This window comes from Geodermatophilus sp. SYSU D00703 (assembly GCF_054050155.1).
Genome location: NZ_JBJGYU010000031.1, coordinates 1 through 51067 on the forward strand (window position 1 = coordinate 1; position 51067 = coordinate 51067).

The 51067-nt window shown below is 76.0% G+C and carries 45 protein-coding genes and 1 pseudogene; 20 read left to right on the forward strand and 26 right to left on the reverse strand.

The genetic code is table 11. The features are described from left to right. Nucleotides 1-427 precede the first annotated feature (427 nt). The 12 genes from tyrS to pheS form a co-directional block, all read right to left on the reverse strand. On the reverse strand, nt 428-1711 hold the full coding sequence (gene tyrS / locus ACI782_RS21200) for a tyrosine--tRNA ligase (protein WP_456912075.1): 1284 nt from the start codon (nt 1709-1711) through the stop codon (nt 428-430). A gap of 73 nt (nt 1712-1784) precedes the next feature. Further along, nucleotides 1785-2441 carry a DNA-3-methyladenine glycosylase gene (locus ACI782_RS21205; protein WP_456912076.1) on the reverse strand — a complete coding sequence of 219 codons (657 nt, stop codon included), beginning with the start codon at nt 2439-2441 and terminating at the stop codon, nt 1785-1787. A gap of 2 nt (nt 2442-2443) precedes the next feature. Further along, nucleotides 2444-3880 (reverse strand): argininosuccinate lyase, encoded by a 1437-nt coding sequence (gene argH / locus ACI782_RS21210; RefSeq protein ID WP_456912077.1) that lies wholly within the window; start codon nt 3878-3880, stop codon nt 2444-2446. Next, a complete protein-coding gene (locus ACI782_RS21215; RefSeq protein ID WP_456912078.1) occupies nt 3877-4401 on the reverse strand; it encodes an arginine repressor in 525 nt (174 codons plus the stop codon). The genes argH and ACI782_RS21215 overlap by 4 nt, the downstream gene beginning before the upstream one ends. Nucleotides 4402-4409: 8 nt before the next feature. Then, on the reverse strand, nt 4410-5351 hold the full coding sequence (argF, locus tag ACI782_RS21220; RefSeq protein WP_456912079.1) for an ornithine carbamoyltransferase: 942 nt from the start codon (nt 5349-5351) through the stop codon (nt 4410-4412). Then, nucleotides 5348-6535 carry an acetylornithine transaminase gene (locus tag ACI782_RS21225; RefSeq protein ID WP_456912080.1) on the reverse strand — a complete coding sequence of 396 codons (1188 nt, stop codon included), beginning with the start codon at nt 6533-6535 and terminating at the stop codon, nt 5348-5350. The genes argF and ACI782_RS21225 overlap by 4 nt, the downstream gene beginning before the upstream one ends. Continuing rightward, nucleotides 6532-7551 (reverse strand): acetylglutamate kinase, encoded by a 1020-nt coding sequence (gene argB / locus ACI782_RS21230; RefSeq protein WP_456912081.1) that lies wholly within the window; start codon nt 7549-7551, stop codon nt 6532-6534. The genes ACI782_RS21225 and argB overlap by 4 nt, the downstream gene beginning before the upstream one ends. A 23-nt stretch (nt 7552-7574) precedes the next feature. Continuing rightward, nucleotides 7575-8726: a bifunctional glutamate N-acetyltransferase/amino-acid acetyltransferase ArgJ gene (argJ, locus tag ACI782_RS21235; RefSeq protein ID WP_456912082.1), complete on the reverse strand. Its 1152-nt coding sequence runs from the start codon at nt 8724-8726 to the stop codon at nt 7575-7577. Then, entirely contained in the window at nt 8723-9763 is a 1041-nt protein-coding gene (gene argC / locus ACI782_RS21240) for an N-acetyl-gamma-glutamyl-phosphate reductase (protein ID WP_456912083.1), read from the reverse strand. Before argC ends, argJ begins: the two co-directional genes overlap by 4 nt. A gap of 161 nt (nt 9764-9924) precedes the next feature. Then, nucleotides 9925-10803 (reverse strand): SDR family NAD(P)-dependent oxidoreductase, encoded by an 879-nt coding sequence (locus ACI782_RS21245; protein WP_456912084.1) that lies wholly within the window; start codon nt 10801-10803, stop codon nt 9925-9927. After that, the gene (gene pheT / locus ACI782_RS21250) at nt 10796-13258 is read right to left on the reverse strand and encodes a phenylalanine--tRNA ligase subunit beta (RefSeq protein WP_456912085.1); all 2463 of its coding nucleotides are present in this window, start codon (nt 13256-13258) and stop codon (nt 10796-10798) included. The genes ACI782_RS21245 and pheT overlap by 8 nt, the downstream gene beginning before the upstream one ends. 31 nt (nt 13259-13289) lie before the next feature. After that, nucleotides 13290-14372, reverse strand: a complete 1083-nt coding sequence (gene pheS, locus ACI782_RS21255) for a phenylalanine--tRNA ligase subunit alpha (protein WP_456912086.1) — start codon at nt 14370-14372, stop codon at nt 13290-13292. Between the two features lie 246 nt (nt 14373-14618). Here pheS and ACI782_RS21260 point away from each other — a divergent pair, with 246 nt between their 5' ends. Further along, entirely contained in the window at nt 14619-15458 is an 840-nt protein-coding gene (locus tag ACI782_RS21260) for an EamA family transporter (protein WP_456912087.1), read from the forward strand. Nucleotides 15459-15528: 70 nt separating this feature from the next. Beyond that, complete coding sequence (locus tag ACI782_RS21265) at nt 15529-17772, forward strand: EAL domain-containing protein (RefSeq protein WP_456912088.1); 2244 nt, start codon at nt 15529-15531, stop codon at nt 17770-17772. Nucleotides 17773-17809: 37 nt separating this feature from the next. Here ACI782_RS21265 and ACI782_RS21270 read toward each other — a convergent pair whose 3' ends face one another. From ACI782_RS21270 to ACI782_RS21290, 5 genes are all read right to left on the reverse strand, one after another. After that, nucleotides 17810-18598 (reverse strand): TrmH family RNA methyltransferase, encoded by a 789-nt coding sequence (locus ACI782_RS21270; RefSeq protein ID WP_456912089.1) that lies wholly within the window; start codon nt 18596-18598, stop codon nt 17810-17812. Between the two features lie 164 nt (nt 18599-18762). Further along, complete coding sequence (gene rplT / locus ACI782_RS21275) at nt 18763-19146, reverse strand: 50S ribosomal protein L20 (protein ID WP_456912090.1); 384 nt, start codon at nt 19144-19146, stop codon at nt 18763-18765. A 34-nt stretch (nt 19147-19180) separates the two neighbouring features. Further along, nucleotides 19181-19375, reverse strand: a complete 195-nt coding sequence (gene rpmI, locus ACI782_RS21280; protein WP_456912091.1) for a 50S ribosomal protein L35 — start codon at nt 19373-19375, stop codon at nt 19181-19183. A gap of 177 nt (nt 19376-19552) precedes the next feature. Further along, on the reverse strand, nt 19553-20119 hold the full coding sequence (infC, locus tag ACI782_RS21285) for a translation initiation factor IF-3 (RefSeq protein ID WP_456912118.1): 567 nt from the start codon (nt 20117-20119) through the stop codon (nt 19553-19555). A gap of 325 nt (nt 20120-20444) precedes the next feature. Further along, nucleotides 20445-20942, reverse strand: coding sequence for a PH domain-containing protein (locus ACI782_RS21290; protein WP_456912092.1), 498 nt, complete (start codon nt 20940-20942; stop codon nt 20445-20447). Between the two features lie 65 nt (nt 20943-21007). Between ACI782_RS21290 and ACI782_RS21295 the strand changes: the two genes are divergently transcribed. The 4 genes from ACI782_RS21295 (at nt 21008) to ACI782_RS21310 (ending at nt 25044) form a co-directional block, all read left to right on the forward strand. After that, nucleotides 21008-21583: a uridine kinase family protein gene (locus ACI782_RS21295; protein ID WP_456912093.1), complete on the forward strand. Its 576-nt coding sequence runs from the start codon at nt 21008-21010 to the stop codon at nt 21581-21583. Between the two features lie 67 nt (nt 21584-21650). Further along, entirely contained in the window at nt 21651-22382 is a 732-nt protein-coding gene (locus tag ACI782_RS21300; RefSeq protein ID WP_456912094.1) for a GAF domain-containing protein, read from the forward strand. Beyond that, nucleotides 22382-23866 (forward strand): PP2C family protein-serine/threonine phosphatase, encoded by a 1485-nt coding sequence (locus tag ACI782_RS21305; protein WP_456912095.1) that lies wholly within the window; start codon nt 22382-22384, stop codon nt 23864-23866. Before ACI782_RS21300 ends, ACI782_RS21305 begins: the two co-directional genes overlap by 1 nt. Nucleotides 23867-23913: 47 nt before the next feature. Beyond that, the gene (locus ACI782_RS21310) at nt 23914-25044 is read left to right on the forward strand and encodes a uroporphyrinogen-III synthase (protein WP_456912096.1); all 1131 of its coding nucleotides are present in this window, start codon (nt 23914-23916) and stop codon (nt 25042-25044) included. A gap of 135 nt (nt 25045-25179) precedes the next feature. On the opposite strand, the gene ACI782_RS21315 is transcribed toward ACI782_RS21310, so the two are convergent. Beyond that, entirely contained in the window at nt 25180-26565 is a 1386-nt protein-coding gene (locus tag ACI782_RS21315; RefSeq protein ID WP_456912097.1) for an MFS transporter, read from the reverse strand. 148 nt (nt 26566-26713) lie between these two features. Here ACI782_RS21315 and ACI782_RS21320 point away from each other — a divergent pair, with 148 nt between their 5' ends. Next, entirely contained in the window at nt 26714-27511 is a 798-nt protein-coding gene (locus ACI782_RS21320; protein ID WP_456912098.1) for a hypothetical protein, read from the forward strand. Here ACI782_RS21320 and ACI782_RS21325 read toward each other — a convergent pair. Next, entirely contained in the window at nt 27495-28973 is a 1479-nt protein-coding gene (locus ACI782_RS21325) for an aromatic amino acid ammonia-lyase (protein ID WP_456912099.1), read from the reverse strand. The genes ACI782_RS21320 and ACI782_RS21325 overlap by 17 nt on opposite strands. Nucleotides 28974-29109: 136 nt before the next feature. Between ACI782_RS21325 and ACI782_RS21330 the strand changes: the two genes are divergently transcribed. Both ACI782_RS21330 and ACI782_RS21335 read left to right on the forward strand, forming a co-directional pair. Further along, nucleotides 29110-30408: an AMP-binding protein gene (locus ACI782_RS21330; protein WP_456912100.1), complete on the forward strand. Its 1299-nt coding sequence runs from the start codon at nt 29110-29112 to the stop codon at nt 30406-30408. Nucleotides 30409-30445: 37 nt separating this feature from the next. After that, nucleotides 30446-31246, forward strand: a pseudogene (locus ACI782_RS21335) (methyltransferase); the annotation flags it as partial. Nucleotides 31247-31471: 225 nt separating this feature from the next. On the opposite strand, the gene ACI782_RS21340 reads toward ACI782_RS21335, so the two are convergent. From ACI782_RS21340 to ACI782_RS21350, 3 genes are read right to left on the reverse strand one after another with little or no spacing between them, the layout of a single operon-like run. Continuing rightward, nucleotides 31472-31879: a Rieske (2Fe-2S) protein gene (locus tag ACI782_RS21340; protein ID WP_456912119.1), complete on the reverse strand. Its 408-nt coding sequence runs from the start codon at nt 31877-31879 to the stop codon at nt 31472-31474. Then, nucleotides 31876-34401, reverse strand: coding sequence for a nitrite reductase large subunit NirB (nirB, locus tag ACI782_RS21345; protein ID WP_456912101.1), 2526 nt, complete (start codon nt 34399-34401; stop codon nt 31876-31878). Before nirB ends, ACI782_RS21340 begins: the two co-directional genes overlap by 4 nt. Continuing rightward, nucleotides 34401-36989, reverse strand: coding sequence for a molybdopterin oxidoreductase family protein (locus ACI782_RS21350; RefSeq protein WP_456912102.1), 2589 nt, complete (start codon nt 36987-36989; stop codon nt 34401-34403). Before ACI782_RS21350 ends, nirB begins: the two co-directional genes overlap by 1 nt. Before the next feature lie 201 nt (nt 36990-37190). Between ACI782_RS21350 and ACI782_RS21355 the strand changes: the two genes are divergently transcribed. The 4 genes from ACI782_RS21355 to ACI782_RS21370 all read left to right on the forward strand — a co-directional run bounded on the left by ACI782_RS21355 (nt 37191) and on the right by ACI782_RS21370 (nt 40275). Continuing rightward, nucleotides 37191-37916: an alpha/beta hydrolase gene (locus ACI782_RS21355; RefSeq protein ID WP_456912103.1), complete on the forward strand. Its 726-nt coding sequence runs from the start codon at nt 37191-37193 to the stop codon at nt 37914-37916. A 73-nt stretch (nt 37917-37989) separates the two neighbouring features. Continuing rightward, nucleotides 37990-38631: a GNAT family N-acetyltransferase gene (locus ACI782_RS21360; protein ID WP_456912104.1), complete on the forward strand. Its 642-nt coding sequence runs from the start codon at nt 37990-37992 to the stop codon at nt 38629-38631. 79 nt (nt 38632-38710) lie between these two features. Continuing rightward, a complete protein-coding gene (locus tag ACI782_RS21365) occupies nt 38711-39052 on the forward strand; it encodes a YciI family protein (RefSeq protein WP_456912105.1) in 342 nt (113 codons plus the stop codon). Further along, nucleotides 39049-40275, forward strand: coding sequence for an RNA polymerase sigma factor (locus tag ACI782_RS21370; RefSeq protein WP_456912106.1), 1227 nt, complete (start codon nt 39049-39051; stop codon nt 40273-40275). The genes ACI782_RS21365 and ACI782_RS21370 overlap by 4 nt, the downstream gene beginning before the upstream one ends. Before the next feature lie 145 nt (nt 40276-40420). Here ACI782_RS21370 and ACI782_RS21375 read toward each other — a convergent pair whose 3' ends face one another. Continuing rightward, nucleotides 40421-40687, reverse strand: a complete 267-nt coding sequence (locus ACI782_RS21375) for a peptide chain release factor-like protein (protein ID WP_456912107.1) — start codon at nt 40685-40687, stop codon at nt 40421-40423. A gap of 68 nt (nt 40688-40755) precedes the next feature. Here ACI782_RS21375 and ACI782_RS21380 point away from each other — a divergent pair, with 68 nt between their 5' ends. After that, nucleotides 40756-41394, forward strand: a complete 639-nt coding sequence (locus ACI782_RS21380) for a hypothetical protein (RefSeq protein WP_456912108.1) — start codon at nt 40756-40758, stop codon at nt 41392-41394. Nucleotides 41395-41433: 39 nt separating this feature from the next. Here ACI782_RS21380 and yidD read toward each other — a convergent pair whose 3' ends face one another. After that, nucleotides 41434-41946: a membrane protein insertion efficiency factor YidD gene (yidD, locus tag ACI782_RS21385; RefSeq protein ID WP_456912109.1), complete on the reverse strand. Its 513-nt coding sequence runs from the start codon at nt 41944-41946 to the stop codon at nt 41434-41436. A gap of 32 nt (nt 41947-41978) precedes the next feature. On the opposite strand from yidD, the gene mmuM reads away from it, so the two are divergent. Next, nucleotides 41979-42881 (forward strand): homocysteine S-methyltransferase, encoded by a 903-nt coding sequence (gene mmuM / locus ACI782_RS21390; protein ID WP_456912110.1) that lies wholly within the window; start codon nt 41979-41981, stop codon nt 42879-42881. Nucleotides 42882-43004: 123 nt separating this feature from the next. Beyond that, nucleotides 43005-43475, forward strand: coding sequence for a hypothetical protein (locus ACI782_RS21395; RefSeq protein ID WP_456912111.1), 471 nt, complete (start codon nt 43005-43007; stop codon nt 43473-43475). 127 nt (nt 43476-43602) lie between these two features. Here the strand turns inward: ACI782_RS21395 and ACI782_RS21400 are convergent, their stop codons facing one another. After that, complete coding sequence (locus tag ACI782_RS21400; RefSeq protein WP_456912112.1) at nt 43603-44460, reverse strand: SDR family oxidoreductase; 858 nt, start codon at nt 44458-44460, stop codon at nt 43603-43605. 115 nt (nt 44461-44575) lie between these two features. Between ACI782_RS21400 and ACI782_RS21405 the strand changes: the two genes are divergently transcribed. The 3 genes from ACI782_RS21405 (at nt 44576) to ACI782_RS21415 (ending at nt 48913) form a co-directional block, all read left to right on the forward strand. Continuing rightward, nucleotides 44576-47122, forward strand: coding sequence for a DEAD/DEAH box helicase (locus ACI782_RS21405; protein WP_456912113.1), 2547 nt, complete (start codon nt 44576-44578; stop codon nt 47120-47122). 163 nt (nt 47123-47285) lie between these two features. Then, entirely contained in the window at nt 47286-48068 is a 783-nt protein-coding gene (locus tag ACI782_RS21410) for a sulfite exporter TauE/SafE family protein (RefSeq protein ID WP_456912114.1), read from the forward strand. A gap of 77 nt (nt 48069-48145) precedes the next feature. Continuing rightward, nucleotides 48146-48913, forward strand: a complete 768-nt coding sequence (locus tag ACI782_RS21415; protein ID WP_456912115.1) for a sulfite exporter TauE/SafE family protein — start codon at nt 48146-48148, stop codon at nt 48911-48913. A gap of 37 nt (nt 48914-48950) precedes the next feature. Here ACI782_RS21415 and ACI782_RS21420 read toward each other — a convergent pair whose 3' ends face one another. Continuing rightward, nucleotides 48951-49637 carry a hypothetical protein gene (locus ACI782_RS21420; protein WP_456912116.1) on the reverse strand — a complete coding sequence of 229 codons (687 nt, stop codon included), beginning with the start codon at nt 49635-49637 and terminating at the stop codon, nt 48951-48953. A gap of 305 nt (nt 49638-49942) precedes the next feature. On the opposite strand from ACI782_RS21420, the gene sbnA reads away from it, so the two are divergent. After that, nucleotides 49943-50929, forward strand: a complete 987-nt coding sequence (sbnA, locus tag ACI782_RS21425) for a 2,3-diaminopropionate biosynthesis protein SbnA (RefSeq protein ID WP_456912117.1) — start codon at nt 49943-49945, stop codon at nt 50927-50929. Nucleotides 50930-51067 lie beyond the last annotated feature (138 nt).

Here is a 51067-nt window from a genome sequence, read left to right on the forward strand (position 1 = left end):
CATCAACCCAAAGAAACCCACAAAGGGGTTGTTACTTGGCACTGACTTTCGGCACGCTGTTGAGTTCTCAAGGAGCGGACGCGCAGGAAACCCGGCCTCACGGGCCCTCGCTCCTGGCGGCTTTTCCACGTTACGCCGCCCGTCGCGACTGTCAAGCCCGGGGTCTGTGACCCTGGCCGTCCTGCGCGGAGCGGCGTCACCCAGTTCGACCGGAGTCCCCGGGATGCTCTCCCGTGGCTCGCCCGACTACTGAGCGATCGGCACCCGGTCTGACCGGCGGGGCTCCGGGACTCGGTCCCGTCTCCCGCTCCGGTCTCGCCGGGCGCAGAGAGAAAGTTACGTGCGTGGGATGCCGGTGTCAAACCGACGGGCGGTGACGCCAGACACCCGGCCGAGACCCGTCCGTCACACGGTGTTCACACGCAGGTCAGGACGCCGTCGGACGGTGCACGCCGGCCACCGAGCGCTTGCCGCGGCGGAGGACCAGCCATCCTCCGGGCAGCCAGGTCTCCTCCCCCGGCGCGGCGTCGGCGTCGGTGACCCGCTCGTTGTTCAGGTACGCCCCGCCCTCCTTCACCGTGCGCCTGGCCTCGGAGAGGCTGCTGACCAGTCCGGTCTGCTGGAGGAGGTGGGCGATCGTCGGCGTCTCGCCGTCCACGGTCACCGAACCCGCCTCCCGCAGGGCCGCACCCAGCGTCTCCGGCCCGAGGGCGGCGAGGTCCTCGCGGCCGAACAGGGCGCGGCCGGCCGCCTCGGCCTGCCGCAGCTCGTCCGGGCCGTGGACGAGGAGGGTCAGCTCCTCGGCCAGGGCCCGCTGCGCCGTCCGTGCGGCCGGGCGTTCCACGCTCTCGGCGACCAGGGCCTCGACCTCCTCGGCCGGGCGCTCTGAGTACAGCGGCAGCCAGGCGCGGGCGTCGGCGTCCTCGGCGTTGAGCCAGAACTGGAAGAACGCGTACGGCGAGGTGAGCGTCGGGTCGAGCCAGACGGCACCGCCCTCGGACTTGCCGAACTTCGTGCCGTCGGACTTCGTGACCAGCGGGGTGGACAGGGCGTGCACCCGGGCACCCTCGGTGCGGCGGACGAGGTCGATGCCGGCGGTGAGGTTGCCCCACTGGTCGGAGCCACCCGTCTGCAGCGTCACCCCGTGCCGGCGGAACAGCTCACGGTAGTCGTTGGCCTGCAGGATCTGGTAGCTGAACTCGGTGTAGCTGATGCCGGCCTCGGAGTTGAGTCGCGCCGACACCGCCTCCTTGGCCAGCATCTGGCTGACCCGGAAGTGCTTGCCGAGGTCGCGCAGGAAGTCGATCGCGGAGACGGGTGCGGTCCACTCCAGGTTGTCCACGTAGACCGGGCCCTTCAGTCCCTCCGTCTCGGCGGGGACCTCGAGGAAGGGCGCCACCTGCTCGCGGATGCGGTCCACCCACGCGGCCACCGTGCTGCGGTCGTTGAGCTGGCGCTCCGCCGAGGGCCGCGGGTCGCCGATGAGGCCGGTGGCCCCGCCCACGAGGACGACGGGCTGGTGCCCGGCCCGCTGCAGGGCCCGCAGCACCATGAACTGGAGCAGGTGGCCGACGTGCAGGCTGGGGGCGGTCGGGTCGAAGCCGGCGTAGTAGGCGACCGGCCCCTCGGCGAGGTGGGCGCGCAGCGCGTCCTCGTCGGTGCTCTGGGCGATCAGCCCACGGCGGTGCAGCTCGTCGATCACGTCGGTCACGGGTACATCCTCGCTGGCGCTCGTCGTACCCGTGCCGGGGGTGCTGTGCCCCCGCGTGTCCTCGCGAGCTCGGTCACGACCGTCGATCCCGCCTCGCGACCCCCGGGCGGGGCCGACCCCCCGGCCGGAAGACGCTCACCGAGCCGGCGCCGGTCTCCCAGAACCGCCAGGGCAGCTCGGTCGCGACGCTGATGCCGACGCGCGGTCCCGTCGAGACCGCGGCGGGCGGCGTCCCGCGGTGCAGCCGGACCGGGCTGTCCGGGGACAGCAGGTCGGCCTCCTTGTCCTCCGGCCCGATGGCCAGGGCCTGGGTGAGCCGGGCCGGGCCGCGGGCGAGGTCCCGCGCCGTCCGGGCGGCGGGACGGCGGGCGCGCGCCAGCTCCTCCCCCACGACGACGTCCCCCGCCCGCAGCAGCACCGCCGAGCCGTGCCCCTCGGGGCCGACGACGACGTTGGCGCACCAGTGGACGCCGTAGCTGAAGTACACGTAGAGCCGGCCGGGCGGGCCGAACATGATCGCCGCCCGGGGCGTGGGCCCGCGGTGCGAGTGCGCCGCCGGATCCGTGCCGTTGCCGGCGTAGGCCTCCACCTCGGTGAGCCGCAGGCCCACCCGCCCCTCGGGGCGGTCGGTGACCAGCCAGCAGCCGAGCAGGGTGGGGGCGACGACGTCGGCCGCCCCGAGCAGCTCCTCCGGGGTGAGGAGCGGGCCGGGCCCGCCGTCCGAGGGCACGCTCAGAGGGCCGCCGCCACGGGTGAGGACGACGCCCACTCGGTGTGCCGCCGCGCCAGCTCGGCCAGCGCGGTCAGCTGCTCGGCGACCCGCTCGGGCGCCGTCCCGCCGCGGGCGCTGCGGGCGGCCAGGGCGCCGCGCACCGACAGCACCGACCGGACCTCGGGGGTCAGGCGCTCGTCGATGCCGGCCAGCTGGTCGTCGTCCAGCTCGTCGAGCTCCAGGCCGGCGCCCTCGCAGAACGCGACCATCTCGCCGCTGATCTCGTGCGCCGAGCGGAACGGCACCCCCTGACGGACCAGCCACTCCGCGACGTCGGTGGCCAGGGCGAAGCCCTGCGGCGCCGCGGCCTCGAGGACCTCCGGGCGCAGGGTGAGGGTGGCGACCATCCCGGTGACCGCCGGCAGGAGCAGGAGCAGCTGCTCCATGGAGTCGAAGACCGGCTCCTTGTCCTCCTGCAGGTCGCGGTCGTAGGCCAGCGGGAGCCCCTTGAGCACGGTGAGCAGCCCGGTGAGGTTGCCGACGAACCGGCCGGACTTGCCGCGGGCCAGCTCGGCGATGTCGGGGTTCTTCTTCTGCGGCATGATCGACGACCCGGTCGCCCAGGCGTCGTCGAGCCGGGCCCAGCCGAACTCCGTCGACGTCCAGAGCACGACCTCCTCCCCCAGCCGGGAGAGGTGGACGCCGATCAGGGCGGCGGCGAAGCAGAACTCGGCGGCGAAGTCGCGGTCGCTGACGCCGTCGATCGAGTTGTCCGAGGCGCGGTCGAAGCCGAGCTCGGCGGCGACGGCGTCCGGGTCCAGCGGCAGCGAGGAGCCGGCCAGGGCGCCGGAGCCGTAGGGGCTGACCGCTGTCCGCCGGTCCCAGTCGCGCAGCCGGTCGACGTCGCGGGAGAGCGCGTGCGCGTGGGCGAGCAGCTGGTGGGCGACGAGCACCGGCTGGGCGTGCTGGAGGTGGGTCATGCCGGGCGCGGCGACGTCGGCGTACCGCTCGGCGAGGCCGACCAGCGCGTACTCCAGCGAGGCCAGCTCGCCGACCAGGGTGCGGACGTGGTGGCGCAGGTACAGCCGCAGGTCGGTGGCGATCTGGTCGTTGCGGCTGCGGCCGGCGCGCAGCTTGCCGCCCAGCGGGCCGAGCTTGGCCGACAGCCCGCGCTCGAGCGCCTCGTGGACGTCCTCGTCGGCCTCGAGCGCGACGAAGGTGCCCGCCTCGACCTCGTTGGACAGCTCGGTGAGCGCCCGCAGCATCTGCTGCAGCTCGTCGTCGGTGAGCAGCCCCGCCCGGTGCAGCACCCGCGCGTGCGCCCGGGAGCCGGCCAGGTCGAACGGCGCCAGCTTCCAGTCGAAGTGGGTCGACTTGGACAGCGCCGCCATGGCCGGCGAGGGGCCGCCGCCGAAGCGGCCGCCCCACAGCCGGGTGCCCGAGGGTGCCGAGGTCACGGTTGGTCTTCCTCCAGGTCCGACTGCAGTTCGGGGTAGACGGCGGGCGAGCGCGCGGCGAGCGCGCGCAGGCGGTCGGCGAGGGCCGGGCCGCCGTCGGGGTCGCGGGAGACGACGAGCAGAGTGTCGTCCCCCGCGATCGTGCCGAGGACGTCGGGGAGGCCGACCTTGTCCAGCGCGGAGGCGAGGAACTGCGCGGCGCCCGGCGGTGTGCGCAGGACGGCGAGGTTGGCGCTGCCCTCGGCGCTGGTGACCAGGTCGGCCAGCAGCCGGGTCAACCGGGCCGGCGCGGTCTGCGCCGGCCGCAGCGGGGCGTTCTCCGGCGGCAGCACGTAGGACGCCGGGGCGCCGTCCGAGCCGCGGAGCTTGACCGCACCGAGGTCCTCGAGGTCGCGAGAGAGCGTGGCCTGGGTCACCTCGATGCCCGACTCGGCGAGCAGACCGGCGAGCTGGGACTGCGACGTGACTGGCTGGGCCTCGATCAGAGCGCGGATGCGGGCCTGGCGGGCGGAGCGGGTCACGGCGCCGGTCATCGCGACAGCAGCCAGGTGAGCAGCGCCTTCTGGGCGTGCAGCCGGTTCTCCGCCTCGTCCCACACGGCGCTCTGCGGCCCGTCGATCACCGCGGCGGCGATCTCCTTGCCGCGGTAGGCGGGCAGGCAGTGCAGCACGACCGCGTCGTCCGCGGCCCGGGCCAGGGCTGCCTCGTCCAGCGCGTAGGGCAGGAACGGCGCGACGCGGGCGTCGTACTCGTCCTCCTGCCCCATCGACACCCAGGTGTCGGTGACCAGGACGTCGGCGCCGTCGGCCGCGGCCGCGGCGTCGGCGGTCCAGCGGACCGAGCCGCCGGTCTGCGCCGCGACCTCCTCAGAGCGCTCCAGCACCTCCTTGGAGGGCTGGAACGCCTCCGGGGAGCCGATCCGGACGTGCATGCCGGCGGTGGCGCCGCCGAGCAGGTACGAGTGCGCCATGTTGTTGGCGCCGTCGCCGAGGTAGGTCAGCGTCAGCCCGGCCAGGGTGCCCCGGCGCTCGGCGATCGTCTGCAGGTCGGCGAGGATCTGGCACGGGTGGTACTCGTCGGTGAGCGCGTTGACCACCGGCACCCGACTGACCGAGGCCATCGCCTCGATGCGGTCCTGACCGAAGGTGCGCCACACGATCGCGGCGACCTGCCGGTCCAGCACGCGGGTGGTGTCCTCGACCGGCTCGCCGCGGCCCAGCTGGCTGGAGCCCGCGTCGATGACGAGCGGGTAGCCGCCGAGCTCCGCGACGCCGACGGAGAACGACACCCGGGTGCGGGTGGAGGGCTTGTCGAACAGCACCGCCACGGCCCGCGGGACGCCGTTGGGCGCGACCAGCGGGGTGGGCGCCTCGGCGGTGTGGCGCGTCCGCTTCAGCTCGGCCGCCAGTGCGAGGACCTCGGCCTGCTCGGCCGGCGTGAGGTCGTCGTCCTTGAGGAAGTGCCGGGTCACGGTGCAGTCTCCAGAGCGGTGTCCAGCGCGGCGGGAAGGGCCGCCACGAAGGCGTCGACCTGCGCGTCGGTCAGCACCAGGGACGGCGCCAGCCGCAGCACGTCGGGGGCGACGGCGTTGGTGAGGAAGCCGGCGTCCCGCAGGGCCGCCTCCAGGGCACCGGCGACCGGCGCGGTCAGGACGACGCCCAGCAGCGCGCCCCCGCCCCGGACGCCGCTGATCCCGGTGTGGCCCAGCCCCTCGATGCCGGCGGTGAACCGGTGCTCGAGCTCCTTGGCCCGCTCCAGCAGTCCCTCGTCGCGGATGGTGTCCAGCACGGCCAGCGCGGCCGCGGCGGCGATCGGGTTGCCGCCGAAGGTGGAGCCGTGCGAGCCGGCGGTCATCAGCTCGGCGGCCGGCCCGAAGGCGAGCGTGGCGCCGAGCGGCAGCCCGCCGCCGATCGCCTTGGCCAGCGTGACCACGTCGGGCTGCAGCCCGTCGGCCTGGTGCGCGAACCAGTGCCCGGTGCGGCCGGTGCCGGTCTGCACCTCGTCGACGGCGAACAGCGCCCCGGCGGCCCGCGCGGTCTCCGCCGCGGCCGGCAGGTAGCCGGCGGGCGCGGGCAGCACGCCGCCCTCCCCCAGCATCGGCTCGAGCAGCACCATCGCCGTCCGCTCGGAGACGGCGCCGGCCAGCGCGCCGGCGTCCCCGTAGGGCACGAACCGGACGCCGCCGGGCAGCGGGGCGAACGCGTCGGCCTTGCCCGGCTGGCCGGTGAGGGCGAGCGCGCCCATCGTCCGGCCGTGGAAGGAGCCCTCCGCGGTGACCACCTCGGTCCGGCCGGTCAGCCGGCTGATCTTGAACGCGGCCTCGTTGGCCTCGGCGCCGGAGTTGCAGAAGAACACCCGCCCGGGCCGGCCGGCCAGCTCGAGCAGCCGCTCCGCGAGGGCCACGCCGGGCTCGTGCATCGCCAGGTTGGAGACGTGCCCGAGGGTCTGCACCTGCTTCGTGACCGCCTCGACGACCTTCGGGTGGGCGTGCCCGAGGATCGTCGTGGCGATGCCGCCGAGCAGGTCGGTGTACTCGCGGCCGTCGACGTCCCAGACGGTGGCCCCGGCGCCGCGCGCGAGCGCGACCGGCGGGGTCTTGTAGTTGCTCATCATCACGGCCGACCAGCGGGTGGCCAGCTCCTCCGTGCGGGTCATGCCGGCTCCTCCCGGTGCGCCGTGTCCGAGGGTGCGGCTGGGACGACCATCGTCCCGGTGCCCTCGGTGGTGAACATCTCCAGCAGCAGGGCGTGCGGCGACCGGCCGTCGACGACGGTCGCGCGGTTCACCCCGCCGTTGACCGCCCGCAGGCAGGCGGTCATCTTCGGGATCATCCCGGCGTCCAGCGTGGGCAGGATCTCGACCAGCTCGGCGGCGTCGATCTGCTGGACCAGCGAGTCCCGGTCGGGCCAGTCGGCGTAGAGCCCCTCGACGTCGGTGAGGACGACGAGCTTGACCGCGCCGAGCGCGACGGCCAGCGCGGCCGCGGCGGTGTCGGCATTGACGTTGTGCACGACGCCGTCCGCGTCCGGGGCGACGGTGGCGACCACCGGGATGTGCCCGGACTCGAGCAGCGCGGTGACCGGCGTGGGGTCGACCGCGACGACGTCGCCGACCAGGCCGACGTCCACCGGCCGGCCGTCGACGAGCGCGTGCGTGCGGGCGGCGGTGAACAGCCCGCCGTCCTCCCCCGACAGGCCGACCGCCAGCGGGCCGTGCTGGTTGATGAGCCCGACCACCTCGGGGGTGACCTGGCCCGTCAGCACCATCCGGACGACGTCGATCGTCTCGGGCGTGGTGACCCGCAGCCCGCCGCGGAACTCGCTCTCGATGCCGAGCCGCCCGAGCATCTCGGTGATCTGCGGGCCGCCGCCGTGGACGACGACCGGGTGGATGCCGCACGTCCGCAGGAACACCATGTCCTCGGCGAAGGCGCGCCGGCACTCCTCGTCGACCATGGCGTGCCCGCCGTACTTCACGACGACCACGTTGCCGTGGAACTCCTTGAGCCACGGCAGCGCGCCGGTGAGGACGGCGACCTTGCGCCGGTCGCCCTCGGGGTCGTAGGTGCGCATGACCCGGCGGGTGCCGACCTTCCTCGGGGGCCGCAGTTCGTCGACCCGGACGTCGGGCGGGGTGGGGTCCTGCGCGTCCGGGTCGTGCGCGGTGCTCACGTGGGGTTCCGGCTCGCTGTGGCTCATGTGGAGTACGCCGAGTTCTCGTGGACGTAGGCGATGGACAGGTCGTTGGTCCAGATCGTCGCCTGTTCCGTACCCGCCCTCAGGTCGACGTCGATGGTGATCGCGCGGCCGGTGAGGTCCACCCCCTCGCGCGGGTCGCCGATCGCGCCGCCGCGGCAGACGGTCACGCCGTTGATGGTCACGTCGACCCGGTCGGGCTCGAACGCCGCGTCGGTGGTGCCGATCGCGGCGAGCACCCGGCCCCAGTTGGGGTCGTTGCCGAACAGCGCCGTCTTCAGCAGGTTGTTGCGCGCGCAGGCCCGGCCGGCGGTGAGGGCGTCCTCGACGCTCGCGGCGTTGCGGACGGTGATCGCGATGTCCTTGGTCGAGCCCTCCGCGTCGGCCAGCAGCTGCATCGCCAGGTCGGTGGCCGCGGCGGTGAGCGCCTCGGCGACCTCCTCCGCGGACGGCGTGACCCCGCTGGCGCCGCTGGCCATCACGAGCACCGTGTCGTTGGTCGACAGGCAGCCGTCGGAGTCGACCCGCTCGAAGCTCACGCCGGTGGCCTGCTTCAGCGCCGTCTGCAGGACGTCGGCCGGGACGACGGCGTCGGTGGTGAGGACCACGAGCATCGTGGCCAGGCTGGGGGCGAGCATGCCGGCGCCCTTGGCCATGCCGCCGACGGTCCAGCCGTCGCGGGCCTGCACCGTCGTCTTCGGGACGCTGTCGGTGGTCATGATCGCCAGCGCGGCGTCCTGGCCGCCGTCGGCGCGGAGCGCCTTCGCGGCGGCGGTGACCCCGGCGGTCAGCTTCTCCATCGGCAGCCGGACGCCGATCAGCCCGGTGGAGGCGACAGCGACGTCGATCGCGCCGATGCCGAGTTCCGCGGCGACGTGCTCGGCGGTGGCGTGGGTGTCCTGGAAGCCCTCGGCCCCGGTGCAGGCGTTGGCACCGCCGGAGTTGAGGGCGACCGCCTGCACCCGGCCGGTGGCGAGGACCTGCCGGCTCCACTGCACCGGCGCGGCCGGGAAGCGGTTGGTCGTGAAGACGGCGGCCGCGGCGTCGTCCGGGCCGTCGTTGACGACGAGGGCGACGTCGTTCGCGCCGGTGCTCTTGAGGCCGGCCGCGACACCGGCGGCCCGGAAGCCCTGCGGGGCGGTGACCGTCACGGGGCCACCCCCACCACGGGGAGGCCGGTGGTCTCCGGCAGGCCGAGGGCGAGGTTGGCGCACTGGATCGCCGCTCCCCCGGTGCCCTTGGTCAGGTTGTCGACCGCGGCGACGACGACCAGCCGGCCGGCGTCGGGGTCGACCGCGACCTGCAGCGCGACGGTGTTGGCCCCGAGGACCTGCGCCGTCGTCGGCCACTGCCCCTCCGGGAGCAGGTGCACGAACGGCTCGTCGGCGTAGGCCTTCTCGTACGCGGCCCGGGCCGTGGCGGCGTCCGTGCCCGGCGTCAGCGGCGCCGAGCACGTGGCGAGGATGCCCCGGCTCATCGGCACGAGCGTCGGGGTGAAGCTGACGGTCACCGGGCTGCCGGCGGCCTGCGAGAGGTTCTGCACCATCTCGGGCGTGTGCCGGTGCACGCCGCCGACGCCGTAGGCGCTCACCGAGCCCATGACCTCGCTGCCCAGCAGGTGCGGCTTGGGCGACTTGCCTGCGCCGGAGGTGCCGCTGGCGGCGACCACGACGACGTCGGGCTCGACCAGCCCGGCGGCCAGCGCGGGCGCCACCGCGAGGGTGACCGAGGTCGGGTAGCAGCCGGGCACGGCGATCCGCCGGGCACCCGTGAGCTGCTCCCGCTGCCCGGGCAGCTCCGGCAGGCCGTACGGCCAGGAGCCGGCGTGCTCGCCGCCGTACCAGCGGGCCCAGGCCGCCGGGTCGTTGAGCCGGTGGTCGGCGCCGCAGTCGATGACGAGGGTGTCCTCGGGCAGCTGCGCGGCGATCGCGGCCGACTCCCCGTGCGGCAGCGCCAGGACGACGACGTCGTAGCCGGCGAGGTCGGCCGGGCCGCTGGGCCGCACCTCGAGGTCGGCGTAGGGCAGCAGGTGGGGCTGCAGCTCACCGAGGCGTCGGCCGGCGCTGGAACTGGCGTGCACCCCGGCCAACCGCAGGCTCGGGTGCCCGGCCAGCAGCCGGCACACCTCTCCCCCCGCGTACCCGGTGGCGCCGGTGACCCCGACCGTCCACGTCTGCCCTGTGCTCACGCTGCATGACCATACACGACCATGCATGACCGTTCATCGGCTTTGTCGCTGCCGCACGCGCACACATCACCCCAGCGCGGTCGTGCTCTGCGTGCGCAGGGGACGCATAGCACGACTGCGCCGGAGCGGACGGGGCGGCCCGCGACGCGGGTGGGGACCGGTCAGGCCAGCGGGTCGCCGTCGCCGTAGGGACGCAGGCGGAGCTGCCGGGCGGCGTCGTCCGGGGTGGTCGCGCGGAGGACGGCGGGCTCGTCCACGCCGGCGCGCAGGAAGCGGCCCGACCACGCGTCGAGCTCCCCGCCGGCGATCGCGGTGACCAGGTCGACCACCTGCTCCGGCGGCGTCCAGGCGGTGAACCCCCGCCACATCGGCATCGCGCGGGTCATCGGGGTGTCGACGACGCCCGGCGCCACGTCGAAGACGCGGACGTCGGTCCCCTCCAGCGCCCCGGCCAGCGCCTCGGTGAGCCGCATCAGCCCGGTCTTGGCCACCGAGTAGGCCGAGTACTCCGGGCGGGCGCGCAGACTCATGCCGCTGGCCAGGTCGACCACCCGCCCGCGGTTGCGCAGCACCATCCACGGCACCACCGCGCGGCAGAGCAGGAAGGCCCCGCGGACGTGGCTCTCCACGACCGACCACCACTGGTCGGGGTCGGCCTCCCAGAGCGGCTCCTCGGCGGCGTCGATGACACCGGCGTTGTTGACCAGCAGGTCGACCGGGCCGAGCTCCTCCCGGACCCGCGCGACGGCGTCGTCCACCGCCGTCCGGTCGGTGACGTCGGCGGCCACGGCGAGCGTGCGGGCCCCGGTGGCCGCGGCGACCTCGTCCATCGCCGCGGCCAGCCGCTCGCCGTTGCGCGCGAGCCCGGCCACCGCCGCGCCGCGCTCGGCCAGCCCCCGCGCGAGGTGCCGGCCGATGCCGGAGGAGGCCCCGGTGACCAGCGCGACCTGGCCCGTGAGTGCAGCGCCCCCGTCGGCCCCCTGCAGGGTCCCGCCGCGAGCCGGCGAGTGGCGGGGGGCAGGGGCTCCTTCGTCAGGCACGGAGCTCGGCGCCGGTCCGCGCGGCGGCGGCCGCGACCGCCGCGTCGCGCACCGCGGTGGCCTCCTCGCTGGTCAGCGTGCGGTCGGCCGCCCGCAGGGTCAGCGCGTACGCCAGCGAGCGGGACCCGGCCGGCACCGGCGGGCCGGTGTAGACGTCGAACAGCCGCAGCGACTCCAGCAGCTCGCCGGCGCCCTCCCGCAGGGCGGCGTCCACCTCGGCGGCGGCCACCTCGTCGCGGACCACGAGGGCGACGTCGACCAGCACCGGCGGGAAGGTCGAGATCCGCGGGCCGACCGGCACCGGGGCCTGCGGCAGCGCGTCGACGTCGAGCTCCATCACCGACGTGCGGGCCGGCAGGTCCAGCGCGGCGCACACCCGCGGGTGCAGCTCGCCGGCGTGGCCGACGACCCGGTCGCCGACCAGCAGCTCGGCGCAGCGGCCCGGGTGCCAGGGCGCCCGCTCCCCCGCCCGCACGGTCAGCTCGACGCCCGCGGCCGCCGCCACCCGGCGCGCGGCCTCCACCGCGTCGGCCCAGCCCGCCGGACGGCCGGGCCCCCACCAGCCGCGCGGCTCGCGGTTGCCCGCCAGCGCCACGCCGACGTGCCAGGGCTGGGCGGGCACCGCGCCGAGCAGAACGGCGAGGGTCTCGTCGTCCGGACGGCGGTCGACCCCGGGCAGCGGCGCGGGCGTGCGGACCCCGCCCGGGAACACCGCGCCGTGCTCGAACAGCGCGACGTCGCGCCGGCCGCGGGAGAGGTTGCGGGCCAGGGCGGCCAGCAGGCCCGGCAGCAGCGTGGTGCGCAGCGCCGGCTCCTCTTCCGACAGCGGGTTGCGGACCAGCACGACCTCGCGGCGCGGGTCGTCCTCGGCCAGCCCCAGGGCGTCGAGGACGGCGGTCCCGACGAACGGGTAGGACGGCGCCTCGACGTACCCGGCCTCGGCGAGGGTGCGGCCGATCGCGCGGCGGCGGCGCTGGGTCTCGGTGAGCCCACGGCCGGGTGGCGCGGTGGGCAGCACCGACGGGACGTCGTCGTAGCCGGCCAGCCGGACGACCTCCTCGACCAGGTCGGCCGGATCGGTGAGGTCGGGGCGCCAGGACGGCGGGGTGACCGCGAGCGACCCGGCGTCCCCGTCGACGGAGCAGCCGACCGTGGCCAGCAGCTCGACGACCTGGGCCGGCGGGTAGGGCACGCCCGCGACCCGGCCGGGCAGGGCGGCGTCCAGGGAGATGGTCGGCCGGGGACCGCGGGTGTCGACGTCCACCGGCGTGCCGACGACCTTCGCCCCGCCGTACTCGCCGAGCAGCGCCGCGGCGCGGGCCAGCGCCACCATGGTCATCTCCGGGTCGACGCCGCGCTCGAAGCGCTTGGCCGCCTCGCTGGGCAGCCGGTGCCGGCGGGCGGTGCGCGCCACGCCGGTCGGCTCCCAGTGGGCGGCCTCGAGCAGCACGTTCGTGGTGCCGTCGCCGATCTCGGTGGACGCCCCGCCCATGACCGCCGCCAGGCCGATCGGCCCGGAGTCGTCGGTGATCAGCAGGTCGTCGGGGTCCAGCGCCCGGTCGACGCCGTCGAGGGTGGTCAGCCGCTCCCCCGTCCGCGCGCGGCGCACCCCGATCGGGCCGCTGACCCGGTCGCAGTCGAAGGCGTGCATCGGCTGGCCGAGCTCGAGCATCACGTAGTTGGTGACGTCGACGGCCAGCGAGATGCTGCGGACGGCGGACTGCGCCAGTCGGCGGCGCATCCACCACGGCGTGGGCGCGGTCGGGTCCAGGCCCTCGAGCGCGATCATCGAGAACCGGTCGCAGCGGTCGGCGTCCGCGACGGCGACCTGCCAGGCCGGCTCGCCCGACCAGGCCGGCGGGGTGGCCGCACCCGGGTCGCGCCAGTCCACGCCCAGGCCGGTGCCCATCTCGCGGGCGATGCCGCGCATGGACAGGCAGTAGCCGCGGTCCGGGGTGACGGCCAGCTCGATGACGACGTCGTCCAGCCCGACGACCGGGCCGGCCGGGGTGCCGGGCGCGGGGGCGTCGTCCCCGAGCACCAGGATCCCGGCGTGGTCCTCGCCGATGCCGAGCTCGCGGACCGAGCAGATCATCCCGTCCGAGACGCGGTCGTAGGTCTTCCGCGAGGCGATCGCGAAGCCGCCGGGCAGGACGGCGCCGGGCAGCGCGACGACGACGGCGTCCCCGGCGGCGAAGTTGGTGGCCCCGCAGACGATGCCCCGGGGCTCGCCCTCCCCGACGTCGACCTGGCAGAAGCGGATCGGCTTCTTGAAGCCGGTCAGCTCCTCGACCTCCAGCACCCGCCCGACGACGAGCGGGCCGCTGACCTCCTCGGGCCGGTGGACCGCCTCCACCTCGAGGCCGAGCCGCACGAAGGCGGTGTCGAGGTCCTCGACGGGGATCCCCCCGGGGAGGTCGACGTGCTCGGCCAGCCAGCCGATGGGGACCCTCACTGCTGCTCCGTCCTGATCTCGTCGGTCGTGCTCACTGCTCGGCCCCGAACGCCGTGGTGAACCGGACGTCGCCCTCGACCATGTCGCGCATGTCGGTGATCCCCGACCGGAACATCAGGCCGCGCTCGATGCCCAGGCCGAAGGCGAAGCCGCTGTACTCGTCGGGGTCGACGCCGCAGGCCACCAGCACCCGCGGGTTGACCATCCCGCAGCCGCCCCACTCGACCCAGCGCGGGCCGTCACGGTGCTCGGGGAACCAGACGTCGAACTCCGCCGACGGCTCGGTGAACGGGAAGTACGACGGCCGCCAGCGGGTGACCGCGTCCGCGCCGAACAGCGTGCGCGCCAGCTGGTCGAGGGTGCCGCGCAGGTGGGCCATGGTCAGCCCCCGGTCGACGGCCAGGCCCTCGATCTGGTGGAAGACCGGGGTGTGCGTCGCGTCGAGCTCGTCGGTCCGGTAGACGCGGCCCGGCGCGACGACGTAGATCGGGGGGGTGCGCGAGAGCATCGTGCGGGCCTGCACCGGGCTGGTGTGCGTGCGCAGCACCAGGCCGGAGTCCTCGTCCTGGTCCCGCCCACCCGCGATGAAGAAGGTGTCCATCATCGTGCGCGCCGGGTGGTCGCGGCCGATGTTGAGCGCGTCGAAGTTCAGCCACTCCGCCTCGACCTCCGGGCCGTCGGCGACCTCGTAGCCCATCCCGACGAAGACGTCGGTGATCCGCTCGGTGAGCGTGGTCAGCGGGTGCCGGGCACCGCGGGGGGTGCGGTCCCAGGGCAGCGTGACGTCGACCCGCTCCTCGGCCAGCACCCGGGCGTCGCGCTCGGCCTCGAGCTCGGCGAGGCGGGCGGCGTAGGCCTCGGTGACGGCGACCCGGGCGGCATTGACCCGCTTGCCGGCGTCCGACCGCGCGGCCGGGGGCAGCGCGCCCAGCTCGCGGCGGGCGAGCAGCACCGGCGCCCGGTCGCCGAGGTGGGCCGGCCGGACGGCGGCGAGCTCCGCGAGGTCGCCGGCCTCCGCGAACGCCTTCCGGGCCTCGGCGACGGCGGTCTCGAGGGCCTCGGCGGAGAGGGCGGCGACCTGCTTGGGGTCGTAGGGGTCGTTGGCGCCAGACACGGGAGGCCATTCTGCCCGCCGCTGCCGCCGCCCCGCGCACGGGTTTGCCGGGTCCGCGGGACGGACGAGATCGGCGATCTCGCCCCGACGGGTGCGCGCCTGCGGGCGACATCGGCGATCTCGCCGGAGAGGTGCCAGATCCCGCAGCGCGACTGCCGACCTGCTCGCGGCGCGGGGCCGGTCGCCGGGCGGGTGCTAGAACCGGGGACGGGGTGCGCACCGGGCGTGCCGGGGCGGGGGTCTGCTGTGGCGGTGCTGCTGGCGCTGGCCAGCGCGGTGGTCTACGGGATGGCCGACTTCCTCGGGGGGCTGGCCACCCGGCGGGCGACCGCGTTCGCCGTCGTCGCGCTGTCGCAGGCCGCAGGGCTGACCGCGCTGCTGCTCCTGCTGCCCTGGCTCGGCGGGGAGCCCACGCCCGCCGACCTGCTCTGGGGTGCGACCGCCGGCGTGGCCGGGGCCGCCGGGCTGGTCCTGTTCTACCGGGCGCTGGCCGGCGGCGTGATGAGCGTCGTCGCCCCGGTGACGGCGGTGTCGGCGGCCGCGCTGCCGGTGCTCGGCGGCCTGGCGCTCGGCGAGCGGATGCCCTGGTGGGCGGTCCTCGGCATCGTGCTCGCGCTGGTCGCCGTCGTCCTGGTGGCCGCCGAGGAGGGCCTGGGCTCGCTGCGCCGCGCCCGCCCCGCCAGCCTGGTGCCGGCCCTGGCCGCCGGCGCGGGGTTCGGCCTGTTCTTCGTGCTGCTCGACCGCACGCGGGAGGCCGCCGAGCTGAGCCCGCTGGTCGCCGCGCGGGTGGTCTCGGTGGCGCTGGTCGTCGTCCTCGCGCTGGTCGCCGGCCGGTCGCTGCGCATGCCCCGCAGCGCGCTGCCCATCGTCCTGGTGGCCGGCGTCGGCGACATGGCGGCCAACGCGCTGTTCCTGCTCGCCACGCAGCAGGGGCAGCTGGCCATCACCGGCGTGCTCGCCTCCCTGTACCCGGTGAGCACCGTCGTCCTCGCCCAGGTCGTGCTCCGGGAGCGGCTGGCCCGCACCCAGGTCGCCGGCCTCGCGGCGGCCGGCGTGGCGGTCGTGCTCATCGCGCTGCCCGCCTGACCTCCTCCGATGGGATGAGCGGCGGCGTTCCCGGCTCGTCCTCGAGACCGCCGCGTCCGAACACGAGTGCGTGGGAACCTCCTCGACCCAGCTCCACGACGTGCTGCGGCGGGACGCCGTCCGCAGCGTCTTCCAGCCCATCGTCGACCTCGAGACCGGTCGCGTCGTCGCGTACGAGGCACTCGCGCGGGGCCCGGAGGGACCGCTGGAGCGGCCCGACGCCCTCTTCGCCGCCGCCCGCGCGGCCGGCCTGCTGGCCGAGCTCGACGCCGCCTGCCGCACCGCGGCACTGCGCGGCGCGGTGGCGCAGGGACTGACCGCCCCGCTCACCCTGTTCGTCAACGTCGAGCCCGAAGTGCTCGACCGCGCGCCGATGGAGGAGCTGCTCGGCATCGCGTCGGCGGCGCCGGGCGGGCTGCGGGTGGTCCTGGAGATCACCGAGCGGGCGCTGGCCGCCCGGCCCGCGGAGCTGCTGCGCACCGTCGAGCGGGTGCGGGAGGTGGGCTGGGGCGTCGCGGTGGACGACGTGGGCGCCGAGCCCCTCTCGCTGGCGTTCATGCCGCTGCTGCGCCCCGACGTGGTCAAGCTCGACCTGCGGCTGGTGCAGGAGCGGCCGAGCCCGGTGATCGCCGAGATCATGAACGCGGTCAACGCGCACGCCGAGCGCACCGGCGCCGTCGTGCTCGCCGAGGGCATCGAGGACGCTGCGCAGCTGGCGATGGCCCGGGCGCTGGGTGCGACCCTCGGCCAGGGTTGGCTGTTCGGCCGGCCCGGCCCCGGCCCGGTGCCCGGCGCGCCGACGGCGGCGCTGGCGCTGCCCTCGCGGCGGCCGGACACCGTCACCGAGGACGCCGCCGTCTCGCCCTTCGCCTGCCTCCCGGACGGCGCCCGGCTGCGGCAGGCGCCCAAGGCGCTGCTGATCGAGCTGTCCAAGCAGCTGGAGCGGGAGGCGCTGCGCCTCGGCCCGGCCTCGGTCGTCGCCGCGACCTTCCAGGAGGCCCGCCACTTCACGCCGTCGACCACGCAGCGCTACCGCGACCTCGTGGAGCGGACCGGGTTCGTCTGCACCCTCGGCGAGGACCTGCCGGTCGAGCCCCTGCCCGGCCTGCGCCGGGCCCCGCTCGACCCCGCCGACCCCGTCCGCGGCGAGTGGGACGTCGCCGTCCTCGGTCCGCACTTCGCCGCGGCGCTGCTCGCCCGCGACCTCGGCGACGAGGGCCCCGACGAGGAGCGGCGGTTCGCCTACGCCCTGACCTACGACCGCGACACCGTCGTCCGGGCCGCCGCCGCCCTGCTGGCCCGGGTGGCGCCCCGCAGCGGTGCCCGCCCGGCCGCACCCGTCCGGGCGGTGCCGCTCCCGGCGGCGGTGCCCTCCGTCCTGCCCGCGGCCCACGCGCTGCTGCACCGGGCGCTGGAGGCCACGCCCAGCGGGGTCTCGATCGTCGACGTCCGGCTGCCCGACCAGCCGCTGGTCTACGTCAACCCGGCCTTCGAGCGGCTCGCGGGCCTGCCCCGGGAGGAGGTGCTGGGCCGCAACTGCCGCTTCCTGCAGGGCCCGGACACCGACCCGGTCGCGGTCACCGAGGTGCGCCGGGCGATCGCCGCGGGCGAGGAGTGGCGGGTGACCGTGCTCAACCACCGCGGGCCCGAGCGGACGCCGTGGTGGAACGAGCTGCACGTGACCCCGGTCCCCGGGCCGGACGGCGAGGTCGCGCAGTACATCGGCGTCCAGGTCGACGTCACCGCCCGGGTCGAGGCCGAGCGGGCACTGGCCCGGGAGCGTGATCGCGCCTCCGGCTACCGCGCCCGGCTCGAGGAGCTGGCCGGCACCGACCCGCTGACCGGCCTGCCGGACCGGCGGCGGCTGGCCGACGAGGTGGAGACCGCGATCTGGAGCGCCCGCGCCGGCGACGACGCGCTCGCCCTGGTCCTCGTCGACGTCGACGGCGTCATCGCGGCCACCAACGTGTGGGGCCACGGCGCCGGGGACGACCTGCTGTGCGCCGTCGCCCAGCGGGTGCGGGCCGTGCTGCGCCGCCGCGACCTGGTCGGCCGGCTCGGCGGGCACGAGCTGGTGGTGGCGCTGCGCGAGCTGGACCCGCGGACCGCCGGCGTCGAGGCGCGCCGGATCGCCGGCGAGCTGCTGGCGGCCGTGCACGGGCCGGTGCCGCTGGACGGCGCGGAGCTGCCGGCCGGGGTCCGGGTGGGCGTGAGCGTCTTCCCCGAGGACGGCGCGGACTTCGCCGAGCTGCTCCGGACGGCCGCCCTGCGCCGGTACGAGCGACCGACGACGGCGGCCGCGGGGGAGGGCTGAGCGCGGTGCCTCTCCCCTGCGAGAGAGCGGCGCCTCTCTACTGCGAGAGCTGGGTCGTGTAGAGGCAGATCGCCGCGGCGGCGGCGAGGTTGAGGCTCTCGGCCCGGCCGCGCATCGGGATCCGCACCCGTGCGTCGGCGAGCGCGGCCAGCTCGGCCGGCACGCCGCGGGCCTCGTTGCCGAACAGCCACACGACCGGCCCGGCCAGCCGGCCGGCGGCGGCGACCTCGTCGAGGGCGGCCTCGCCCCCGCCGTCCGCGGCGAGGACGGTGGCGCCGGCGGCCTGCAGCCTGGGCAGCAGATCGGGCAGGGGCGCCCGGCGGACGACGTCGACGTGGAAGAGACTGCCCGCGCTGGAGCGCACCGCCTTCCCGCCGTAGGGGTCGGCCGAGCCCGCCCCGAAGACGACCGCGCCGGCGCCGCACGCGTCGGCGGTGCGCAGCACGGTGCCGGCGTTGCCCGGGTCGGCGAGCTCCGCCAGCGCGACGGTCAGGGGCGGCGGGTCGGCCACCACGGCGTCGGCCGGCACGTCGCGCAGCGTGCAGACGGCGACCAGCCCCTGCGGGGTGACCGTCTCCGACAGCGACGCGGCGGCCTTCTCCGTCACCGACCGCACGGGCACCGGCGTCCCGGCCAGCAGGTCGGCGTGCGCCGCCGCGGCCGCCCCGGTGACGAACACCTCGCGCACCCCGGCCGGGTCGGCGAGGGCCTCGGCGACGGCCTGCCGCCCCTCGGCGAGGAACAGGCCGGCGGCGTCCCGGCCGGCCCGCCGGGTGAGCTTGCGCGCGACCGCGACCCGCGTGGACCGCTCGGTCAGCGGCTCCACTCGTCCTCCTCCCTCACGTCGGGATCAGCCCCACACAGACCGACGCCGCCGGTGCCGGTCGCGGGGACCGGGCACCGACGGCGTCGGGTGAGGGTGCTGGAACGGCCCTCCTGCAGGGACCCGCCGCGATCTGGCGAGGGGCGGGGGGCAGGGAGGGTCCTTCCTCAGGCGGCCTGACCGCCGGCCGGGCCAGCGGCCACGGCGGCTCGTGCCGTCTCCACCAGGGCGGCGAAGGCGGTGGGCTCGTTGACGGCCAGCTCCGCCAGCACGCGGCGGTCGAGCTCGATGCCGGCCAGCTTCAGGCCCTGCATGAACCGGTTGTAGGTCATGTCGTTCTGCCGGGCCGCGGCGTTGATGCGGGTGATCCAGAGCTTGCGGAAATCACCCTTGCGCACCTTGCGGTCGCGGTAGTTGTAGGTGGCCGAGTGGAGGATCTGCTCCTTGGCCTTGCGGTACAGGCGCGAACGCTGACCGCGGTAGCCGCTGGCCGCCTCGAGGGTCGTCCGGCGCTTCTTCTGGGCGTTGACCGCCCGCTTGACGCGTGCCACGGAAGGGCTCCTGTCTTCTCGTTACGGCAGGGGCTCAGATGCCCAGCAGCTTCTTCATGTTCTTGTGGTCGGCCGGGGACAGGACCTGGTCCTGGTCCAGCCGACGCTTGCGGCGCGAGGACTTGTGCTCGAACTTGTGCTGGTTGTTGGCCTGCTCACGCATGAGCTTCCCGCTGCCCGTCACGCGAATCCGCTTCGCGGTGCCCTTGTGGGTCTTCTGCTTCGGCATGTCCTCGGTCCTCGTTCGTGTGTGTCGGCGCCGCACGGCAGCGTCGAGCTGCCGTGACGGCGCCGGCCGTCTCGGTGGTGCGGTCCTGCGGTCCTCGGCCCTCCTGCAGGGTCCCGCCGCGAGTCTGCGAGTGGCGGGGGGCAGGAGGGTCCTTCCTCAGGCGCTGGGCGCCTGCTCCTAGGCCGACTGGTCGCCCTTCGCCTGCCGGCGGCCGCCCTGGGACTGCTGCGCCTGCTGGTTCCGGTGCGGAGCGATCACCATGACCATGTTCCGGCCGTCCTGCTTGGGGTTGGACTCGACGACGCCGAGCTCGGCGACGTCGGCGGCCAGCCGCTGCAGGAGCCGGTAGCCCATCTCCGGCCGGGACTGCTCCCGGCCACGGAACATCACGGTGATCTTGACCTTGTCGCCGCTCCGGAGGAAGCGCTCGACGTGGCCCTTCTTGGTCTCGTAGTCGTGCGGGTCGATCTTCAGGCGCAGCCGCATCTCCTTGATGACGGTGAGCGCCTGGTTCCGCCGGGCCTCGCGGGCCTTCTGGGCGGACTCGTACTTGAACTTCCCGTAGTCCATCAGCTTGGCGACCGGCGGCCGGGCCATCGGCGCGACCTCGACGAGGTCGAGCTCGGCGTCCTGGGCCAGGCGCAGCGCCTCGCCGATCGGCACGATGCCGACCTGCTCACCCTCGGGCCCGACCAGGCGGACCTCGGGGACGCGGATACGGTCGTTGATGCGGGGCTCGGTGATGGCCTCTCCTCTGCTCTTGCCCGGCGAGGAGTCGCACCCGACCGGATGCCGGAGAAGACGAAGGCCCCGCGAGCGTCGTGCTCACGGGGCCCACTCTCCGGGGTGCGCGAGCTCGCAGGCTCGCGCGCCGCGGCCGACCGGCCAGCAGGCCGGTCCACCGCGATCCGGGGACCTGGGCGTCTGGACGACGCCAGGTGGGAGCGGGCTCCTCTTGGTCAGCGGCCCGGGGCAGGGCCGCTGGGTGGTTCGCGCGCCTCGGTGTAGCGGGGAGGCACGTACATGCTACAGCGCCGCGAGCGTCCTGGTCATTCCCGGGGTGCGCCGGTCACTCGTCGTACAGCAGCGGCGGCTGCGCCGGCTCCTGCGCGCGAGCGTGGGCGAGCAGGGCGCGCAGCCCCTCGACCGCGGCCGCGGCCCGCTCCCCGTCGGCCCCCTGCAGGGCCAGGACGGCGAACTCGTCGTCGTTGGTCAGCAGCACGGTCGCCCACTTGAAGCGCGTGTCGAACCGGATCGCCCGGACCGCCGTCCACGGGACCTCGCGCCCGCCGAACAGGTTGCGCACCCGGAGGCCTGCGGCGTCGGCGTCCACCCGCATGCGGCCCAGCGCGAGGATCCCGGCGCCGGCGACCAGCCCCAGCCCGACGACGGCGACCTGGTCGACGGCGGTGTAGGTGATCACCCCGGACACGTCGGCTGTCAGAGTGACGCCGACGTAGGTCATGACGGCGACGACCACCAGAGCGACCAGGGCACACAGCAGCCGCCACCGGCGCGGGACGGCGGAGACGGGCGGCGGAGGCGCGGACGGCGGCACGCCCCCCATGCTCCCAGGCCGCGTCCCGCCGTGGCCCGGGGTGCGCCCCCGCGCGGGCTGGCAGAGTGCCCGCCGTGGAGGACCCCGCCGTCGTGCTCGCCGCCCGGGTGCGCGCGGCGGCGCCCCGGCTGGGCCGCACCCGGCTGGTCTGCGTGGACGGGCCGGCCGGGTCGGGCAAGACGACGCTGGCCGGCGCGCTGGCCGACCGTCTGGGCGCGCCGGTGGTCCACATGGACGACCTCTACGCCGGCTGGACGACGACCGGTGCCTTCGCGCGGCTGGCCGCCGGCGTGCTGCGCCCGCTCGCCGCCGGGCAGCCGGGCGCCTACCACCGCTACGACTGGGGAGCCGGCCGCTTCGACCGCTCCCCCATCCCCGTGCCGTCGTCCGACGTCCTGGTGGTCGAGGGCTGCGGCAGCTGTCCGCGCGCGGCCGACCCCTGGGCGGTGCTGCGGATCTGGGTGGAGGCGCCGCCGGAGGTGCGCCTGGCCCGGGGGCTGGCCCGTGACGGCGTCACGCTGGAGCCCGAGTGGCGGTGCTGGCAGCGCACCGAGGCGGCCCTGTTCGCCGCCGAACGGACCCGGGAGCGGGCCGACGTCCGCGTGGACGGGACCGCGTCGCGGCCGGTCGGGGGGCCGGGGACCGACTAGACTGGGGACGAGCTGCAGACCCGTCCAAGCAACGGCGGAGTCGCGCAGCCCGGCCGGATGGGCTGCTGTGCACCAGGACCGTTCCCTCGACCTGCCCCTCGCCGACGAGCTGTCGGCCGTCTTCGCGCGGATGTCGGGACTGCTGCTGTCCGAGGAGACGGTGGCGACCGCCCTCGGCCTGGTCGGCTCGCTGGCGCTGGACACCGTGCCCGGCGCGGTCGGCGCGGGTGTCTCGATCATCGACGAGCGCGGCCGTCGCAGCTCGGGGTCGACCGACACCCGGGTCGAGCAGGCCGACGGCCTCCAGTACGAGCTGGACGAGGGCCCCTGTCTGGCCGCCACCGCCGGACGGCGGCTGGTCCGCGTCGACGACCTGGCGACCGACGGGCGCTGGCCGCGGTGGTCCACCGCGGTCGCACCGCTCGGACTGCGTGCGGCGATGAGCGCCCCGCTGGTGGCCGGGGACACCTCGCTGGGCGCGATCAAGGTCTACGCCGAGCGGCCGGGGACGTTCGGCGACTCCAGCGAGCGGCTGCTGACCGTGTTCGCCGCGCAGGCGGCGATCCTCGTCGCCAACGTGCAGACCCACGAGCGGGCCCGGCGGCTCAGCGAGGGACTGCGGCAGGCCATCGGCAGCCGCGACCTGGTGAGCACCGCCAAGGGAGTGCTGATGGCCCGGCACGGCGTCGGCGAGGACGTCGCCTTCGGGATGCTCGTCGCCCGGTGCGGCGAGGAGAACGGCACGCTGCCGCAGGTGGCGCGCGCCGTCGTGGACTCCGCCGTCCGCCGGAGACGCTGATGGCCGGGCCCGGGCAGGTCCCCTCCGAGGAGGAGCACCGCCGGGCGCTGCGGTCGGCCGTGGAGCTGACCGACCTCACGCTCGAACAGCTGTGGACCCGCTACTTCTCCCTCGGCGGCAACGCCGACCTCCTGGAGCTCGAGGCCCACCTGGAGGGGCTGGTGCCGCTGCCGGTCGCCGAGCGCAACGTGCTGGCGCACGCGGTCAACGAGCGCCTCGACGAGCTGTTCACCCAGCGGCGGGTCCCCTACAGCTCTTCCATCCGCCCCCGCCGGCCCACCAGCGGGCCGTTCGCGGCGCTGCTGCACCTGGTGGAGGCCGCCCGCGCCACGCCGCCGGACCGGCTGGGTGCGCTGGTGGTGGAGGCCGGACACCGGATGGGCGTGGAGGTCACCGTGCACGTGGCCGACCACGAGCAGCGGCGGCTGTGGCCGCTCACCCCGCCGGGCACACCGCGGGGCGAGTCCCTGGCCATCGACGGGACGCTGCCCGGCCGGGTGTTCCAGTCGGCGCGGCCGCTGCCCTCGGAGGGACGCGGGGGACGCCGCCTGTGGGTGCCGATCCTGGACGGCGCCGACCGGATCGGCGTCCTCGAGGTGTGCGTCGCCTCGGAGGTCGACCTCCACGACCCGGCCGCGCGGGACGAGTTCCGGTGGCTCGCCGGCCTGGTCGGCCACCTGGTCGCCGCGATGGGCCCGTACGGCGACGCGCTGGAGACGACGCGGCGGACACGGGCCCGCTCGCCGTCGGCGGAGCTCCTGTGGCAGCAGCTGCCGTCGCTGACGGCGGCCAGCGACGCCTTCGTCCTCGCCGGCGTGCTGGAGCCGGCCTACGAGGTGGGCGGGGACGCCTTCGACTACGCGCTGTCGGAGGACACCGTGTCGCTGGCGATCCTCGACGCCATGGGCCACGGTCTGCCGGCCGGGCTGCTGGCCGCCGCGGCCCTCTCGGCCTACCGCAGCACCCGCCGGGACGGCCGCGGCCTGTTCGACCAGGCCCGCGTCGTCGACGAGGTCCTCGCCGAGACCTTCCCGGGCAGCGCCTTCGTCACCGGGGTGCTGGCCGAGCTCGACGTCGCCAGCGGGCGGCTGCGCTACGTCAACGCCGGCCACCCGCCCCCGCTGCTGCTGCGGACGGGGAAGGTGGTCAAGCGACTCGCCGGCGGTCGGCGGGTGCCCTTCGGCCTGGGCGCCGGGGAGCTCACCGTCGGGGAGGAGGCGCTGCAGCCCGGGGACTGGCTGGCCCTGCACACCGACGGCGTGACCGAGGCGCGCGACGCGGCCGGCGCCTGGTTCGGCGAGGACCGGCTGGCCGACTTCCTCACCCGGCAGATCGCCGGTGGCCAGCCGCCCCCGGAGACCGCGCGGCGGCTCGTGCACGCCGTGCTCGACCACCAGGGCGGGTTGCTGCAGGACGACGCCACCGTGCTGCTGGCCCGGTGGCTGCCCCCGAACGTCGCCTCACCGGTCGTCCGGCCGCGCTGATGGGAGCCCGTCACACGACCGCAACGACCACCCCGCACCATGGGGAGGTGACGGACAGCCAGCCCGCCCTCGCGCCCGCGGCCGAGCCGCTGCCCCTGGCGGGCTACACGGTGGCCGTGACCGCCGCCCGCCGCCGGGAGGAGCTCGGTGCGCTGCTCGAGCGGCGCGGTGCGCGGGTCGTCTACGCCCCGGCGATCCGGATCGTGCCTCTGGCCGACGACGCCGAGCTCGTGGCCGCCACCACCGCGGTGCTGGAGCGGCCGGTCGACCTCGTGGTGGCCACCACGGGCGTGGGGTTCCGCGGCTGGCTCGAGGCCGCCGACGCCTGGGACCTGCCGCTGGTGGAGCACCTGCGCTCGAGCCGGGTGCTGGCCCGCGGTCCCAAGGCGCGCGGCGCCATCCGCGGCGGCGGGCTGGTCGACGCGTGGTCGCCGGCGTCGGAGTCCTCGGCGGAGGTCCTCGAGCACCTGCTGTCGGGCGCCGAGGGGCCGCTGGAGGGCCGCCGGATCGCCGTCCAGCTGCACGGTGACCCGCTGCCGGACTTCGTCGAGGCGCTGCGCGCCGGCGGGGCCGAGGTGCTGACGGTGCCGGTCTACCGATGGGTGCTGCCCGAGGACGTCGCGCCGGTGCGCCGGCTGGTCGGCACGATCGTGGCCCGCGGCGTCGACGCGGTGACCTTCACCAGCGCGCCGGCCGCGGCCAGCCTGCTGTCGGTCGCCGACGAGCTGGGCCAGCGGGCCGAGCTGGTGGCCGCGCTGACCGGCGGCGTCCTGCCGGTCGCCGTCGGTCCGGTGACCGCCGGGCCGCTGGACGCCGCCGGGATCCCGTCGGTGCAGCCGGACCGCTCGCGGCTGGGCGCGCTCGCCCGCGAGGTGGTGGCCCGGCTGCCCGAGCGCGACCCGGTGCTGCGGGTGGGCGAGCACGACCTCCAGGTGCGCGGCTCCGCCGCCGTCGTCGACGGGCGGCTGGTGGAACTCGCACCCGGCCCGATGGCGGTACTGCGGGCCCTGGCCGCCCGGCCGGGAACGGTGCTGTCCCGGTCCGAGCTGGTGCGGGTGCTGCCCGGCGGCGGCGACGGGCACGCGGTGGAGATGGCGGTGACCCGGCTGCGCGCCGCGCTGGGCGTCCCGCTGGTCGACACCGTCGTCAAGCGCGGCTACCGCCTGAAGACCCTGTGATCTGTCGGCCTCCGGCCGACCACCGCGGCCACGTGCCGGGCCCGGTCGCGCTGAGCCCCACCGCGGCGCCTCCTCGGGAGACCCTGCGGGCCCCCGCTCGGGGGCCCGCAGGCGCTACGGCACTCCTCTGCCGTGTCACACGCCGCGCATGGCCGCCCGGGGGCGCAGGTAGACCACCCAGGTCACGACGAGGCAGGCCACGTAGAAGGCGATGAACGCCAGGTAGGCGCCGTCCCCGCTGCCGGTGCTGAGGAACGACTGGCGGAACGCGAGGTTGACCAGCACCCCGCCGAAGGCGCCGACCGCGCCGGCGATGCCGATGAGCGCGCCGGACATCCGCAGCGCGTGCCGGTCGGCGTCCGCGCTGTCCCCGCCGGCGGCCACCCGCTGCTGGGCCTGGGTGCGGAAGATCGCCGGGATCATCTTGTAGGTCGAGCCGTTGCCGATGCCGCTGAGCACGAAGAGGGCCACGAAGCCGACGACGAACAGCGGCAGCGACCCCAGCTGGCTGGCCGACCACACGATCGCGGCGCCGACCGCCATCGCGACGAAGGTGCAGAACGTGATGCGGGCGCCGCCGAAGCGGTCGGCCAGCGAGCCGCCCAGCGGGCGGATCAGCGAGCCCAGCAGCGGCCCGAGCCAGGTCAGGGACGCCGCGGCCAGCGGGGTGGCGAAGTCCGACGTGAACTGGTTCTGCAGCACCTGGCCGAAGGCGAACCCGAAGCCGATGAACGACCCGAACGTGCCGATGTAGAGGAACGACATGATCCAGGTGTGCGGCTCGCGGGTCGCCTCGCGCATCGCCCGCGGCTGGTTGCGCGCCGTCGTCAGGTTGTCCATGAGCAGCGCCGCGCCGACGGCGGCTGCGACGATCAGCGGGACGTAGACCAGCAGCACGACCCGCGGGTGCTCGGCCCCGGCCGTCACCAGCACCAGCAGCCCGACGAGCTGGATCACCGGGACGCCGAGGTTCCCGCCGCCGGCGTTGAGGCCCAGCGCCCAGCCCTTGAGCCGGTCGGGGTAGAACGCGTTGATGTTCGCCATCGAGCTGGCGAAGTTGCCCCCGCCGACGCCGGCCAGGCAGCTCACGACCAGCAGCGTCGAGTAGTCCACGCCGGGCTCGAGCACGACCGCGGTGGCGACGGTGGGGACCAGCAGCAGCGAGGCGCTGACGATCGTCCAGTTCCGGCCGCCGAACCTGGCGACGGCGAAGGTGTAGGGCAGCCGGACGAACGCGCCGAGCGCCGTGGGCAGCGTGGTGAGCAGGAACTTGCCGGCCGGGTCGATGCCGTAGACGGCCTCCGGCAGGAACAGCACCAGCACCGACCACAGGCTCCAGACGGAGAAGCCGACGTGCTCGGAGAAGACGGAGAAGAACAGGTTCCGCCGGGCGACCTGCTTGCCCGTGGACTCCCAGAAGGCGGGGTCCTCGGGGCGCCAGTCGTCGATCCAGCGCCCGGACCGGGGCGGGGCGGCGACCGGCGCGGTCGTCTGCGGGGCGGTGCGCGGAGGAGCGGCCATGTCCGGCAACGGTGGCGGCCCGGCGTTCCCCGCCGGTTGCTCGCGGGCTGAACTCGTGTTCCGTTGTGCTCACCGTCGCTGACCCCCCGTGGTGAGGCCGCCAGCGCCGAGGGTGCACGGAGCGCGGGGGACCGGAGAAGATCACCGCGTGACTGCGACCGAGGACTCCCCCGCCACCGGCCGCGCGCTGCTGGAGGCGGGTGCGGCGGTGGCCGGCTCGATGAGCCGGGCCGCGGCGTCGGTGGTGTTCGCCGGCGCCGGGCCCGCGCCCGCCGTGCGGCTCGACGAACGGCTGAGCGCCTGCCTGCGCACGGTCGCGGACGAGGCCGCCGGCATCGCCGTCCCGCGGGAGCGCGCCCGGGCCGGCGCCGTCCTGGCCTTCGCCGTCGAGCACAGCGCGACGCTGTCCCGCGCCGGCCGGCGGGTGCGCGACGACGGCTTCTTCACCCCGCGCCCGGGCGGCCGGTCGGCGGCCGACGAGGTCACCGAGGCCGTCGTGACGGCGGCCCGCGCCGCGGCCGACGAGCGGCGGGTGCGGCACCTGGGCTACCTGCTCGCCGAGGTCGCCGCCTCCCCCGATCTGGACGCCGCGCTGGTCGAGCGCGCGCTGCGGCTGGCCGCCGGGCTGACCTGGCGGCAGCTGGTGCTGCTGGCCGGCGTCGGCCGCCGCGACCGGCTGCCGCTGCCGATGACCCCGATCCCCGACGACCCGCGGGCCTGGACGGCGTGGGGCGCCCGCGAGGACGTCGCCGACCTGCAGCGGGCCGGGCTGGTCGACCCGCCGCCCGCGCAACCGCGCCCCGGCGGCGCCGCGCTGCCCCGGCTGCGGCCGGCCGACCTGCGGCTGACCCGCCGCGGCGTGCTGGTGCACCGGCTGCTGGCCCTCGGCTTCGTGCGCGACGACGAGGTGACCGCCGCGTTGAGCGCCCTCACTCCCCCGGGCTGACCCGCCCGGGGAACCGCTCCCGCAGGGACCGGTGGACGGCGTCCGGGAACGGCTCGGCCGCGGCGGTCGCCGTCCGCACGAGGTCCAGCGCGGCGCGGGCGCCGGCCCCCAGGGCCCGCCCGTCCGGCGAGGCAGCCAGGACGTCGGTGGCCAGCAGCAGCTCGACGGCGAGGACGTCCTCCAGCAGGTCCAGCGCGGCGTCGGCCTTGCGCGCGCTGAGCGGGGCGCCGGTGGCGTGGTCCTCCACGCCGTTGTCCAGCGGCGGGACGTCGAGCGTCGCGGGTGCGGCCAGCTGCGTCAGCTCGGCCACCACCGCGGCCGCCGGCGGGCGCAGCGCCAGGCCGTGCGCGGCCGACGGCGGCGGCCCGGCCAGGTGCCGGAAGAACGCCTCCCACAGGTGGGACATGCGGCGGTCGCTGAGCTGGCCGACCGCGGCGAGGGCGATCCGCAGCGCGTCGCAGGCGATGGCCAGGACCATCGGGTGGAAGTTGCCGTTGCTGACCAGGGCCCGGTCCTCGACCGACACGAGCGGGTTGTCCGCGGCGGCGGCCAGCTCGGTCTCCACCGCCGCGCGGGTGGCCGCGACCTGCTCCCGCAGCGCGCCGTGGACCTGCGGCACCACCCGGAACGACAGCGGGTCCTGCACCGAGGCGGCGCCGCCGGGGGCGAGCAGCGCGCTGCCGGCCAGCAGCTCCCGGAGGTGGTCGGCGGCCGCGACCTGCCCGGGCACCGGCTTGGCCCGGCCCACGGCGGGGTCCACGACCGAGGGGTTGGCCCGCGTGGCCTCCATCGACAGCGCGGCGGCGACGTCCGCGGCCGCGGCGGCCCGCTCCGCCCGGGCGACCGCCAGCGCCGCCTGCCCCACCGACACCCCGTTGGCCGAGATGAGGGCCAGCCCGTCCTTGCCGCTGAGCTCCAGCGGGGCGATGCCGGCCCGGCGCAGGGCCTCCCCGCCGGGGAGCACCTCGCCGCGGTACTCGGCCCGCCCGCGGCCGATGGCCACCTGCGCCATCCCGGCCATGTGCCCGATGTCGGCCGCGCCCACCGAGGCGGTCCCGGCCACCACCGGGTGGACGCCGGCGTTGAGCATCGCCGCCAGCGTCTCGGCGGCCGCCACCGACGCGCCCGACCCGCCGCGCGCGATGCCGGCCAGCCGCACGGCCAGCGCCGCCCGCACCACGGGCACCGGCAGCGGCGGCCCCACCCCGCCGGCGTGGGACAGGACGAGGAACTGCTGCTCCCCGCGGATCTCCTCCTCGGTCAGCCGGGTGTCGCGCAGGTGCCCGACCTGCGTCGTCAGGCCGTAGACCGCCGCGGAGGAGGCCAGCGCCTCGTCGACGACCGCACGGGCCGCGGCGACGGCGTCCCGCGCCCCGGCGTCGAGCTCCACCCGGGCGCCGTCCACGACGGCGAGCAGGTCGTCGACCGACAGCGGTGCGGTGCTGATCGTCACGGTCGTCACGGGGGCCTCCGGATCGCCGGCGGGGGGGACGACGGTAGGCCCGTCGTCCCCGCTCCACGACGGCCTCTGGCCCCTGGCGGACCGGGAGCACCACGAGGACCGTCGCGCGCACACCGCTCGGCAACCGGGAGGGGTCGTGGACGACGCGGCTCTCGACGCACGCGACGGGTGGGCCCGGGACGACGTCCTCGACCTGCAGCGTCGCCGGCTGCGGGCCCTGCTGGCGCACGCGGCGGCCCGGTCGCCCTACTACCGGGAGGTGCTCGGTCCCGGCGCGGCCGACCGCCCGCTGGCCGCCCTCCCCGTGCTGACCAAGGCCACCCTGATGGAGCAGTTCGACCGGGTCGTGTGCGACCCCCGGCTGCGCCGGGCCGACCTGGAGGCCCACCTGGCCGGCGACGACCCCGGGCGGTCGTTCCTCGGCGTGTTCCGCGTGGCCACGACGTCGGGCACCACGGGCCGGCGGGCGATCGTCGTCCTCACCGAGGCCGAGGCGGCGACGTGGCGGGCGGTCACCCAGCGGGCCGGGCGCCGCGCGGGGATCCGCGACGGGCAGCGGGTGGCCGCCATCGGCAGCCCGAGCCCCGCGCACCTCACCCGCCAGGTCCTCGCCCCGCCCGGGGCCCCGGCGCCGCTGACCGCCGGCACCCCGCTCCCCCGGCTGGTCGCCGGGCTGGACGCGCTGCGGCCGGAGGTGCTCATCTGCGCGGCGAGCCTCGGCGGGCTGCTCGCCGACGAGCAACTCGCCGGGCGCCTGCACATCGCGCCGCGGTCGGTGGCCTTCGGCTCGGAGGCGCTGACGACCGACCTGCGCCGCCGCGTCCGAGCCGCGTGGGGCGTCGAGCCCACCGGCATGTACGCGGCGACCGAGGCGCCGGTGATCGCCTCGAGCACCCCGGAGCACCCGGAGCTCGAGGTCGCCGAGGACGTCGTCGTGGTCGAGGTGGTCGACGAGGACGACCGGCCCGTCCCGGCGGGCGTCCCCGGGGCGAAGGTGCTGGTCACCAACCTCGTGGACCGCGCCCTGCCGCTGGTCCGCTACGAGCTCACCGACGCGGTCACCGAGTCGCCGCGGCCCAACCCGGCCGGCCGCCCCTGGCGCTGCCTGGCCTCGGTCGACGGCCGCACCGCGGACATCCTGCACCTGCCCGGTCCCGACGGCGGCCGCGTGCCGGTGCACCCGTCGGTGCTCGGCTCCGCGGTGGCGCCCTTCCCGGAGGTCGGCCAGTACGCGTTCGTCCACGACGCCGCCGGCCTGCACACGCGGGTCGTGCTGGGCCCCGGCGCGGCCCCCGACGTGCAGGAGCGGCTGAGAGCGGCGCTGGTGGCGGCGGTGACGTCGACCGGCGCGGTACCCCCGCCGGTGGACGTCCGGGAGGTGGACTCCCTGGCCCCCGAGCCGGGCGGGAAGTTCCGCCTGGTCCGCACCGGCTGACCGCCCGTCGTCCGGGGCGCGGTGCCACCATGCCGCTGTGCCCGGCTCCGCAGCCGCCCGGCTGGCCCGGCTGACCGACGGCTACCTGGTCACCCAGCTGCTGCACGTCTGCGTCGCCCTCGGCGTGCCCGACGCGCTGGCCGCCGGGCCGCGCGGTGCCGCGGACCTCGCCGGTGACGTGGGCGCCGTCCCCGGCCCGCTGTACCGCGTGCTGCGAGGGCTGGCCGCCGAGGACGTCCTCGACGAGCTCCCCGACGGCCGGTTCGCCCTCACCCCGGTCGGCGAGTGCCTGCGGACCGGCGTGCCGGGCTCCCAGCGCGGCGCGGTCACCGCCCGTGCCGAGCTGTACCACCGGGCGGCCGCCGGGCTGCTCGAAGCCGTGCGGGAGGGCGGCACCCCGTTCGACGTCGTCCACGGCCGGCCGTTCTTCGACTTCCTCGCGGCGTCGCCCGAGCGGCTGGCGACGTTCCACGCGTCGATGGCCGACCGCTCCGCGCGGGAGGCCGGCGCGGTCGTCGCCGCCTACGACCTGACCCCCTTCGACTCCGTGGTGGACGTCGGCGGCGGCAGCGGCACCCTCCTGCGCGCCGTCCGGGACGCGGTGCCGTCGGCGGAGCTCACGCTGTTCGACCAGCCCGGCGTCGTGGCCGGCTCGGACCTGCCCGCGGTCGCCGGCGACTTCTTCGCCGAGGTGCCCGCCGGCGCCGACGTCTACCTGCTGTCCCGGGTCCTGCACGACTGGGACGACGCCGACGCGGGGCGGATCCTGCGGACCTGCCGGACGGCGATGCGACCGGACTCGGTGCTGCTCGTGGTCGAGGCCGTCCTGCCGAGCGGGCCGCCGACGACCCGGCGGCGGTGCCCATGGACCTGCACGTGCTCGTGCTGCTGCACGGCCGCGAGCGCACCGCCGACGAGTACGCCGCCCTCCTCGATGCGGCCGACCTGCGCCTCACCCGCGACGTCCCGACCGGCGCCGGGGTGCACGTCCTGGAGGCGCGGCCGCGGTAGCCCGCGCCGTCCGGGGGCGGAGATGGCTCTTCCTGCCCTCCGGAGCGCCCGCTCAGACCTCCACCACCAGGTCGCCGTCCACCTCGCGCACCGGGTACACGCGGATCGGGGCCGCCCCGGAGGTCGCGGCGCCGTCGGCCCACCGGTAGGCGTACAGGTGCAGCGGGCAGACCAGCACGTCGACGTCGGTCTGCCCGTCGGCCAGCGGCCCGCCGGCGTGCGGGCAGGCAGCCTGGGTCGCGTGCAGCGAGCCGTCGCGCAGCCGGAAGACGGCGACCTGCACGCCCCCGGCGACGAACGCCCGGCCCTCCCCCGGCGGCACCTCCTCGACGCGGCCGACGACGTGCGCCGTGCCGCGGACGGGGGCGGCCGGGCCGGGGACGGCGACGTCGGTGGCCGGGGTCCCCGTCTCGGCGCCCGGGGTCGTGGGCCGAGCGGCCTCGATCTGCGGCGCGCTCATCGGACCGGCACCTCCGGCAGCGGCACCAGCGGGAGCGACGACCGGAACTGCCCCGGGCTGACCGGCTCGCGGCCGTCCTGTCCCCAGGGGTCGCGGTAGGCGTCGATCGAGCGCTGGATGCCCGCGTCGAGGTCGGCGACGATCCCCTCGCTGTCCTCGAGCAGCACCGCCTTGATCCGCTCCAGCCCGATGCGGGGCACGAAGTCGTAGGTGCGCTCGAGCCAGTTGGCGTTCTCGCGGTAGTACTGCATGAACCGGCCGGCGAGGGTGAGGACCTCCTCCGGGGAGTCGACGGTGGCCAGCAGGTCGCCCTTGCGCACCGTGGCACCGGCGGCCCCGCCGACGTAGACCTCCCACCTCCCGTTGCCGATCGCCACGACGCCGACGTCCTTGACGTAGGCCTCGGCGCAGTTGCGGGGGCAGCCGACGACGGCGAGCTTCATCTTCGCCGGGCTCTCGATGCCCTGGAAGCGGCTCTCCAGGTCGATGCCGAGCTGGGTGGAGTCGCCCAGGCCGAAGCGGCAGAAGTCGCTGCCGACGCAGGTCTTCACCGTGCGGAAGCTCTTGCCGTAGGCGTACCCCGACGGCATGCCGAGGTCGCCCCAGATCGCCGGCAGGTCCTCCTTGCGGACGCCGAGCAGGTCGATCCGCTGGCCGCCGGTCACCTTGACCATCGGCACCTCGTACTTCTCGGCGACGTCGGCGATCCGGCGCAGCTGGGCCGGCGTGGTCACCCCGCCCTTCATCTGCGGGACGACGGAGAAGGTGCCGTCGCGCTGGATGTTGGCGTGCACCCGGTCGTTGATGAACTCGCCGTCCTTCTCGGGGACGAAGTCCACGCCCCAGAGCGTCTTGAGCAGCGAGGTCAGGCCCATCTTCGACCTCGCGTCGTCCCGGCCGCCGGGGGCGAGCGCGGCGAAGACGGCGGAGACGCTGCGCAGGTCCTGCTCGCGGATCGCCGCCATGAGCTCGGGCTTGGCCATCGGGATGCCGGGCACGTAGTACGAGGCGGCCGGGTCCTCGGTGAGGTCGCCGTCGGCGGCCCACTCGACGATCTGCTCCACCAGGCGCCTGCACGAGCCGCAGCCCTTGCCGGCGCGGGTGGCGTCCATGACGCCGCCGACGCTGCTGCAGCCGCCGGCGACCACCTCGCAGATCGCGCCCTTGGTGACGCCGTTGCAGTTGCAGACCTGCGAGTCGGCGGGCATCTCGGCGACGCCCACCTCCTCGGCGCCGTCGGAGAGGTCGACCAGCAGCCGGATCCGCTCCTCCGGCAGCGGCGCTCCGCGGTCGAAGGCCTGGGTCAGGTAGGCGACCTTGCGGGTGTCGCCGAGCAGCGTCGCGCCGATCAGCACGTCGTCCCGGATGACCACCGACAGGTGCACGCCACGCCGGGGCTCGGAGATGACGAGGAACTCGTCGTCCTCCCGCTCGGGGGTGCTGGCTCCCATCGTGGCGACGTCGACGCCGGCCACCTTGAGCTTGGTCGCCGTCCGGCTGCCGTGGTACTCCGCGCCGGGATCGGTGCCGGTCAGGACGTCGGCCAGCACGCGGGCGTGCTCCCACGCCGGCTGCACCAGGCCGTAGACAGAGCCGCGGTGCTGCGCGCACTCGCCGATGGCGTAGACGTCGGGGTCGTCGGTGCGCAGCTGGTCGTCGACGACGATGCCGCGCTCGACCTCCAGCCCCGAGCGGACGGCGACGTCGGTGTGCGGCCGGACTCCGGTGGCCACGACCAGGAGGTCGCAGTCCAGCCGCCGGCCGTCCTCCAGCACGACGCCCTCGACGTGCTCGTCGCCGAGCACCTCGGTGGCCAGGACGTCGCAGTGCACCGTGATGCCCAGCGACTCGACGCTCTTCTTCAGGATCGCGCCGGCCTCGGCGTCGAGCTGGGCGTTCATCAGGTGCGGCATGGCGTGCACGAGCTGGACCTGCAGCCCGTGCCCCTGCAGCGCGCGGGCCGCCTCGAGGCCCAGCAGCCCGCCACCCATGACCACCGCGCGCCGGCAGCGGCCGGTGGCCTCGAGCACGGCGCGGGTCTCGTCGATGGTCCGGAAGCCGAAGACGCCGGGCAGCAGGTCGCCGTCCGGGCGCCGCACGCCGGTCATCGGCGGGATGAACGAGTAGCTGCCGGTGGCCAGGACCAGGTGGTCGTAGGGGGTCACCGAGCCGTCGGAGGCGTGCACCGCCTTGGCCGCGGTGTCGATCCGCTCGGCCCGGACGCCGGCCCGCAGGGTCACCCCGTTGTCGGCGTACCAGTCGTGGCTGTTGAGGACGATGTCGTCCTCGTGCGACTCCCCGGCCAGCACCGGCGAGAGCATGATCCGGTTGTAGTTGCCGTGCGGCTCGTCGCCCAGGACGGTGATCCGGAACTGCTCGCCGCCGCCGCGCTCGAGCACCTCCTCGACGAACCGGGCGCCGGCCATGCCGTTGCCGACGACGACCAGCGAGGCGCGCTCGTCGCCGTCGTCGAACCGGAGGGTGGTCAGGCCCTCCGGTCGCCCTCCCAGTACGGCGGTCATCAGACCTCCACCAGCCCGAGGTCGACGACCAGCTCGCCGGTCACGCCGACCGGCGCGGCCGCGTGCAGCTCGACGAGCGTGCCGCCGGGCAGGTCCTCGACCACCCGCAGCGGCACGTGCACGTCGCCCTTCGCGCCGATCGGGAACCAGCGCATCGGGACGCCGTCGCGCATCAGCAGCACGTAGACCAGGCAGTCGGTCGAGTTGCCGCCGCGGAAGTACAGCGCCTGCGCGCTGCACCCACCCGGCACGGTGTGGCGCAGCGCCGGGTCGAGCGGGCCGGGCTTGTCCAGGCCCTCCCCGGTGATCGGGTACACGCCTTGCAGGAAGCGGGGGGTGCTCTTCACGCGGGGGGTCCTCCTCCGGGACGGGGGGCGTGGCTCGGGGGTGGCGGCGGGTTCGTGGGGGCGGGTCCGGGGCTGGCTCGCGGCGTCCGGCGCGGGCAGCCGCTCGACCGGGCCGGCGACGCGGGTGACGGCGACCGCGCAGACCTTGAAGGCGGGCATCCGGCTGATCGGGTCGAGCGCGTCGGCGTCGGTGAGCGCGTTGGCCGACGACGCCCCGCCCCAGTGGAAGGGCGCGAAGACGACGTCGGGCCGGATGTCGTCGGTCAGGTGCGCCGAGAAGCGGGCCCGGCCGCGGCGGGTGGCCAGCTCGACGACGTCGTCCGGGCCGATGCCGTGGCGGCGGGCGAGGTCCGGGTGCAGTTCGGCGCGCGGCAGCGGAGCGATCAGCGCGAGGGTGCGCGAGCGACGGGTCTGCGTGCCCGACTGGTACTGCGCGAGCACCCGGCCGGTGGTCAGCACGTACGGGTACTCGCCGTCGGGCCGCTCGTGGGCCTCGACGTGCTCCACCCGCACGAAGCGGGCCCGGCCGTCGGGCGTGGCGAACCGCTCGGTGAACAGCCGCGGCGTACCGGGGTGCTCCGGGGCGGGGCAGGGCCAGAAGACGCCCTGCTCCTCGTCGATCCGCCGGTAGGTGATCCCGGAGTAGTCGGCCGCTCCCCCGGCGCTGGCCCGGCCGAGCTCGGTGAAGACCGTCTCGGGGTCGCTGCTGAACCTCTCCCCCACGCCGAGCCGCGCGGCGAGCTCGGCGAGCAGCGAGAGGTCGTCGCGGACGCCGTCGGGCGGGTCGAGCGCGCGCCGGCGCCGGATGACCCGCCCCTCGAGGTTGGTCATCGTGCCGTCCTCCTCGGCCCACATGGCGCTGGGCAGGACGACGTCGGCGAGTTCGGCGGTCTCGGAGAGGAAGAAGTCGCTGACCGCGAGGAAGTCCAGGTCGCGCAGCCGGCTCATCACCCGGCGGGCGTCGGGCGCGGAGACGGCCACGTTGGAGGCGAGCACGAGCAGCGTGCGCACCCCGCCGTCGGTGCCGAGGGCGTCGAGCAGCTCGAAGGCCGACGGCCCCGGCTGCGGGAGGTCGTCGGGGTCGACGCCCCACACCGCGGCGACGTGCGCGCGGGCGGCCGGGTCGGCCAGCTTCCGGTACCCGGGCAGCTGGTCGGCCTTCTGGCCGTGCTCGCGGCCGCCCTGCCCGTTGCCCTGGCCGGTGACCGTCGCCCAGCCGCTGCCCTCCCGGCCGGGCAGCCCGAGGGCCAGCGCCAGGTTGATCCAGGCCGAGGCGGTGTCGGTGCCGGTGCGGTGCTGCTCGGCGCCGCGGGCGGTCAGCACGATCGCCCGCTCGGCCCGGGCCAGGGCGAAGACGGTGCGCCGCTGGTCGGCGACGGGGACGCCGGTGAGCCGCTCCACCCGGTCGGGCCAGTAGGCCGCGATCCCCTCCCGCACCTGGTCGAACCCCGTGGTGCGGGCGGCGACGTACGCCTCGTCGACGAGGCCGTCGGCGATCGCGATGTGCAGCAGCCCGTTGGCCAGCGCCAGGTCGGTGCCGGGCAGCGGCTGCAGGTGCAGGGCGGCGTGGCGGGCGGTCGCCGTCCGGCGGGGGTCGACGACGACGTGCCGGGCGCCGCGGGCCCGGCCCTCGTCGAGGTACTGCATGGCCGGGGGCATGGTGTCGGCCGGGTTGGCGCCCACCAGGACGACGACGTCGGCGGCGGCGACGTCGCTCAGCGGGAAGGGCATCCCGCGGTCGAGGCCGAACGCGCGGTTGGCCGCACCGGCCGCCGAGGACATGCAGAAGCGGCCGTTGTAGTCGATCGCGGACGTGCGCAGCGCGACCCGGGCGAACTTGCCGAACTGGTAGGCCTGCTCGTTGGTCAGCCCGCCGCCGCCGAAGCAGCCGACCGCGTTCCGGCCGTGCGCGGCCTGGGTGCGCTCGATCGCGGCCACGACGCGGTCGAGGGCCTCGTCCCACGTCGCCTCGACCAGCGGGCTGCTGCGGTCGCCGGGCACCGCGCGGACCAGCGGGCGGGTCAGCCGCTCCGGGTGGTCGAGCAGCTCGGGGGCCGACCAGCCCTTCGAGCACAGGCCCCCGCGGTTGGTCGGGAAGTCGGCCGGCTGCAGGGTCGCCGGGCGGTCGCCGGCGGTCATCGTGACCCCGCACTGCAGGGAGCAGTAGGGGCAGTGCGTCCGGGTCGTGCGGGTGCGCGGGCCCACCCCGGCCAGGACTCCGGGCAGCGCGGTCGCGGTCACGGCACCGAGGTTCCGGGGTGCCGGTTTCCCGACCGCGGCATCGGCGTCAAGCCTGCGTTCCGACCGCCTCACCGCCGTCGCCGACCGGCTGTGCGGTCGTCGGTTCCGGGAACGCGCAGGTGTGACCGAGGTCACGGATCCTGGCGCCCCCGGCTCGCCGGTTCCCGGACGCCGTCGTCCGCAGACCGCAGGAGGAAGCCCGTGCCGCTGCACTCACAGACCGCCGGACTGCTCGCCGCGATGGAGGCGCAGGGCGCCCTGGCCTCCGCCGAGCTGTCGGTGTCCCAGGCCCGCGAGGTCGCGGGCACGTTCAAGGACCTCCAGGGCCCGCTGGTGCAGGTCGCCTCCGTGCGCGACCGGACGGTCCCCGGACCGGCCGGCGCGCTGCCGATCCGCATCTACACGCCCAACGGCTCCCCTCGCGACGTGCTCGTCTACTTCCACGGCGGCGGCTGGGTGATCGGCAACATCGAGATCGCCGACGCGCCCTGCCGGGCGCTCGCCGACGCCGCCGGCTGCGTCGTGGTGTCGGCCCAGTACCGGCTGGCGCCCGAGTCGGCCTACCCCGCGGCGCCCGAGGACTGCTACGCCGTCACCCAGTGGGTGGCCGAGCACCAGTCCGAGCTCGTCGACCGGGACCACCACCTCGTCGACGAGGCCCAGGCCAAGGAGCCCTACGCCTCCCCGGCCCTGGCCGACGACCACTCCGGGCTGCCGCCGGCGTTCATCGCGGTCGCCGAGTTCGACCCGCTGCGCGACGACGGCGTCCGCTACGCCGAGCTGCTGGAGGAGGCCGGCGTCCCGGCCACGCTCGAGCGCTACGACGGCCAGATCCACGGCATCTTCTGGCTGTGCGAGGCCTGCAGCGAGGGCTTCCAGCCGCTGCTGGCCGACCTGTCCAAGGCGGTACGGGACGCCCTGCAGTGAGCCCGGGCCCCCGCCGGCAGCGCCGGAGTGCCCGGCCGGCGGGGCGCCCGGCCCCGGGTGGTGGGATGTCCGGGTGAGCGATCCTGCGACGACCGTCCGCCTCGGGGCCCCGTCGGTGCGGCCGGCCGAGCCGCGCGACGTGCCCCGGATCGCCGCGACGCTGACCGTCGCCCTCGCCGACTCCCGCTGGACCCGCTGGGCGCTGCCGGAGGACGGCCGCATGCAGCGGCTGACCCGGCTGCACGAGCTCGACGCCGGCCACCGGTCGGTCGCCACCGGCACCGGCTGGGTCACCGAGGACGTCACCGCGGTGGCCACCTGGGAGGCGCCGCCGGGCGCGCCCGGCACCGCGCCCCTGCCCGACGACGTCCGCACGGCGCTGGCCCGCGAGCTCCCGTACCTCGCCGGGCCCCGCTGGACGGCGGTCGCGCGAACCCGCGAGCTGGTCGACGCCGCCCGTCCGGACGGGCCGCACTGGTGGCTGACCCACCTGGGCACCCGGCCGAGCAGCCGCCGCCAGGGCATGGCCGGCGCGCTGCTGCACCCGGTGCTCGACCGCTGCGACGCCGAGGGGCTCCCGGCGGCGACCGCGGTGTACACGTGGGCCGCCGCCCGCTTCCTGCGCGGCGCCGGGTTCGAGGTGCAGCAGGCGGTGCACACGGCGGACGAGGAGCTGCCGCTGTGGGTGCTGGTGCGCACGCCGGTTCCCGGATGAGTGTCGATCCGGGGCCGGTCCGTTCGTACAGGGGGTGAGCGGCCGGCACGGGGCCGGCCGCCGACCCGAGGAGGACGACGTGGCGCAGTACCTGCTCACCGTGGTGGAGCCGGCCGGCGAGCGGCCGGACCCGGCGACCCTGGAACCGATCATGGCCGACGTGGGTGCGGTCGACCGCGCGATGCGCGACGCCGGCGTGTGGGTCTTCGCCGGCGGGCTGCACGCGCCGGAGACCGCCACCACGCTGCGCCCGTCGGGGGACGACGTCCTGGTCACCGACGGCCCGTTCGCCGAGGGCAAGGAGCACGTCGGCGGCTTCTCGATCATCGACGTCCCGGACCTCGACGCGGCCCTGGAGTGGGGGCGCCGGCTGGCGCGGGCCACCACCCTGCCGATCGAGGTCCGGCCGTTCCAGGGATGACCCAGCCGGACGTCGAGCGGGTCTTCCGCGAGTCCTACGGCCGCGCGGTCGCCGTCCTGACCCGCCTCCTCGGCGACATCGACGCCGCCGAGGAGGCGGTGCAGGACGCCTTCACCACCGCGCTCGCCCGGTGGCCGGCCGACGGGGTGCCGCCCAGCCCGGCGGGCTGGATCGTCACCACCGCCCGCAACCGGGCCGTCGACCGGCTGCGCCGGGAGTCGACGCGCGACGCCCGGCACCGCGCCGCGGCCCTGCTGCACGATCCCGACCCGCCGCCCGAGGAGGGCGCCGTGCGCGACGACCGGCTGCGCATGCTGTTCACCTGCTGCCACCCGGCCCTGGCCCCGGCCGCCCGGGTGGCGCTGACCCTGCGGCTGGTCGGCGGCCTGACCACCGCCGAGATCGCCCGCGCGTTCCTCGTGCCCGAGGCCACCATGGCGCAGCGCCTGGTGCGGGCGAAGGCGAAGATCCGGGCCGCGCGCATCCCGTACCGGGTGCCCGCCGAGGCCGAGCTGCCCGACCGGCTGCGCGGGGTCCTCGCCGTCGTCTACCTGGTCGCCACCGAGGGTCACACGGCCACCGCCGGCGAGCGGCTGGACCGCCCGGACCTCACCGCCGAGGCGATCCGGCTGGCCCGGGAGCTGGCCGACCTCATGCCCGACGAGCCGGAGGTGCTCGGGCTGCTGGCGCTGCTGCTGCTGGTGGCGTCCCGGCGTCCCGCCCGGGTCGGACCGGACGGCGAGCTGGTGCCCCTGCCCGAGCAGGACCGCCGGCTGTGGGACGCCGACCTGGTCGCCGAGGGACAGGCGCTGGTGCGGCGGTGCCTGCGGCGCAACGCACCCGGGCCGTACCAGGTGCAGGCCGCCATCCAGGCCGTCCACAGCGACGCCCGCACGGCCGCCGACACCGACTGGCGGCAGGTCCTGGTGCTCTACGACCAGCTCACGGCGCTGGCGCCGAGCCCGGTCGTGGCGCTGAACCGGGCGGTCGCCGTGGCCGAGGTGGAGGGGCCGGCCGCGGCGCTGGCCCTGGTGGAGCGGCTCGCGCTGCCGGGGCACCTGCTGCCCGCCGTCCGGGCCGACCTGCTGCGGCGGCTGGGCCGCGACGCGGAGGCGGCGGACGCCTACGACGAGGCGGTCGCCCTGGCCGGCAACGCCGCCGAGCGGGCGTTCCTCGAGCGGCGGCGGGAGGGGCTCAGTCCCACTGCCGGCGGGAGCGCTTGAGCTCGCCGCGCTGCTTCTTGGCCTGGATCCGCCGCTCCTGGGACCCCTTCGTCGGCTTCGTCCGCCGGCGGGCCGGGGGCGGCGGGGCCAGCGCCGCCCGCAGGACGGCGGCCAGCCGCTCCCGGGCGGCCTGCCGGTTGCGCCGCTACTGGCGGTGCTCGCCGGCCACGACGGTCAGGACGCCGTCCACGAGCCGGTGCCCGAGACGTCCGGCGAGTCGCTCGCGCTGCGCGTCGCCCAGCCCGGGCAGCTCCAGCGGGGCCACCGACAGCTCCACCCGCGAGTCGGCGGTGTTGACGCCCTGGCCACCGGGGCCCGAGGAGCGGGAGAAGCGCCAGCGCAGCGCGGCGGCGGGCACCACCACGGAGCCGGTGACCACCAGGTCACCGGCGACGTCGTCGGCGTCGGGCACGCGCCCAGTCTGGCCGCTGCCGTGCTCGGGCCCTCTGGGCGGGGCCGTGCCGTGCCAGGCTCGGTGCCGTGACCGCCGGCCGGGGATCGCCCGCGCCGCGCCGCCCCGCGACGGTGGCCGTGGGAGCGGCGGTGCTGACCCTCGCCGCCGCCGTCGTCGGCACCGCCCCCTGGCCACTGCCCCGGCAGACCCCGGGATGGCAGGTCGCCGACGTCCCGGCGTCCCTGCTGGCCCTGGTGGGAGGGACGGCGGGGGTCTGCCTGGCCCTGGCCGGGATCCTGGTCCGCCCGGCGTCGCTGCCGGGCCGGGTCGTCCCGGCGCTCTGGTGGCTGGTGGTCCTCGCCTCCGCCGTCGCCCTCGGCTGGAACGCCCTCCGCTCCGCGGCGCTGTCCGACCTGGTGGTGGGCGCGGTGCTGCCGGTGCTGGACCGGCTGCTCGCCTTCCTGCCGGCGGCGGTCGTCGGGCTGGCCACCCGGCGCGCCGGCACCCGGCCGCAGCTGCGCGCCGTGCTGGGCACCGCCGTCGTCTCCGTGCCGCTGTTCACCCTGGGCTGGGCCCTGCTGGACTCCTCGCCGGGGATCGTCGGCGTCCTGGAGGCGCCGCTGCACGGCGGGACGCTGCTCGGCGCCCTGCCGGTGCTCCTCGCGGTCGCGGGCGCCGCGGCCCTCGCCCGGGAGCCCGACGACGGGCCGGCCCTCCCCGGGTGAGCGGCGACGATCAGGCCGTCCCCGGGTGAGCGGCGACGGTCAGGCCGCGTCCGGCACGGGATCGGGGCCACCGGCCGTTCCGGGGCGGCAGCGCGCCAGCCGGCGCAGGGTCAGCCAGGTGCCGCGCCGGGCGCCGTGCCGCTCGAGCGCCTCGACGGCGTAGGCCGAGCACGTCGGTTCCCATCGGCACACCGGAGGCCGCCGCGGGCTGATCTCCCGCTGGTAGACGCGGACGCCGGCGACCACCCGGTCGCGCACCCGGGTCCCGCGGCGCCCGGTGCCGGCGGCGTGCACGTGCCGCACCGTCGTCGGGACGAGGAACAGGCCGTCGACCCCGCACCCGATGGCGTTGGCCAGGCAGCACCCGGTGTTGAGGAACAGCAGGTCCCGCAGGCACGAGCCGCCGCGGTCGTGGCCGCGCCGGTACCCGTACCCGCCGTGGCCGCGCCCGTACCCGTACCCGTACCCGTGGCCGTGGCCGTGAGCCCGGCCGCGGTACCGGCGCGGCGGCCGGCGCCTCGGGCTCCAGTTGCTGCTCCAGATGAAGACCATGGGTGCCCCTGTACCGCGGGAGGATCGACGGCATGCCCGCGCGCCCGCTCGCCGACGCCCTCGCCGCCGGGCCGGTGGTGCTCGACGGCGGGCTGGCCACCCAGCTGGAGGCACAGGGGCACGACCTGTCGTCCGCGCTGTGGTCGGCGCGGCTGCTGCGCGACGACCCCGAGGCGGTGGTCGCCGCGCACGCCGCCTTCGCTGTGGCCGGCGCCCGGGTGGCGACGACGGCGAGCTACCAGGCGTCGGTCGACGGGTTCGCCGCGACCGGGGTGGACGCCGCCGAGGCGCGCCGGCTGATCACCTCCTCGGTGGAGCTGGCCCGCCGCGGGGCGCCGGAGAGCTGGCTGGCCGGGTCGGTCGGGCCGTACGGGGCGGTGCTCGCCGACGGGTCGGAGTACACCGGCGCCTACTGCGCGCGGCTGTCGGTCGCCGAGCTGCGCGCCTTCCACCGGCCCCGGATGGAGCTGCTCGCCGACGCCGGTGCCGACGTCCTCGCCTGCGAGACCGTCCCCGCCGCCGCCGAGGCCGAGGCGCTCGGCGTGCCGGTCTGGCTGTCGCTCACGACCACGGTGGACGGCGACGGCGTCGTCCGCACCCGGCGCGGGGAGCGGGCCGAGGCGGTGTTCGCCCTGGCGGCGGGCGTGGCCGCGGTCGTCGCGGTCGGGGTCAACTGCACCGCGCCGTCGGCGGTCGGGCCCTCGCTGGCCGCGGCGGCGCCGGCCGGCAAGCCCCTGGTGGCCTATCCCAACAGCGGCGAGGGCTGGGACGCCGGTGCCCGCCGCTGGACCGGTCCCGGCGGGGTGTCCGCGGACGAGGTGCCCGCGTGGGTGGCCGCGGGGGCCCGGCTGGTCGGCGGCTGCTGCCGCGTCCGGCCGGAGGACGTCGCCCGCATCGCCGCGGCGCTCGACCGGGACGTGGCGCACCCCGGCTGACGGCACGGCGACGACCGCCGCCACGTTTTACCTCTCGCTTACCTGTGGCTGGGTATCCCCTTGCCGGTCCCTCCATAGCGTGGGCACCACAGCGGACAACGGGCCATCGACGGGACGGTTGCCATGGACGTGCGCATGGCGGTGTGCGACCTGATCGTCCGGGACGCCGTGCTCCGGGCGCTCCTGCTGAACACGGCCGAGCCCGGGCGGTGCCGCGACGCGGAGGGCGCCCGGGCGTGCTCCCTCGTCCTCGAGTGGACCGGCGAGGACCCCACCGCCGTCCAGTGGCTGACGGCCACCGTCCGGCTGCCCCGTTCCCCGTTGCGCGACCGGCTCTACCTCGACGTCGTCCAGCACCGGCTGCGGACCGTGGTGTCGGCGCCCGGATCGCCCTTCACCACCCGGTGCCTCGGCACCTCCCCCCTGCTCGCGGACCGCGCCGCGGGCACCGTCTCCCGGGCCGGCACCTACGAGTTCGTCGCCGTCCCCTCGCCCCACCCCGCGGGCGCCCGGCTCGTGCCGGGCCGGCGCGAGCGGCTCCCCGTCGCGCCGTCCCTCGGCATCCCCGGCGGCGTCGCCCCGAACCTGAACTGAAGAAGGACCCCCCGCCCCCACCGTGGAACGACCCCGGCCTCCTCACCCCTCGCCCGCTCGGGGTGAGCCTCGGGACGGGGCCGGCGGCGGACCCTGCAGGGGGCCGGCCGTGGCAGGGGGTGCTCCGTCAGAGGATCGGCTTGCCGCCGGTGACCGCCACCCGGGCGCCCGAGACGTAGGACGCCTCGTCGCTGGCCAGCAGCACGTAGACCGGCGCGAGCTCGGCGGGCTGGCCGGGGCGGCCGATCGGCACCTGCTGGCCGAAGCTCTCCACCTTCTCCTCCGGCATGGTCGCCGGGATCAGCGGCGTCCAGATCGGCCCGGGGGCGACGCTGTTGGCGCGGATCCCCTTGTCGGCGTACATCTGCGCCAGTGACGCGGTGAAGTTGGCGATCGCGGCCTTGGTCATCGCGTAGGCGATCAGGTGGGGACTGGGCTGGTCGGAGTTCACCGACGACGAGTTGATGATCGACGCGCCGGGCTGCAGGTGCGGGAGCGCGTCCTTGCACAGGGTGAACATCGCGGACAGGTTGAGCGCGAGGGTGTGGTCCCACTCGTCGTCGGAGATCTCCTCGAGCGACTCGTGGCTCATCTGGAACGCCGCGTTGTTGACCAGGACGTCGACCTTGCCGAACGCCTCGAGGGCCTTGGGGATGATCGTCTTGGCGTGCGCCCGGTCGGCGAGGTCGCCCGGGACGAGGACGCACCTCCGGCCCGCCTCCTCCACGTACTTCTTGGTGTCCTCGGCGTCCTCGTGCTCGTTCAGGTACGAGATGAGGACGTCGGCGCCCTCGCGGGCGAAGGCGATCGCGACCGCGCGGCCGATGCCGCTGTCGCCACCGGTGATCACCGCGGCCTTGCCCGTCAGCCGGCCCGAGCCGCGGTAGCTCTCCTCCCCGTGGTCGGGCTTGGGGGTCATCTCCCCCAGCGTGCCGGGCACGTCCTGCGACTGGGCGGGCTGGGTCTCCGGGCGGGGCTCTGACACGGGTCCTCCATCGCGGTTCCGAAGCGGTACGGCCTGCGCCTACCCCCGCCGCCCGCCGCGGAACCGGAGCGTCCCTGCGGGAAGGGAACGCCCGTCGGGCACGCTGTCCCCCACGATGACCGCGACCGCGCCTCCCCTCCTCGCCGATCCCAGCGACCTCTCCGCCCTCCGGGCGCGCGGCGCGGACCCCGACGAGCTGTTCACCTCCTTCGCCGCCTGGGCGGAGGAGAACGGCACCGTGCTGTACCCGCACCAGGAGGAGGCGCTGATCGAGCTGGTCAGCGGCGCCCACGTCGTCCTGGCCACGCCCACCGGCTCCGGCAAGTCGCTGGTGGCCACCGGCGCGCAGTACGCCGCGCTGGCCGCCGGGCGGCGCAGTTACTACACCGCCCCGATCAAGGCCCTGGTCAGCGAGAAGTTCTTCGCGCTGTGCGGGGTGTTCGGCGCGGAGAACGTCGGCATGCTCACCGGCGACGCCGCGGTGAACCGCGACGCGCCGGTCATCGCCTGCACCGCGGAGGTCCTGGCCAACATCGCGCTGCGCGAGGGCGCGGCCGCCGACGTCGGCCTCGTGGTCATGGACGAGTTCCACTTCTACGGCGACCCCGACCGCGGCTGGGCCTGGCAGGTGCCGCTGCTGGAGCTGCCCGACGCGCAGTTCCTGCTGATGAGCGCCACCCTGGGCGACACCACGTGGCTGCGCGAGGACCTCACCCGCCGCACCGGCCGGCCGACCGCGCTGGTGGCCGGCGCCGAGCGGCCGGTGCCGCTGCACCACTACTACGCGACGACGCCGATGCACGAGACGATCCAGGAGCTCCTGGACACCCGGCAGGCCCCGGTCTACGTCGTCCACTTCACCCAGGCCTCGGCGCTGGAGCGGGCACAGGCGCTCATGAGCGTCAACGTCTGCACCAAGGAGGAGAAGGCCGCGATCGCCGAGATGATCGGCGGCTTCCGGTTCACCTCGGCCTTCGGGACGACGCTGTCGCGGCTGGTCCGCCACGGCATCGGCGTCCACCACGCCGGGATGCTGCCCAAGTACCGGCGGCTGGTGGAGCAGCTGGCCCAGGCCGGCCTACTCAAGGTCATCTGCGGCACCGACACCCTCGGGGTCGGCATCAACGTGCCGATCCGCACCGTCGTGTTCTCCGCGCTGTCGAAGTACGACGGCAGCCGGACCCGGCTGCTCACCGCCCGCGAGTTCCACCAGATCGCCGGCCGGGCCGGGCGGGCCGGCTTCGACACCGCGGGCACCGTCGTGGTGCAGGCCCCCGAGCACGAGGTGGAGAACCTCAGGCAGTTCGCCAAGGTCGCCGACGACCCGAAGAAGCGCCGCAAGCTGGTCCGCCGCAAGGTGCCCGAGGGCATGGTGCCGTGGTCGGAGGCGACCATGCGGCGCCTGATCGACGCCGACCCCGAGCCGCTGACCAGCAACATGCGGGTGACGACGGCGATGGTCCTCGACGTCGTCGACCGCCCCGGCGACCCGTTCGTCGCGATGCGGCGGCTGCTCACCGAGAACCACGAGCCGCGCAAGCGCCAGCTGCGGCACGTCCGCGAGGCGATCGGCATCGGCCGCTCCTTGCTGCAGGCGGGGATCGTGGAGCGGCTGCCCGAGCCGGACGCCGACGGCCGCCGCTACCGGCTGACCGTCGACCTGCCGCCGGACTTCGCCCTCTACCAGCCGCTGTCGACCTTCGCGCTGGCCGCGATCGAGCTGCTCGACCCGGCGAGCGAGACCTATGCCCTCGACGTGGTCAGCGTCATCGAGGCCACCCTCGACGACCCCCGGCAGATCCTGGCCGCCCAGCTGAACAAGGCGCGCGGCGAGGCCGTGGCGCAGATGAAGACCGAGGGCATCGAGTACGAGGAGCGGATGGAGCTGCTCGAGGAGATCAGCCACCCCAAGCCGCTGGAGGAGCTGCTCGAGCACGCGCTGGAGGTCTACACCCGCACCAACCCGTGGGCGGCCGACGCGCAGCTGTCGCCGAAGTCCGTCGTCCGGGAGATGTGGGAGAAGGCATCCACCTTCCGGGAGCTGGTGAACACCTACGGGCTGACCCGCGCCGAGGGGGCGGTGCTGCGGTACCTCTCCGACGCGTTCAAGGCGCTGCGCTCCGGCGTCCCCGCCTCCGCCCGCACCGAGGAGGTCACCGACCTCGTCGAGTGGCTCGGGGAGCTGGTGCGCCAGGTGGACTCGTCGCTGCTCGACGAATGGGAGGCGCTCACCTCGCCGGACCAGCCGCTGGACGAGCCGGTCGCGGTCCCGGCCCGGCCGCGACCGCTCACCGGCAACGAGCGGGCGTTCACCGCGATGGTGCGCAACGCGCTGTTCCGGCGGGTGGAGCTGTGGGCCCGCCGCCGCTGGTACGACCTGGGCGAGCTCGACCAGGGTTCGGGCTGGGACGCCGACCGCTGGGGCGCGGTGGTGCAGGCCTACTTCGCCGAGCACGACGAGGTGAACACCGGCGCCGACGCCCGCGGGCCGGCGCTGCTGGTCTGGGACAAGGGCGAGCCGGGCGTCTGGCGGGTGCGGCAGGTCGTCGACGACCCCGCCGGCGACCACGACTGGGGCCTCGACGTCGAGGTCGACCTCGACGCCTCGGACGAGGAGGGCGCCGTCGTCCTGCGCCTGGTCGACGCCGGACGCAAGGACTGAGGGTGGGAGGACCGCGCGACCGGGGGACGGCACGGCGCCGGGGTGGACCCGTCGCGGAGGGCCGGAGGCCCTCCCGACGGGGATCCGGGGAGCGGCTCGGCGCAGCCGGGGGACGGCACCTGGCCGCGGTGTCGGCCGGGAGGCCGACGGTGTGGTCGCGGCCATGACGGCGTGGGAGATGCTGGCCGTCGCCGCGGCGGGGATGGCGGCCGGGAGCATCAACGCCGTCGTGGGCTCCGGCACCCTGGTGACCTTCCCGGTGCTGCTGGCCGTCGGGCTGCCCCCGGTCACCGCGACGGTGAGCAACTCCCTCGGCCTGGTGGCCGGCAACCTGACCGGTGCGGTCGGCTACCGCCGTGAGCTCGAGGGCCAGCGCTGGCTGCTGCTGCGGCTGCTCCCGGCGTCGGTGCTGGGCGCGCTGACCGGCGCGTTCCTCCTGCTGCACCTGCCCGCGACGGCGTTCGAGTCGGTGGTGCCGGTCCTGGTCGGGCTCGCCGTGGTGCTGGTCGCCGTCCAGCCGGTGCTGCAGCGGGCCGTGGCCCGTCGCCGACGCGCCGAGGAGGACCCGCCGCGACGGGTCGGGCGCGGCCGGCTGGCCGCCCTGTTCGCCGGCGCCTACGCCACCGGCAGCTACGGCGGCTACTTCGCGGCCAGTCAGGGCGTGCTGCAGATCGGCATCTTCGGGTTGCTGCTGCACGAGTCGCTGCAGCGGCTCAACGCGCTCAAGAACGTGCTGACCCTCGCCGTGAACGCGGTGGCTGCCGGCGCCTACGTCGTCGTCGCCACCGACCGGCTGGACTGGCGGGCCGCCGGCCTGGTGGCCGCGGGGTCGCTGCTGGGCGGGCACTTCGGTGCGCGGTTCGGCCGGCGGCTGCCCCCGGCGGTCCTCCGGGCGGCGATCGTCGCGCTCGGCTGCGTCGCGATCGGCGTCCTGCTCTCCCGCTGACCGCCCGGTTCCGGTGTGTCCCGGGTCACCGGGCAAGCTGGGAGCATGACGGGTCCCCGCGGCGACGACGACGCCGGGTGAACCCGCTGGAGTTCGCCTTCCTGGTCCTCGCCGGGATCGGCGCCGGACTCACCGGGAGCATCGCCGGGCTGGCCTCCCTGATCAGCTACCCCGCGCTGCTGGCGACCGGGCTCCCGCCGGTGACGGCCAACGTCACCAACACCGTCTCCCTGGTGCTCAACAGCGTCGGCTCGGTCAGCGCCTCCCGGCCGGAGCTGCGCGGGCAGGGCCGCCGCCTGCTGCGGCTGTCGGTGGGCGCCCTGCTCGGCGGCGCCGCCGGGGCGGCGCTGCTGCTGCTCACCCCGTCCGACGCCTTCGAGCGCATCGTGCCGTGGCTGATCGCCGGCGCGTCGATCGCGCTCCTCGTGCAGCGGCCGCCCCGGGAGCTGGCCGACGAGGGCGCGCGGTCCCACCCCACCCACCAGGACCCGTGGTGGCTGCCGCTGGGCACCTTCGCGATCGCCGTCTACGGCGGTTACTTCGGCGCCGCGGCCGGCGTGATGATGCTGGCGATGTTCCTGCTCTCCACCGGTGAGGGCCTGCCGCGGGGCAACGCGCTCAAGAACACGGTGCTCGGCATGGCCAACTCCGTGGCGGCCGTCGGGTTCGTCGTCCTGGCGCCGGTGGCGTGGTCCGCCGGGATCCCGCTGGCCATCGGGCTGTTCATCGGCGGCCGGATCGGGCCCCGGGTGGTCCGCCGGGCGCCGCAGGCGCTGCTGCGGCGGCTCATCGCCCTCGCCGGCCTCGGGCTGGCAGTCCACCTGGCGGTACGGGCCTACAGCTGACGCGGGCGGCCGGGCACGCCGCCCGGCCGCCCGCGGATCAGGTGGCGACGTAGGCCGCGAGGAACAGCACGAAGGCGCTCGAGAGCAGCAGAAGCCGGGCCGGGGTGAGGCCGTTGACCAGGTTCGCCGTCGCCTCCACCCACGCCGGCCGGATGCCTGCCTCCCGGGTGCTGCGGCGCACCAGCCGCACCTCGTCGGCCAGCAGCACCCCCGCGGCGCCGAGCATGCCGAGGCCGACGACGAGGAAGACCAGCGCCATCCGCTCGTTGAACGCATCCGCCGCGTCCGCCAGGAAGAGCACGGCGAGCAGCCCGGCCAGCAGGCCGACCACCGCACCGGCGGCCGGCGCCCAGGGGCCCATCCGGGTCAGCGGGCCGGCTCGGCGCGGCCCCACCCGCGGCGGGCCCGGGACCGGTCCCGTCGGCTGGTGGCCGGCGGGCACCGCGGGCTCGCCCTCCGCGGCGCGGGCGGTCCCGGAGGCCGGTGCCGGCGGCGGCCCCGACGGTGCCGGCGGCGGTCCCGCCGGCGCCGGCGGCGGTCCCGCCGGCGCGGGCGACGGTCCGGGCGGCGCGGCGACGGCCCCCGGCTGCGGCGGGACAGGCGGGGCGCCGGGCACGGGTCCGGTGGCCAGCGGCCCGGACGGCGGTGCCGCGTGCGCCCCGGCGGGCGGCACGCTCGGGAACTGGGCGGTCGTGGGGTTCGGGGTGCGGGGGGCCTCGGTCATCGCCGTCCACGCTAGGCCGCGCCGCCCACGGAACCCGGGAGGTCGCGCCGGTGTCGACACGTCGCCCCCGGGTGGACCGCGCGCCCGGCCGGGGCGTCGGGCCAGGTACGGAGGTCCCGGGCCCCCGGTACTAGTCCCAAGGTCGTATGGAGACCGCTCCTGCCCGTATTGGAGGCTCAGGCCCACGTCGGCGCACCGACGGTGCACTGACGAGGAGGAACGGCAACGGGGCCGATCCCCCGGGGCGCACGGGGCTCGTGACGATCCACGGCTCCGGGCCCCCGCTCCAAGGCGAGGAGTCCGTGGTGACCATCATCTCCACCCCACAGGCCTTCAACGAGGACGACCTCTACGTCGACCTGGAGACCGTCTTCGCACAGCCGCTGTTCCTCAAGTGCGAGGGCTTCAACTTCGCCGGCTCGGTCAAGGTCAAGGCCGCCACCGAGATGGTCGAGAGCGCCGAGCGGGACGGCCTCCTGACCGCGGAGTCGATCATCGTCGAGTCGTCGTCGGGCAACCTCGGCGTCGCGCTGAGCATGATCGCGGCGAGCAAGGGCTACCGGTTCCTCTGCGTCACCGACTCGCGCTGCAACCTGCAGACCCGGCTGCTGATGGAGGCGCTGGGCGCCGACGTGCACGTCGTCTCGGAGCCCGACCCCGTCACCGGGTTCCTCGGCGCCCGCATGGACCACGTGCGCGCACTGTGCGCCGCCGACCCGCGCCACGTGTGGCTCAACCAGTACACGAACAGCGGCAACTGGCGCGCGCACTACCGGACCACCGCGCCGGCCATCGCCCGGTCGTTCCCGCGGCTGGACGTCGTGTTCGTGGGCGCCGGCACCACCGGCACGCTCATGGGCGTCGCCCGGTTCTTCCGCGAGTGGCGGCGGCCGGTGCACGTGGTGGCCGTGGACGCCGTCGGCTCGGTGACCTTCGGCGGTGCCCCGGGCCGCCGCATGATCCCGGGCCTGGGCATGAGCGTCCCGCCCCCGCTGCTGGACGCGAGCTACGTCGACGAGGTCGTGATGGTCGAGGAGGTCGACGCGATCCGCGCCTGCCACCGGCTGGCCCGCAGTGGCTTCCTGTTCGGCGGGTCCACCGGGACCGTGGTCAGCGGCGCGGTCCGCTGGCTGGCCGAGCACGACGCCCGGCACCTCACCGCGGTCGCCATCGCCCCCGACCTGGGCGAGCGCTACCTGGAGACGGTCTACCAGTCGAACTGGTTGCACGCCCTCTACGGCGAGGACGTCCTCTCCGAGACCGAGGTGACCGCGGGCCTGCAGTCGGCCTGACCCCACATGCCGCGGGGGGGGGGGGGGGGGGGGGGGGGGGGGGGGGGGGGGGGGGGGGGGGGGGGGGGGGGGGGGGGGGGGGGGGGGGGGGGGGGGGGGGGGGGGGGGGGGGGGGGGGGGGGGGGGGGGGGGGGGGGG

Excerpts from the sequence above, each read along its gene's own strand:
- ACI782_RS21315 (WP_456912097.1), bottom strand. The coding sequence starts at position 26,565 with ATGGCCGCTCCTCCGCGCACCGCCCCGCAGACGACCGCGCCGGTCGCC.
- nirB (WP_456912101.1), bottom strand. The coding sequence starts at position 34,401 with ATGACCGCCGTACTGGGAGGGCGACCGGAGGGCCTGACCACCCTCCGG.
- mmuM (WP_456912110.1), top strand. The coding sequence starts at position 41,979 with ATGCCCGCGCGCCCGCTCGCCGACGCCCTCGCCGCCGGGCCGGTGGTG.
- ACI782_RS21305 (WP_456912095.1), top strand. The coding sequence starts at position 22,382 with ATGGCCGGGCCCGGGCAGGTCCCCTCCGAGGAGGAGCACCGCCGGGCG.
- ACI782_RS21340 (WP_456912119.1), bottom strand. The coding sequence starts at position 31,879 with ATGAGCGCGCCGCAGATCGAGGCCGCTCGGCCCACGACCCCGGGCGCC.
- ACI782_RS21290 (WP_456912092.1), bottom strand. The coding sequence starts at position 20,942 with ATGGGGGGCGTGCCGCCGTCCGCGCCTCCGCCGCCCGTCTCCGCCGTC.
- ACI782_RS21225 (WP_456912080.1), bottom strand. The coding sequence starts at position 6,535 with ATGACCCGCACGGAGGAGCTGGCCACCCGCTGGTCGGCCGTGATGATG.
- ACI782_RS21395 (WP_456912111.1), top strand. The coding sequence starts at position 43,005 with ATGGACGTGCGCATGGCGGTGTGCGACCTGATCGTCCGGGACGCCGTG.
- ACI782_RS21410 (WP_456912114.1), top strand. The coding sequence starts at position 47,286 with ATGACGGCGTGGGAGATGCTGGCCGTCGCCGCGGCGGGGATGGCGGCC.
- yidD (WP_456912109.1), bottom strand. The coding sequence starts at position 41,946 with ATGGTCTTCATCTGGAGCAGCAACTGGAGCCCGAGGCGCCGGCCGCCG.
- ACI782_RS21405 (WP_456912113.1), top strand. The coding sequence starts at position 44,576 with ATGACCGCGACCGCGCCTCCCCTCCTCGCCGATCCCAGCGACCTCTCC.
- ACI782_RS21370 (WP_456912106.1), top strand. The coding sequence starts at position 39,049 with ATGACCCAGCCGGACGTCGAGCGGGTCTTCCGCGAGTCCTACGGCCGC.
- ACI782_RS21420 (WP_456912116.1), bottom strand. The coding sequence starts at position 49,637 with ATGACCGAGGCCCCCCGCACCCCGAACCCCACGACCGCCCAGTTCCCG.
- rpmI (WP_456912091.1), bottom strand. The coding sequence starts at position 19,375 with ATGCCGAAGCAGAAGACCCACAAGGGCACCGCGAAGCGGATTCGCGTG.